The sequence below is a fragment of the Aeromonas sp. R7-1 genome (assembly GCF_040908115.1).
Classification (GTDB): Bacteria; Pseudomonadota; Gammaproteobacteria; order Enterobacterales; family Aeromonadaceae; genus Aeromonas; species Aeromonas caviae.
The window spans coordinates 55,657-111,342 of the sequence record NZ_JBFODD010000018.1 but is presented as its reverse complement, the minus strand read 5'-3'; the positions used below and the strand labels follow the sequence as shown (position 1 = coordinate 111,342).

Genomic DNA, 55,686 nt, shown 5'->3' with positions numbered 1-55,686 from the left:
GGACACGCCGGTCACCATGCCTTTGTCGGGACCACTGCTATGGATAGTGGCGATGGCAGGATCGCTGGAGTGCCAGCTCACGGCGTCGTCAGCGGTGACATCCAGCACCTGACCATTGGACAGAGTGACTTTCCCTGTGAGCCGTTCACTCCAGCCTGCTGGCAGGGTGGAGACGGTGGGGGTGATTTGTACTTCCGCCACAACTGCCTTGGTAATGGTCACTTTGGCAGTCGCGCTGAAGTGCTGTCCATTGGCCTCACCGGAAGCTGTGATGGTGACAGTCCCTGGGGACACGCCGGTCACCCTGCCTTTGTCGGCGCCACTGCTGCTGATGGTGGCGACGGCCGGGTCGCTGGAGCGCCAGCTCACGGCGTCGTCAGCGGTGACATCCAGCACCTGACCATCGGAAAGAAGGGCTTCCCCTGTGATCTGTTCACTCAAGCCAACCGGCAGAGAAGAAACGGCGGGGGTGATCTGTAGCTGGGTCACGACGGCATGGGTAATGGTCACCTCGGCAGTCGCGCTGAAGGACTGGCCATTGGCCTTGCCGGAGGCGGTAATGGTGACGGTTCCTGCGGAGACACCGGTCACCCTGCCTTTGTCGGCGCCACTGTTGCTGACGGTGGCAACGGCCGAGTCGCTGGAGCGCCAGCTCACCACGTCGTCAGCGGTGACATCCAGCACCTGACCATCGGAAAGAAGGGCTTCCCCTGTGAGCTGTTCACTCAAGCCAACGGGCAGAGAGGAAACGGCGGGGGTGATCTGTACCCGGGTCACGACGGCATCCGTGATGGTCACCTCGGCGGTGGCGCTGAAGTGCTGGCCATTGGCCTCACCGGAGGCGGTGATGGTGACGGTTCCTGCGGACACGCCGGTCACCCTGCCTTTGTCGGTGCCACTGCTGCTGATGGTGGCGACGGCCGGGTCGCTGGAGCGCCAGCTCACAAGGTCGTCAGCGGTGACATCCAGCACTTGGCCATCGGACAGAATGACTTCCCCTGTGAGCTGTTCACTCAAGCCAACCGGCAGAGAAGAAACGGCGGGGGTGATCTGTAGCTGGGCCACAACGGCATGGGTGATGGTCACCTCGGCCGTCGCGCTGAAGGATTGGCCATTGGCTTCACCGGAGGCAGTGATGGTGACGGTTCCTGCGGAGACGCCCGTCACCCTGCCTTTGTCGGTGCCACTGTTGCTGACGGTGGCAACGGCCGGGTCGCTGGAACGCCAGCTCACGGCATCGTCAGCGGTGACATCCAGCACCTGGCCATTGGACAGAATGACTTCCCCTTTGAGTTGTTCACTCAGGCCAACCGGCAGGGAGGAAACGGCGGGGGTGATCTGCAATCCGGATATGGAGATATCTGGTGGTATTACAGTGGATGAGTCATTGTTATTACCATTACAACCCAGTAATAAAAATGAGAAGAGTAGGGCGACATATGACCGTAACATCTTTGTCATAAGCAAGGTCCTCTATATTTATATTTTTGGAGCAAGCCAGAGGGCTTGGGCAATCATAAACAGGGGCGAGCTACAGCTATGCAAGGATGTGGGAAAGTACGAACAAAAAAGTATGTACGACGATCTTTAAGGCGGCTATGGTTGGTAACTCTATAATGTGACTGAATAATAACCTGAGATATTAATCACGACCAGCATTTTAAAAAATGTACTTTTGTTATTCCTTTTTGTTTGCTTTCAGCATGAATGAACTCTGAATGGAATTAGTTATATTTTCGCCTGAAATATCCTGTAACAAATTATATTGTTCGATGCATTCAACGTGCTTTTTGTTTAACTGGTTTTGATGAACTAACTCTGAATGAATTTTGCTAAATTCCCCTCAGACATATTTTGATACAATTTTTATGGGGGCCATTTTCAATCGGCTATTCATGTTTTGTGCCCTCCATATGGATGGGGGTCGTACGAAGAGCCGTATTCAATTGGCATGGTGTGCGGGGGGATGGGCGCGGCGCCTTTCCTGGCATGACATGCAGATCCCGATTCATCTTGTTTGCATTGCCTGTCGTGGAGGGGCGATTGTGCAGCGCCCCTGTCTGCCCCGTGGGCGACTGGGCTGACAGGGGCATTGTCAGCGCGTCGGCTCAGAGCCCCTGCCAGAGCGGCCAGCCGAGCCAGATCCCGAGCAGCAGCAACTGCCCCCAGACGATGGCCCAGAACCGCAGGCGGTAGCTCCCCTTCTGAGTCTTGTGGCGCAGCCACTGGCGGGCGACCAGGGCGCCGGGCCAGCCGCCGCACAGCTCAAGCAGGTGCAGGCGGGCCTCGGGCACGCGCCAGCCGCCACGAATGGCCTGGCGCTTGTCCCAGGCGTAGGCGACCAGGGTCAGCAGGCTCATCAGCAGGATCAGGGCCAGCGGCCACCAGTTGGCATCGTGCGCGCCGAGCCAGCCTGCCCAACCCAAAGGCAGCAGGGCAAGGGCCATCATGACAGGCACGCCTGATCCCGAGTCTCGCCCGGTTGTAGCGTGCGGATCACCCGGGCCGGATTGCCCACCGCCAGGGAGTCCGCCGGGATGTCCCGGGTGACCACGGCGCCAGCCCCTATGATGGAGCGGGGCCCTATGGTGACGCCTGGGCAGATGATGGCCCCGCCGCCAATCCAGCAGTCATCGCCGATCCGCACCGGCTTGTTGTAGGCGGTCCAGTTGCGTCGCTCCAGATGATCCATGGTGTGGGTGGCGGTGTAGATCTGCACGTTGGGGGCCAGCAACACATGGTTGCCGATGTGCACCTCGCCCACGTCGAGTATGGTGACGTTGAAGTTGAAGAAGGTCTTCTCGCCGATGTGGATGTTGCGGCCGAATTCGCAGGTGAAGGGGGTGCTGATCCAGCAGGAGTCGGGACAGTGGGCGAAGAGGTCGCGGCAGATCTGCTGGCGCAGGACGTGATCCCCCGCCGGTGAGGCGTTGAGTCGGCTCAGCAGCGCCTGGCCGCGAATGCGGTCGTTCGCTATCTCCTCGCTCTGGCTGTCCAGGGCGCCCCCAGCCAATAGCTTGTCCCAGTCGCTTGCCATGGTCATCTCCTCCTGCTGCAAGAGGGGGCAGTATACGCGACAAGGGGAAAGGGTGTCAGAGTGCCGGGCCCGTCAGGTGATCCCCGTCATCATGTCATCAGGACAAGGGGCAGGATGAGCAGGATGGAGACGAGGTAGGGGAGCAAGACCCGCCGCCCCAGGCTGCGTCCGCCAATCACCAGTGCCAGCACCCCTTTCACCAGGGAGTTGACCAGCCCGGCGAGCAGTATGCCCCTGGCCGCCACCTCCAGGGCCAGCTCCTTCTGGGCGAGCTGGGAGAGGGAGAGGGTGATGGCGTCCACGTCCGTGATGCCGGAGACCAGCGACAGCAGATAGACCCCGGAGTTGCCCACCTTGCTTTGCAGCAGGGTGGCCATGAAGCCGATGAGGGCGAGCAGCAGACCGAACTTGATGGCGGTGGCGAGATCCAGCGGGTTGCGGGTTTCGGGCTGTACCGGGCCGTCCGGCATCTCTTCCCGCTGGCGCCAGAACCAGAAGGCAAAGCCGTAGACGATGGCTGCCAGCAGCAGCAGGGGGGCGGCCAGACGCAGCGCCAGCTCTCCGTGGATGATCAGCACCAGTGCCAGCAGCCTGAGCCACATGGTGGCTCCCGCCAGCAGAATGCCGGTGGCCAGCAGCCGCTCCAGCCCTCCCTGCTCCTTGTTGAGGCGGGCAAATTGCAGGGTGAGGGCGGTGGAGGAGGCGAGCCCCGCCAGCATGCTGGTGAGCACCAGCCCGGAGCGGGTGCCGAGCAGGCGCACCGCGAAGTGACCACAGAACGAGATGCCGGCGATCACCACCACCATGAGCCAGATCTTGAAGGGATTGAAGGCATTGAGGGGACCCATCTCGGTATCGGGGAGCACCGGCAGCAGCACCAGGGAGATGAGCAGAAAGCGCAGGGTGGCGTGAAACTCCATTTCGCTCAAGAACAGCATTCCCTGCTGGATCTTGCCCTTGAGCCCCATCAGGAGGGCCGCCAGCACGGCGCAGGCCACTGCCTCGCTCGGGCTCTGCAGCACCGACATCAGCCCCAGCAGGTAGGTGAGCACCATGGCTACCGAGCTGGTGAGGCCGAACTCCCCCTGCCAGCGCTGGGCCAGCCAGACCGAGAGGCCGCACCCCGTCACCACGGTCAGCAGACCGAGCAGGGCCAGCCAGGCGCCCAGGGTGGGCAGCAGCAGGGCGCAGACCCCGCCGAGCAGACCGATGAGGCCATAGGTGCGCATCCCGGCGATGCGCTGGTTGTCTCCGAGCTGGCGCACCTGCCAGCCCCGCTCCAGCCCGATGATGAGCCCGATGGCCAGGGACACCAGGGCGCCGTAGACGGGCTCGGCCTCTATCCACATGGGTTTCTCCTCCCGCTGCCGTTTCAGTGAGGATGGCACAGGGCATCCCGGGGCAGGGGGAGCTGGCTCACAGAGCGGGTGTCCAGTCTGCCGGTGTCTTGCAAACAAAAAAAGGCGCCACCTGGAGGGGGCGCCTGGAAAGGTCAAACCTTGCGGTTTGCAGACCAACGGAACCAAAGATCACACACTTCACACTCAGCACTGCTGTGGGGGCAGGGCTCAACCCTGCCACTTGCCTCCTTCCACTATCACGTCGTTGGGATCGGTATCGGCGCTCAGTTTGTCACGCACATACCGGTCGTAGAGTTTGAGCAGGTACTTCTCTTCCCCCAGCTTGGCGAGACGGTCGTTGACCCAGTCACGCAGCTCGATATTGCCCTTCTTCACCGCCGGCGCGATGGGGTCTTCCGAGCCCAGTTTCTCGGGCAGCACCCGATAGCCCGGGTTCTCCTTGGCCCAGCTGAACAGTACCAGGTTGTCCTGGGCATAGGCGTCGCCACGGCCCTGGGCCAGCGCCTGCAGGGATTCGGTGTTCTTCTCGAACTTGAGCACCTTCCAGTCCGGGTGGTTGCGGGTCAGCCAGATGTCCGCCGTGGTGCCGGTAGTGACGATAAGCCGCTTGCCGGCCAGATCGTCGAGCTTCTTGGCGTCGCTGCCTTCCGGCACCAGCACCTGTACCGCCACTCGCAGGTTCGGGTTGGTGAAGTCCACCACCTGCCGCCGCTCCGGGGTCACAGTCATGTTGGCGAGGATGAGATCCACCTTGTCGCTCTGCAGGAAGGGGATGCGGCTGGCGGGCTCCACCGCCACGAACTCGACCTTGTTCTCGTCTCCCAGCAGGTCCTTGGCGAAACGGCGACCGAGGTCGGTGTCAAAGCCGACGTAGTTGCCCTTCTCGTCCACGTAGCCAAACGGGGGCTTGTCGGTGAAGACGCCGACGATGAGCTTGTCGCGGGCCTTGATCTTGGCGAGGGAACCGTCTTCTGCCTGGGCGGCGCCGCTGGCGAGGCCCAGGCCGATGAGGGCGCTAAACAGGACCGAGGTAATTATCTTCATGCTGACTCCTTTCGTTTGCTGACAGTTGTATAAGAAAACTTGGCGAGGAACTGGCGGGCACGCTGGCTGCGCGGGCTCTCGAAAAATTGATGGGGGGCGGCCTGCTCCAGGATGTGGCCGCCGTCCATGAAGACGATGCGATCCGCCACCGCCTGGGCGAAGGCCAGCTCGTGGGTGACGATGAGCAGGGTCATGCCGCTGCCGGCGAGATCCCGGATCACCTCCAGCACCTCCTGTACCATCTCGGGATCCAGCGCAGCGGTCACCTCGTCAAACAGCATCACCTGGGGGTTCATGCACAGGGCCCGCACGATGGCGATGCGCTGCTGCTGGCCGCCGGAGAGCTGGCGCGGATAGTCGTGGCGCCGCTCCCACAGGCCGATGCGGGTCAGCAGCTGCTCCGCCTGCAGCAGGGCCTCGGCCCGCTCCCGCTTCTGCACCTGCACAGGGCCGAGCAGCACGTTCTCCAGCACCGTCAGGTTGGGGAAGAGGTGATAGCTCTGGAACACCATGCCGATGCGCTGGCGCAGCCGCTGCCAGTCGGTGCTGGCATCCAGCAACTCTCCGTCGAAGCGAATGTCGCCCCCCTGAATGGGTTCGAGCCCGTTGAGAGTGCGTAGCAATGTGCTCTTGCCGCAGCCGCTCGGCCCCAGGATGACGATCACTTCCCCTGGGTTCACCGTGAGGCTGACCCCGTCCAGTACCCGGTGTTGGCCGAATTGTTTGCTGACAGCATTGAGCTCAAGCAGAGGTGTCATACCGCATTACCCCATTGTTGCTCCAGCCGGCGCGAGGCGAGCGAGAGCGGATAGCAGACCAGAAAGAAAAACAGGAACAGCAGACCGTAGATGAGCAGCGAGCCATAGGTGCGCTCGATGATCTGCTGGCCCACCTTGATCACCTCCACCACCCCGATCAGCACCGCCAGCGAGCTGGTCTTGATGATGCGGGTGTAGATGTTGATGGTCGGCGGCGTCAGCCGTTGCAGCGCCTGGGGCAGCAGCACGTGGCGATAGAGCTGCCAGCGGGAGAGCCCGAGCGCCAGGCCAGCCTCCTGCTGGCCGCGGGCGAGGGACTTGAGACCGCCGCGCACCACTTCGCCTACCTCGCTCGACCCCCACAGGGCCAGCACCAGCACGGCACACCAGAAGGCCGGGATATCCAGGCCAAAGAAGATCGGCAACCCGAAGAAGAAGAGGTAGAGCCAGACCAGCACGGGCACCACCCGAAACAGCTCGAGATAGACCCGCAGCACTCCCCGAGTCAGCCTTCCCCCCTGCTGGGCCAGCACGCCGTAACCGACCCCGCCCAGGGTGGCGAACAGGATGGCGAGCAGGGAGATGGCGAGGGTCTGACCCGCGCCCACCGCCAGCAGCGGCAGCGCCTGCGCCAACTGCTCAGTGACCGGACTGGCCATAGTGATCCCTCCCTTCTTGTGTATGGGTGACGAGTGACGGCGGCTGCAGCTGCAGGAAGATAAGTGCCCACATCGGGATCCTCGCCTGCATCAGCGATTCAGTGACCGAACTGACCATATTGATCCCTCCTTTCCTCTGCATGGGTGGCGAGTGAGGGTGGCAGCAGGACAATAGGTGTCTGCATCAGTTGCTCAATGACCGAACTGACCATGTTGCAGCCTCCTTTCAACGACGCGCAGGGCAAGGGAGAGCGGCAGAAAGATCAGCACGCACATCAAGGTCAGCACCGCCAGCATCTCGTAGGTCTTGTAGTAGAGGGCGATGTAGTTCCTGGTGGTGTAGAGCAGCTCGGGCACCGCCACTGCCGAGGCCACCGTGGTCTCTTTGAGCAGAAAGATGAAGTTGGCAAACAGCGCCGGCAGGCTGGCGAGCCAGGCCTGGGGCAGCTGGACGTGGCGCAGCAGCTGCCAGCGGGAGAGGCCGATGGCCCGGCCCGCTTCCAGCTGGCTGGGGGGGATTGCCTGAACGCCTGCACGCAGCGCCTCGGTCAGGTAACCGCCGCCGAGGAAGGTCATGGCGATCACCGCCGTGGCAAAGCCGGAGAGCGAGATGCCGAGCGCCGGCAGCCCGAAGTAGAGAAAGAACAGCTGGATCAAGAGCGGCGTGTTGCGGGCCAGCTCCACATAGGCGCGGAGCAGCCCGTTCAGCCAGGGCTTGTGCAGGCTTTGCAGCGTCACGTTGAGCAGCGCCACGACGAGCGAGGTGAGGATCACGATGGCGCCGAGCTGCAAGGTGACCCAGACCGATTGGCCGAACGCCGGCAGGGTGGTGAGAACAAAAGACCAGTCGAAGCTCATGCCGGGATCCTCCCGTCACGGCGCAGCCGCTGGGGCACGACCGTGATGGCGTCCGGGTACTTGATGCCGGCGCCGGTGTTGAGCACCACCACCCGCTCGCCCCCCCGTATCCAGCCCGCTTCCCGCAGCTGGCGGGCGGCGGCGAAGGCGGCCGCCCCTTCCGGGCAGACGAAGCTGCCTTCGCGCGCGGCGAGCTGGCGGATCTCGCGCTGGATGGCGCTATCGTCCACCGCGATGGCGCACCCCTCGGTGCGATAGAGGGCGTCCAGCACCAGAAAGTCCCCCAGCGCCTTGGGCACGTTGATGCCAAAGGCGAGGGTCTGGGAATCGGGCCAGAAGCGCGATTCGCGCTCCCCCTGCTGCCACGCCTGGACGATGGGGGCGCAGCCGCTCGCCTGCACCGCCACCAGTCGCGGCAGCGGCCCCTTGACCCAGCCCAGCTCCTGCAACTCCCGCAGCGCCTTGTAGATGCCGATGAGACCGACTCCGCCGCCGGTGGGGTAGAGGATGACGTCCGGCAGGGTCCAGCCGAGCTGCTCGGCGATCTCCAGCCCCATGGTCTTCTTGCCCTCGATGCGATAGGGCTCCTTGAGGGTGGAGGCATCGAACAGCCCCTGCTCGGCCACCGCCTCGGCCACCTGGCGACCGGCGTCGCTGATGAGGCCATCCACCAGATAGAGGCGGGCACCGGCCAGCGAGGTCTCCAGTCTTGTGATGGCGGGTGCCGCCTGGGGCATGACTATGGTGCTGCGCAAGCCGGCGCGGGCGCCGTAAAGCGCCCAGGCCGCACCGGCGTTGCCGTTGGTGGGCATGGCGAAGTGGGTGATGCCGAGCTCCCGGGCGCGGGAGACGCCGACCGCGGCGCCGCGGGCCTTGAAAGAACCGGTGGGGATGATGCTCTCATCCTTCATCCAGAGATCCGGAATGCCGATCTGTTTGCCGAAAGCGGGCAGGGGCAGCAGAGGGGTGAAGCCTTCCCCCAGGGTGATCACCTGGGCGGGGTCGCGCACCGGCAGCAGCTCGTGGTAGCGCCACAGGCTGGCGGGGCGGCCCAGCAGCGCGGCCGGGTGCCAGGCCTGCTTCAGGGCCTCGAGGTCGTAGCTGGCCAACAAGGGGGCACCGACCGGGCTCAACTGCTGGGGCTGATCGGCATCCACTATCTCGCCGGTCTTGCTGCAACGCAGATGTGATAGGTAGCTGTACGGCATGCTTTATCCTGAATGGCTCACGTTGGCTGGTGTCTTATTCCATCCTGTGACCCAAGGGCCGGATAACAAACAAAATAAAGCGGCAAACTTAAGCGAAAAAATTCATATGGCTCCCCCGTGCCGACGGGCCACCCTCTGCCACCGGTCGGGGGGTTGGGCCATCCGGCGCGCTTTGTTAACCTGCCCGCTCACTCAAACCGCAGGGAGCCGCCTCGATGCGAGCCATTGTCAGCCTGCTGGCCCTGTCACTGCTCTGTGCGTGCAGCGGCCAGCCAACCAGAGAGGATGCCATGTCAGGGAATACGCGCCTTCACTACCCCGTCACTCGCCAGGGTGAGCAGGTGGATCACTATTTCGGCCAGGCCGTGGCCGACCCCTATCGCTGGCTGGAGGATGATCGCAGCCCCGAGACCGAGGCCTGGGTCAAGGCCCAGAACCGGGTGACTCAGGGTTACCTGGCGCAGATCCCGTATCGCGCCGCCATCAAGGAGAAGCTGGCCGCCTCCTGGAACTACGCCAAGGAGGGGGCACCGTTTCGCGAGGGGCGCTACCACTACTTCTTCAAGAACGACGGCCTGCAGAACCAGAACGTGCTGTGGCGCCAGCAGGAGGGCAAGCCGGCCGAGGTGTTCCTCGATCCCAATACCCTCAGCCCCGACGGCACCACGGCGCTGGATCAGCTGAGCTTCTCCCGCGATGGCCGCATCCTGGCCTACTCCTTGTCGCTGGCCGGCAGCGACTGGCGCGAGATCCACCTGATGGACGTAGAGAGCAAGCAGCCGCTGGAGGCGCCCCTCAAGGACGTGAAGTTCAGCGGTATCAGCTGGCTCGGCAACGAGGGCTTCTTCTACTCGAGCTACGACAAGCCCGACGGCAGCGAGCTGTCGGCCAGGACCGATCAGCACAAGGTCTATTTCCACCGGCTCGGTACGGCGCAGGAGGATGACCGACTGGTGTTCGGCGCCATCCCGGCCCAGCACCACCGTTACGTGGGGGCGACCGTCACCGAAGATGACCGCTTCCTGCTTATCTCGGCGGCGAACTCCACCTCAGGCAACCGCCTCTATGTGAAGGATCTGAGCCAGGAGAACGCGCCGCTGCTGACGGTGCAGGGGGATGTGGATGCGGACGTGAGCCTGGTGGACAACAAGGGCAGCACCCTTTACCTGCTGACCAACCGGGACGCCCCCAACGGCCGGCTGGTGACGGTGGATGCCGCCAACCCGGGCCCGGCCCACTGGCGGGATCTCATCCCCGAGCGTCAGCAGGTGCTGACGGTGCACAGCGGCAGCGGCTATCTGTTTGCCGAGTACATGGTGGATGCCACCGCCCGGGTCGAGCAGTTCGACTACGAGGGCAAGCGGGTGCGCGAGGTGGCGCTGCCCGGCCTTGGCAGCGTCAGTGGCTTCAACGGCAAGCACGACGACCCCGCCCTCTACTTCGGCTTCGAGCACTATGCCCAGCCGCCGACCCTCTACCGGTTCGAGCCCAAGAGCGGCGCCATCAGCCTCTATCGGGCCTCGGCGGCGCCGTTCAAACCGGAGGATTACGTCTCCGAGCAGCGCTTCTACCAGAGCAAGGACGGCACCCGGGTGCCGCTCATCATCAGCTACCGCAAGGGGCTCAAGCTTGATGGCAGCAACCCGACCATCCTCTATGGCTACGGCGGTTTCGACGTGAGCCTGACCCCGAGCTTCAGCGTGTCGGTGGCCAACTGGCTGGATCTGGGGGGCGTCTATGCGGTGGCCAACCTGCGCGGGGGCGGCGAGTACGGCCAGGCCTGGCACCTGGCGGGCACCCAGCAGAACAAGCAGAACGTGTTCGACGATTTCATCGCGGCGGCCGAGTACCTCAAGGCCGAGGGCTACACCCGCACCGATCGGCTGGCGATCCGAGGTGGCTCCAACGGCGGTCTGCTGGTGGGGGCGGTCATGACCCAGCGGCCGGATCTGATGCGGGTCGCCCTGCCGGCGGTGGGGGTGCTCGACATGCTGCGTTACCACACCTTCACCGCCGGGGCGGGCTGGGCCTATGACTATGGCACCAGCGCCGACAGCGAGGCGATGTTCGACTACCTGAAGGGCTACTCGCCGCTGCACAACGTCCGGACCGGGGTCAGCTACCCCTCGACCCTGGTGACCACGGCGGATCACGACGATCGGGTGGTGCCAGCCCACTCCTTCAAGTTTGCCGCCACCCTGCAAGCCGACAATGCCGGCCCCCATCCCCAGCTCATCCGCATCGAGACCAATGCCGGGCACGGGGCGGGCACGCCGGTGGCCAAGCTTATCGAGCAGAGTGCGGACATCTATGCCTTCACTCTGTACGAGATGGGCTATCAGCAGTTGCCGCGTCAGCCTTGACCCGGGCGAGGCGGGCGTCAGCCATCCACTATCATCAGGGCCCTGCGGGGCCCTTTTTATTGCCGCGTGTTTGAACGTGGGCCTGCGACCATCCCTGTCTCGCCGCTGGTCCGTTTTGGCAGACGGGCCCCATCTGTCATCCCCCCGGTGGTATAGTCAGCCACAAGATCCGCATTCAAGGAGTCCATCGTGAAGAAGATCATCTACATCCTGCTGGGGTTGGCGCTGGCGGCCGTGGTGGCCATCGCCGCCCTGGTGTCCCTCATCGATCCCAACCAGTTCAAGCCCCAGCTGGTGGAACAGGTGCGCAAGAGCACCGGCCGCGAGCTGGTGATACAAGGGGATATCGGCTGGCGTTTCTGGCCAAGCCTGGGCCTCTCCCTCGAGAAGGTGGCGCTACGCAACCCCGCCGGCTTTGCCGAGCCCGACCTGGTGCGATTCGAGCAGGGTGAGGCCTCGGTAGGCTTGCTGCCGCTGCTCTCCCACAAGCTTGAGATCGGCAAGGTGACCCTGAGCGGCGCCCATCTCTTTATCCAGACCAAGGCTGACGGCAGCTCCAACCTGAGGGAGCTACTCCAGGCCTCCGCCGACCCCAAGGAGGAGGCGGCCTCCGAGCCTGCCGCAACGACGCCCCCAGCCGCCAGTGACAAGCAGCCCTGGCAGATCAGCCTGCAAGGCATCGCGCTGGTGGATGCCAGCGCCCTGGTGCGGGACGACCGTAGCGGTACCGTCTCCCGGCTCGACAGGCTGGCTCTCGATCTGGGGCAGTTGACCCCGGGGGAGTGGGTACCGGTGACCCTGGCCGCCAAGGGGGCCCAGGGTGAGCTGGCGTTTGATCTCAAGGGGTCGGCCCAGCTCAAGCTGGCGTCCTATGCCAGCCGCAGCGAGCTGAAAGATGTCGCACTGGCGGGGAGCCTGAGCGAACCGACCCAGCGGCTGGATGCCTTCTCCCTCAAGGCCGATCGGCTGGCACTGGGGCAGTGGAGCAGCCTCACCCTCAGTCTGCAAGGGGCACAGGGGGCAGCGAACAAGCCGACCCTGGCCGGTACGCTGGAGGGGACCCTCAAGGCGCGGCTCGATGAAAACCGGCAACTGCTGGAGCTGTCGGATGCCGTGCTGGCCGCCAAGCTCAGCGGCGATGCCCTGCCACGCCCACAGATGCAGCTCAAGCTCGCTGGCTTTGCCCGCGCGGAGCTCGACAAGCAGGCCGTCACCCTCAGCAACCTGGTGATGGGGGTGGATGATGCTCTGCTGAGAGGCAACGGCGCTGTTCGTCTGGGGGCCGTACCCAAAGTGGACTTTGACCTCAAGGGGGACAAGCTCGACCTGGACAGTTGGCTGGGTCAGCCAGCCAGGGCGGCGCCCGCTGCGGCCACGTCGGGGGCGGCTGTACCGGCCGGAGCAAAGGAGCAGGCTGCGGCGCCTGCCGCCCAGGCGCTCTCCACGGTAGAGCCTGATCTGACCGCCCTCAAGTCGGTGGACCTGTCTGGCCGCCTGCAACTGGGTAGCCTGCGCCTCAAGGGGCTGGATCTGAGCGCCGTCGATCTGCAACTGGCCCTGGCCGGTGGTCAGCTCACCCTCAAGCAGTTCAGTGCCGGGGTGGCCGGCGGCAAGGTGACCGCCAGCGGTCTGCTCGATGCCCGTCAGCAACCCGCCCGCTATCAGGTGCACAAGCGGGTGCAGGGGGTCGATGTGCGGCCCCTGCTGCAGACCCTGGCCCAGACCGACCTGCTGGAAGGCAAGGGGGATCTGGAGGTTGAGGCGCAGGGCTCAGGCCTCTCCGAGCAGGCGCTGCGCAGCCGGATGCAGGGCAAGGTGAACCTCAAGTTGAGCGATGGCGCCCTGCACGGCATCAACCTGGCGGAGATGATCCGCGAGGCGCGGGCCACCCTGACCGGCAAGGGGGCGGATCAGGTGAAGGAGGTGCGCAAGACCGACTTCAGTGCCCTCACCGCCAGCTTCCAGATTGCCAATGGCGTTGCCAGGAGCGACGACATCCAGCTCTTTGCCCCCGCCCTGCGAGTGAAGGGGCAGGGCCAGACCGCCCTGGTGCCGGAGACCCTCGACTTCCTGTTCCTCACCTCCGTGGTGGAGAGCAGCAAGGGGCAGGGGGGCAAGACGGTGGATGAGCTCAAGGACATCACCATACCGGTGCGCATCGGCGGCCACTGGCAGGCGCCGAGCTACAAGCTCGACGTGAAGGCACTGCTCAGCAACAACAAGGTGCTGGAGGAGAAGGCCCGCAAGGAGGCCGAGCGCGGTCTCAAGAAGCTGCTGGGTGACAAGGCCGACAACGAAGGGGTGAAGGGGGTGGCGGACCAGCTGCTCAAGGGCCTGTTCAAATAGCCAGCCTCCCGTTGTTGTCATCAAGAGCCCGCCCCGTGCGGGCTCTTTGCTGTGGTGCCGGGCGTCACGGGACGAGGTGTGGTCGTCAACATGAGGTACTATGCGAAGCAGTCATCGAAACCGGGAACCAGGAGGGTTCATGAACAAACGGGTGCTGATCACCGGCGGTGGCAGAGGTATCGGGGCCGCGACAGCCCGCTATCTGGCGGCGCAGGGTTACCATCTCTGTCTCAACTATCGTCAGGACAGGGCGTCCGCCGAGGCGGTGGTGGCCGAGATCCTGGCCACCCATCCGGTCGAGTGCATTGCGGTGCAGGCCGATGTCAGCGTGGAGGCCGAGGTGGTGCGCCTGTTCGAGGAGATGGACGCGCGGCTCGGCCCCGTTACCCACCTGGTGAACAACGCCGGCAGGTTGCAGCCCCAGATGCGGGTGCTGGAGATGAGCGCAGAGCGCATCAACCAGACCCTGACCACCAATGTCACCAGCTGCTTTCTCTGCTGCCGCGAGGCGGTGCGCCGCATGACGGCGGGGGGCGCCATCGTCAACGTCTCTTCCGCCGCTGCCCGGCTGGGCTCCCCCGGGGAGTACGTGGATTATGCCGCCGCCAAGGGGGCCGTCGACGTGCTGACCAGAGGCTTGTCGCTGGAGCTGGCGGCCCAGGGGATCCGGGTCAACGGGGTGCGTCCGGGTTTCATCTACACCGACATGCATGCCGACGGCGGCGAGCCCGGCCGGGTGGACAGGATCAAGGGGGCCATTCCGCTGCAACGGGGCGGCGAACCCCGTGAGGTAGCGGCCGCCATCGCCTGGCTGCTGTCGGACGAGGCCTCCTATGCCACCGGCACCTTTATCGATGTGGCGGGCGGGCGCTAGGTCATCTTCAACAAGCCTTTCGTCAACGAGAAGGGGCGCCATGGCGCCCCTTCTGCTTATTCTCCCAGCAGCTGTTGCCAGACCGCCAGCACATGGCCCCGCTCTCGCCGCAACTGATCGTCCCCCACCTTGCGGGAGATCTCCGAGAGATTGAGGCGATGGCCGAGGTTGCGGATCTCCAGATAGGCCTGCTTGAGCCCCTCCGCCTGCTCCAGTGTGAGTACCCCCGCCATCACGCACTCATCGAAGATGCGCACATTGTCTGACCAGCGGGTGAGGGCGTCCGGCTCACCGCAGGCATGGGCCAGCACCAGGTACTGGGCGATGAACTCGATGTCCACCATGCCGCCGGGGGACTGCTTGAGATCGAACTCTCCCTCTCCCGCTTTGAGCAGGTGATCCCGCATCTTCTGGCGCATCTCCCGCACTTCGCGGGCCAGGGTGGGCAGATCCCGCTCCTTGGCCAGCACGTCGCGGCGGATGCGGGCAAATTCGGCGACCACGGCATCATCGCCATAGATGGGACGGGCTCGCACCAGGGCCTGATGCTCCCAGGTCCAGGCTTCCTGTTGCTGGTACTGCTCATAGGCCGACAGCGATGAGACCAGCAGGCCTGCGTCGCCGGAGGGGCGCAGCCGCATGTCGATCTCGTAGAGGATGCCGGACGGAGTGCGGGTGCTGAACAGATGCAGGATCCGTTGGGCCAGGCGCAGGTAGAACTGGCGGCTGTCGATGGGCTTGCGACCGTCGGTGTAGCTGTTGGGGTCGCCGCCGTGCAGGAACACCAGATCGAGATCCGAGCCGTAGCCGAGTTCGATGCCCCCCAGCTTGCCGTAGGCCACCACCGCAAAGCCGCGCTCACCGCTCACCGCCACCTCGGGCGGCACCCCGTAGCGTTCGCTCATCTGGGCCCAGGCCTGATTGACCACCTCCTCGGTGATCGCCTCCGCCAGCCAGGTGAGGTGGTCGCTCACCTTCATCAGCGGCAGGGCACCGGCGATGTCGGCGGCGACGATGCGCAGGAGCTGCACCTGCTTGAACTGGCGCAGCGCCTCCATCTGCTGCTCCACGTCCTCCTCGGGGATGCGCAGCAGGAACTGGCGCAGCTGGGGCTTGTACTGATCGAGCGGGGTGGGATGGTAGAGGTGCTGGGGATCCAGCAGCTCGTCCAGCAGGATGGGGTAGCGGGCCAGCTGCTCGCTCACCAGGTTGCTCTCGTCACACAGGCGCACCAGCTGGCGCAGGGCGGCAGGGTTTTCCGCCAGCAGTTGCAGATAGGCGCTGCGGGTGAAGATGCGGGTCAGCAGGGTGCAGACCCGCTCGAACAGGCGGGCAGGCTCGCGGCTCGCCACCACCAGGCGCAGCAGCTCCGGCATCAGCCAGTCCAGGGCGATGCGCCCCTGAGGCCCCACCTGACGGCGCTTGTACTCCTCCTTGAAACGCAGCAGGGCGGCGCAGAGGGGGGCGGGCTCCACCACTCCCTGCGTGGTCAGCAGTTTTTCCAGCTCGGCGGCATCAAGCTCGGTGCGCCAGAGATCGAGCCAGAGCTGTTCCAGGTGGGCGGGGGCCTCCTTCTCTTCCCCCACCACGGCGACGAACTCCTGATGGACGGCGGCCATCTCCTCATTGAGGTGGGCCATGAAGGCGTCCCAGTCCGTAAAGCCGAGGGTGGCGATGAGCCGCTGGCGATCCCGATCCTCGGTGGGCAGAGTCTGGGTCTGCTGATCGCCGATCTCCTGCAAGATGTTTTCCACCCGGCGCAGGAAGCGATAGGCGGTGAGCAGGCGTTCGCACTGGCTCCCCTCCAGGGCACCCCCCTGGGCGATGGCGGCCAGCGCCTCGGGCAGGTGGCGTACCCGCAGGGCGGGCTCGCGCCCGCCACGGATGAGTTGCAGCGCCTGGGCGATGAACTCCACCTCGCGAATGCCCCCGGCCCCCAGCTTGATGTTGCCCTCCAGTCCCTTGCGGCGCACCTCGGCGGCGATCATCGCCTTCATCTGGCGCAGGCCGTCGATGACGCCGAAGTCGATATAGCGGCGGAACACGAAGGGGCGCAGCAGTTCGGTCAGGGCCATGGCGTGTTCGCACTGGGGGCCCAGCACCCGCGCCTTGACCATGGCGTAGCGTTCCCAGTTGCGGCCGTGATGCTGGTAGTAGTCCTCCATGGCGGCGAAGGAGATGGCGAGCGGCCCCGCATCGCCAAAGGGGCGCAGCCGCATGTCGACCCGGAACACCTGACCATCCTGGGTGGGCTGGTGGAGGGCGTTGATGAGACGCTGCCCCAGCTTGATGAAGAACTGCTGATTGGCGAGCTCCCGCCGCCCGCCAACGGTGTAGCCGTTCTCGGGGAAGGTGAAGATAAGGTCGATGTCCGAGGAGAAGTTGAGCTCGCCGCCGCCGAGCTTGCCCATCCCGAGGATGAGCAGCGGCTGGGGGTTACCATCGCCGTCCATGGGGGTGCCCAGCTCGCTGCACTGTTTGGCGTAGAGCCAGTCGCGGGCTCCACAGATGAGGGCATCCGCCAGCTTGGTGAGATGGATGAAGCTCTCTTCGACCTCGGACTCCCCGAGCAGCTCGCGCCAGGCGATCACCAGCATGCGGCTGCGGCGGAACTGGCGCAGGATGCGCTTGAGCGCCTCCTCGTCCGCGACCTCGGCGAGCAGGGCTGCGAGTTCAGGTTCATAGGCGGGCCAGCGCTCGGCCCGGGTCAGTGCGTCCGATGCCAGGGTCTCGGCCAGCAGCCCCGGTTGCTTGATGAGGGAGTCAGCGACAAAGTCGGAGAGGCCGAGCAGGGTCAGCAGGGTCTGGCGGGTGGGCTCGGGCAGTGCGTCATACTGGGGCGCCAGGGCGAGCAGCCGCTGCCAGTGGCGCAGGGCCTGCTCCTGCAACAAGGGAGAGAAGGCGGAGAAAGAGGGAGAGTGCTGGGCCACGGTTGCCATCCTTGTGGTTGACGAGTCTGCAGGGAGAGTGAAATGCCGGCTGCCAATCTAGCACTCCCGGGCGCTGGCGTCACAGCGCCGCTGCCCGGAAGGTGATCCGGCGACGGATCTGGCGATCGGCCGGGCTCAGGGACGCCGGTAGATCTCGGGGTCGTAGATTTCCATCAGGCTGCCGGGGCTTCTCGGCGGCACAAAACCGAAGCCGGCGTAGAGGCCGTGGGCATCGGAGGTGGCGAGAGAGAGACGGCGCAGCCCTTGCAGCTCCGGGTGGGCGAGGATGGCTGCCACCAGGGCCTTGCTGTGGCCGCGCCCGCGATGTTCGGGCAGCACGAAGACGTCGGCGAGATAACCGAAGGTGGCCTTGTCGGTGATGACCCGGGCGAAGGCGACCTGCTGGCCGTCGAGATAGGTTCCGAAGCACAGGGAGTGGTTGATGGCCCGCTGCAGGGTAGCGAGGGGAATGCCGAGGCACCAGTAGGCCTCTTCACTGAGGAAACGGTGAATGAGCGGGACGTCGAGGCGCCCCTTGTCGTCGCTTATCTCAAGCGCACGTTCTGTGGTCTGCATCCTGGCTCCTTGCCGTGATGAAAAAAGAAAGGCCCCTAAGGGGGCCTTCCAGTGTACTCAAATCACGACCTCAGGCCAGCCTGAAGGTTTGACGATGGGCGCCAGCATCAGGCCAGCTTGAAGGCCTGGATATGGCTGTCCAGCGTCTGGCTGTGGTGTTCCACCAGTTCGGAGGCATCTTTCAGCTCCCGCAGCACCACGACGGAGCCTTCCACCACCTGTTTGACCTGCTCCAGGTTGGCATTCATCTCCTCGGCCACCGAGCTCTGCTGCTCGGAGGCGGCGGCGATCTGGCGGTTCATGTCGGCCACTCCCTGCACCCGCTGCACTATGGTGTCGAGCTGGGTACCAGCCTGGGTCACCTGCTCCACCCCCTTGTCCGCCTGCTGCACGCTCTCGGCCATCAGGCCGACGGCCTGGCGGGCGTTGCCCTGAAGCTGCTCGATCATCTTCTGGATCTCGACGGTGGCCGCCTGGGCACGGTTCGCGAGTTCGCGCACCTCGGAGGCGACCACGGCAAAACCGCGACCCGCCTCACCGGCGCGGGCGGCCTCGATGGCAGCGTTCAGGGCCAGCAGGTTGGTCTGCTCGGAGATGCTGCGGATGGTGTCCACCACGGAGCCGATGCGATCGACCCCGTGCTCCACTTCGTTGACCACGGTGGAGGAGCGCTGGATGTTGCCGGAGAGAGTGTCGATGGTGTTGACGGTAGCCGCCACGCAGCGGCTGCCCTCCTCGGCCAGCTGGCTGGTTTCGGCGGTGGCGTGGGACGCCTGCTCCGCGTGGTTGGCCACCTCTCGAATGGCACCCACCATCTGGCTCATGGCGCTGGCAAGCTGCTCAATCTGGGTGAACTCCTCGTTGATGGCCTCGTTCGCCTCATCCATGCAGAGAGTCACCTGGGAGGCGATCTCGTTGAGCTCCTTGCAGGCGGCACGCTGGGTCCCGAACACCTCCTTGAGGTTCTCCTGGGAGTGGGCCACCGCCTTGGCGATGTCGCCGAACTCGTCCCGGGACTTGAGCAGCACGCTGTGGCTGAGATCCTTGTTGGCGAAACGCTCCAGCAGCCCCACCAGGTAGTGGACCTGCTTGACCATGAGGCGGGAGCCGGTGAGCAGCAGCACCACGAAGACGACCCCCATGAGCGCCGTCTCCACCAGCCCGGTCCAGAGCAGGCGATCGGCGATGGTGTTGGCCATGGCGGCATCAATGCCCTCGCTGAGCAGGGTCGCTTCCAGGTTGCTGGCATCGAACCAGAGTTTGGCCAGCAGCAGCAGGGTGCTGAACACCATGAGCAGCACCACCTTGGGCACCAGTCGGATGTTGCTCATGCGCCTCTCCAGCGGGTTCAACTGCATAATTTTTCTCCTTTCAACGTCCATTATTCCTTTGCCGTCATAGCTATCGGCATTATCTTCCTTTTTATTAATTTGCACCGTGCTTAAAGTTGGAAAATGTATGCGACATCACTTAACTCATTTGCGTACCATGGATCTGCTGATGGGGTTTCTCTCCGTGATTTCGGTCTGCCTGGTGGCTGCTCGCTGGCTGGGGCACGGTGAACTGAGCCCCCAGACTTTGCAGCTCTTTTATGATGTCGACAGCCTGATCTGCTACTTCTTCCTCGCTCACTTCGCCTATGGCTGGGCGCGCGCCTCCGACAGGATGGCCTTCTTCAAGAGCAACTGGTTCTATCTGCCCGGCAGCCTGCCCATGGTGGAACAACTGCGCTGGGCGCGGCTCATCCAGCTGTGGCGGGTCTACCAGTTGCTCCGGGACAGACCGGATCTGCTGGCCATGTTCCGTCGTGAACGCAACGAAACCACCCTCTCCGGCATTCTCTTCCTCTTCTTCCTGTTGCTGGGGGTCGGCTCCGGCGTCATGTACTGGCTGGAAACGGGGCAACCCGGCAGCCAGATCCAGACTCCTTACGATGCCTTCTGGTGGACGCTGGTGACCCTCTCTACCGTGGGGTACGGGGATCTGGTGCCCAAGACGGAGGAGGGGCGCTTCGTCGCCAGCCTGCTGATCCTCTTTGGCGTGGGGTTGTTTGGCGCCCTCAGCGGCTTCATGGCCAGCCTGTTCGTCCATCCCGGCAAGACCAACGACGACACCGCGGTGTGGCGACGCCAACAGAGCGAACAGCAGGCGCAACTGCTCAAAGAGCTCAAAGCCCTGCGCGCCGAGGTGCAGGCGCTGAAACAGAAGTAGGTGCGACGTCTGGAATGGTCGCGTCGTAAACCGGCGGCGCTGCGAGACAGCTCTCACTCGGGGAGATGGCGCTTTTCTTTGCTTGTCCTTTGACCCGCAGGCGGCTTAACATTCGGCCTGCAACCTAATCCAACGAAGAGAATCGATCGACCATGCGCGCCCTTCTCGGGATCCTGATCTGCTTGTGTGCCCAACAGGCACTGGCCGATACCCGCTATGTTTCAGACAACATCTTTACCTATATCCACAACGGTCCGGGTACCCAGTACCGGATCCTCGGCAGCGTCAAGGCCGGTGAGCCGCTGGAGGTCAAGGCGGTGAACCAGGAGGCCGGATTCACCCAGGTGGTGGACGGTCGTGGCCGCGAGGGCTGGATCAAGAACAGCGAGCTGCAGGGGGAGATCAGCCTGCGTGAACGCCTTCCCCAGGTTCAGAAAGAGCTGGACGAAGCCAAGGCCCGTCTGCTGAACCTCAATGGTGACAACGAGAAACGCTTCGCCGAGAAGGATGGCAAGATCGCCGAGCAGAGCAAGGAGATCGCCAGCCTCAAAGCCCGTCTGGACAGCCAGAGCGCCGAGATGAGCAGCCTCAAGGAACAGAACGACGCCCTGACCCAGAGCTATGACAACCGTGAGCACGACATGCAGATGGACTGGTTCATCCGCGGTGGTGCCATGGTGGGGGGCGGCATCCTGCTCGGGATCCTCCTGCCCATGCTCCCGCGCCGTCGCAAGAGCAGCGAGCGCTGGATGAACTGATCGCACCGGCGGTCAACAGGATGAAAGGTCGCCAGAGGCGGCCTTTTTTCATGGTGTGTCTGGCGAGAAGAGGGCCATGTCGGGGGTCGCCATCGGCCCTTCCCGCTCGTAAGATGAGGCGAACGATCCTGTGCCGCGCGCATTCTCAACAAGAGCCTTCATCATATGTCATCAACTGAACAGGCCTTCTGGTTCGTGCTGGGGGGCGATCACCTCGTCCTGCTGGATGAACAGGGGCGCATTCCACAAGGGGCCCGCGCCGTTTTGCCCACCCATCTGCACACCGCCCCCTTCGAGCGCTTCGACGAGTGGGACGGCCTGCCTTGCCATCTGCTGGATCTGGGGGCTGAGGCGGAGACCGGGGCCATGGCCCCGCTGCGCCAGCTCATGGTGGCGGGGGACGAAGAGGGCTTTCGCCTCGCAGGACGAGCCTGGCAGCTCGCCACTTTTCGCCGCACCCACCGCTTCTGCGGCGAATGCGGTGCCCCCATGACTCCGAGGGAAGGGGAGTGGGCCCAGGGGTGTCATCATGGCCATGTCGTCTATCCGCGCATCTCCCCCTGCATCATCGTCGCGGTACGCAAGGGGCCGGCTATCTTGCTGGCAGCCCACCGCCGTCACTATCAGGCGGATGATCCCATGTATACCGTGCTGGCCGGCTTCGTGGAGGCAGGGGAGAATCTGGAGCAGTGCGTGGCGCGGGAGGTGTTCGAGGAGAGCGGCATCCGGGTGACCAATGTGCGTTACGTGGCGAGCCAGCCCTGGCCCTTCCCCCACAGCCTGATGATGGGCTTCACCGCCGACTACGAGAGCGGCGAGATCCGGGTGCAGGATGACGAACTGGTGGCGGCAGGCTTCTTTGAGGCTGACCGGCTGCCGCGCTTGCCCCCTCATGGCACCATAGCGCGCCGGCTCATCGAACAGTGCCTCGCCGAGGCGCGTTGAGGGAAAACAGGGGCGCTTGTATGCGCCCCCTCACATCTTTGCACTCCTGCGGCGATGTGCGGCGTCAGGGGCGCCCTCAGCCTTGCACAAAGTGGTATCATGTCCGCCATTTTATGCGTGACATGACTCAGGAACTGGGATGAAAGAGCTGAAAAACGATCGATACCTGCGTGCCCTGCTGCGCCAGGAAGTGGACATGACCCCGGTATGGATGATGCGTCAGGCTGGCCGTTATCTGCCGGAATACAAGGCGACCCGCGCCGTTGCGGGGGATTTCATGTCCCTGTGTCGCAACGCCGAGCTGGCCTGTGAAGTCACCTTGCAGCCCCTGCGCCGCTATCCACTCGATGCTGCCATCCTCTTCTCCGACATCCTGACCGTGCCCGATGCCATGGGGCTGGGCCTCTACTTCGAACACGGGGAAGGCCCGCGCTTCGAGCGCCCGATCACCTCCATGGCCGACGTGCAGGCCCTGCCCATCCCGGATCCGGAAGACGAGCTCGGCTACGTGATGAATGCGGTGTGCACCATCCGCCGCGAGCTCAAGGGCGACGTGCCGCTCATCGGCTTCTCCGGCAGCCCCTGGACCCTGGCCACCTACATGGTGGAGGGGGGCAGCTCCAAGGCGTTCACCAAGATCAAGCAGATGATGTATGCAGAGCCGCAGACCCTGCACCTGCTGCTCGACAAGCTGGCGGACAGCGTGATTAGCTATCTCAACGCCCAGATCAGGGCGGGTGCCCAGGCGGTCATGGTGTTCGATACCTGGGGCGGCGTGCTCACCCCGCGGGATTACCGCGACTTTTCCCTGCAGTACATGCACAAGATCGTCGATGGCCTGATCCGTGAACATGAGGGCCGCCGCGTGCCGGTCACCCTGTTCACCAAGAACGGCGGCCAGTGGCTGGAGCAGATCGCCGCCACCGGCTGTGATGCCCTGGGGCTGGACTGGACCACCGACATCGCGGACGCCAAACGCCGGGTGGGCGACAAGGTGGCGCTGCAGGGCAACATGGATCCCTCCATGCTCTACGCCACCCCGGAGCGGATCCGCGAAGAGGTCGCCACCATTCTGGCCGGTTTCGGTCATGGCAACGGTCATGTCTTCAACCTGGGGCACGGCATCCATCAGGATGTGGACCCGGAACATGCCGGCGTGTTCGTCAACGCGGTGCATGAGCTCTCCGCCCGATACCACGGTCGCTGAGGGCGGCATACAGCGTGATGAACGGGGCCTGCGGGCCCCGTTTTGCTGTCCGTGACACAGGGGGCTGCATCCTGGTCGCGGCTCGGGTTACACTGCACCCCCATGTTGGCCGTCGTGGCCGGGATGGGGTCGTTGAGGGGCAGGAGGCTGGATGGAGAAGCGGGCGTGGGATTGGGGCATCGACCTTGGCGGTACCAAGTGCGAGTGCGTGGTGCTCGATGGCGACGAGGTGTTGCTGCGCCACCGCATTCCCACTGAACGGCACGGCGGCTACCAGCACATGCTGGGCCAGATCGCCAAACTGGTGGACGAGTGTGCCGCCAAACTCGGTCAGCGTCCTGTACTCATCGGCATGGGGACGCCGGGGGCCCGGGACCCCCAGACCGGGCTGCTGAAAAACAGCAACACCACCGAGTTCAACGGCAAGCCGCTCAAGGAAGATCTGGAGCGCAGGCTGGGCGTCCCCGTGCTCATCGCCAACGACGCCAACTGTTTCGCCCTGGCGGAAACCCACCTGGGGGCGGTGCGCCAGCATCATCCCGATGCAAAAGTGGTGTTCGGCATCATCATGGGCACCGGGGTCGGGGCCGGCATCGTCATCAACGGCCAGATCCTCAACGGTCACCACGGCATCGCCGGGGAGTGGGGGCACAACGTCCTGTTGCCGGAGGGGCCAGAGTGCTACTGCGGCAAGCGCGGCTGCGTCGAAACCCTCATCAGCGGCCCGGCCCTGGAGGCCTGGTACGAGGCCAGGACCAAACGCCGTCTCTCGCTCGCCCAGATTGCTGCGGCCAGTGCCCATGATCATGTCGCCAGGCTCACCATGGACAGGTTGCACCTGCTGTTCGGCCAGGCGCTGGCCAACGTGATCAATATTCTCGATCCGGACGTCATCGTCATCGGTGGCGGCGTGGGCAATGTGCAGAGCCTCTATCGCGCCGGGCGCGAAACGGTATTGCCCTTCCTGTTCAACCCCCGTTTCGCCACCCCCATGATAGCGCCGGCCCTGGGGGACAGCGCCGGGGTATTCGGTGCCGCACTGCTGGCCCGCGGCGTCTTTCGCGAGGCACTGCTCTCGTGAGTCGCCCCTTCCTCCCATCCCTTTGTCGCAGCTAAGGACACAACGTTTCCATGATCAAGATTGCCATCAACGGCTATGGCCGCATCGGCCGCAACGTGCTGCGGGCCCTCTACGAGAGCGGCCGCGACAAGACCATCAAGATAGTGGCTATCAACGAGCTGGCGGCCCCCGAGGCCATGGTGCACCTGACCCGCTTCGACACCAGCCACGGCCGGTTCCGCTATCCGGTGCAACTGGCGGGCAACAGCATGCAGGTGGGGGAGGATCTCATTGCCCTGTTTGCCGAGCGGGATCCGTCGAACTTGCCGTGGCGGGCGCTGGGGGTGGACGTGGTGCTGGACTGCACCGGGGTGTTCGGCTCCCGGGCCGATGCCGAGCTGCATCTGGGGACGGGAGCGGGCAAGGTGCTCTTCTCCCATCCGGCGGATGCGGACGTGGACGCCACCATCGTCTACGGGGTCAACCACCAGGTGCTGACCGGGCGGGAGCGGATCGTCTCCAACGCCTCCTGCACCACCAACTGCGTGGTCCCCGTCATCGAAACATTGCATCGAGAATTCGAGATAAATTGTGGTACTATTACGACAATTCATTCGGCCATGCACGATCAGCAAGTCATCGATGCCTATCACGGCGACTTGCGCAGAACCCGGGCAGCCAGCCAGTCCATCATCCCGGTGGACACCAAGCTGGCAAAGGGGTTGGAACGTATCCTTCCCCACTTCGCCGGCAAGTTCGAGGCGATCGCGGTACGGGTACCGACCATCAATGTAACCGCCATGGATCTGAGCATTACTGTTCGTAAAAAAGTGACAGTTAGTGACGTAAATCAAGCCCTGCAACGGGCATCCAGAGGTACATTACACGGTATTCTGGACTACACGGAAGAGCCACTGGTCTCCGTAGACTTTAATCATGATGCACACTCCTGCATCATTGATGGTACCCAGACTCGGGTCAGCGATGCCAACCTCGTCAAGATGTTGATGTGGTGCGATAACGAATGGGGCTTCGCCAACCGCATGCTGGATACCACCCGGGCCATGATGGCCGCAGGCTGAAAGTCTGCACCGGGCGCAAGGTTACTGTTTTTTTAACATTACCTGAAAATATATAGAGGACTGAATATGTCTGTTATCAAGATGACCGACCTGGATCTGGCGGGCAAACGCGTTCTGATCCGTGCTGACCTGAACGTGCCGGTAAAAGACGGCAAGGTCACTTCCGATGCACGTATCGTTGCGACTCTGCCGACCATCAAGCTGGCTCTGGAAAAAGGCGCCAAGCTGATGATCACCTCCCACCTGGGTCGTCCGACCGAGGGTGAATACAACGAAGAATTCTCCCTGGCTCCGGTTGTCAACTATCTGAAAGACGCACTGTCCTGCCCGGTTCGTCTGGCCAAAGACTACCTGGATGGCGTAGACGTCGCCGCCGGTGAGCTGGTTGTGCTGGAAAACTGCCGCTTCAACAAAGGCGAGAAGAAGAACACCATCGATCTGGCCAAAAAATACGCCGCCCTGTGTGACGTCTTTGTAATGGATGCGTTCGGTACTGCTCACCGCGCCGAAGGTTCTACCTACGGTGTGGCCCAGTTCGCGCCGGTTGCCTGTGCAGGCCCCCTGCTGGCCGGTGAACTGGAAGCCCTGGGCAAAGCCATGCTCAAGCCCGAGCGCCCCATGGTTGCCATCGTGGGCGGCTCCAAGGTCTCCACCAAGCTGACCGTACTGGAATCCCTCTCCAAGATCGCTGACCAGCTGGTGGTCGGTGGTGGCATCGCCAACACCTTCATCGCTGCTGCCGGTCACAACGTCGGCAAGTCCCTGTGCGAGCACGATCTGATCGACACCGCCAAGAAACTGGCTGCCGAAACCAACATTCCGGTGACCACCGACGTGGTTGTGGGTAGCGAATTCTCCGAATCCACCCCGGCCACCATCAAGTCCGTGTCCGACGTGACTGACGGCGACATGATCTTCGACATCGGTCCGGATTCCGCCAAGGCCCTGGCCGACATCATCATGAACGCCAAGACCATCCTGTGGAACGGCCCGGTCGGCGTGTTCGAGTTCGACCAGTTCGCTGAAGGCACCAAGGTGATCGCCGAAGCCATCGCCGCTTCCCCGGCCTTCTCCATCGCTGGCGGTGGTGACACCCTGGCTGCCATCGACAAGTTCGGCATCGCCGACAAGGTCTCCTACATCTCCACCGGCGGCGGCGCCTTCCTGGAGTTCGTAGAAGGCAAGGTACTGCCGGCTGTCGCGATTCTCGAAGAGCGCGCCAAAGCCTAATTGACCCGGGACGGGGGGCAAAAGCCTCCCGTTTCGTTTATCATGTGGCCGCTGTGCCGGTTCATGATGAACCCCCCACTTTTTATTAACGGCATACGAGACAGGACGATTAAACATGTCTAAGAAAATTTTCGACTTCGTAAAACCCGGCGTGATCACTGGTGATGACGTTCAGAAAGTGTTCGCCATCGCCAAGGAAAACGGCTTCGCTCTGCCGGCCGTCAACTGCGTCGGTACCGACTCCGTGAACGCCGTGCTGGAAGCTGCTGCCAAGGTCAAAGCCCCGGTTATCGTACAGTTCTCCAACGGTGGTGCCGTGTTCACCGCCGGCAAGGGTCTGAAGCTGGAAGGCCAGCAAGCTGCCATCCTGGGTGCCATCTCCGGTGCCAAGCACGTGCACGCCGTTGCCGAAGCCTACGGTGTGCCGGTGATCCTGCACACCGACCACGCCGCCAAGAAGCTGCTGCCGTGGATCGACGGTCTGCTGGACGCGGGCGAGAAGCACTTTGCCGAAACCGGCAAGCCGCTGTTCTCCTCCCACATGCTGGATCTGTCCGAAGAGTCTCTGGAAGAGAACATCGACATCTGCTGCGAGTACCTGACCCGCATGGCCAAGATGAACATGACTCTGGAGCTGGAACTGGGCTGCACCGGCGGTGAAGAAGACGGCGTGGACAACAGCCACCTGGACCAATCCTCCCTGTACACCCAGCCGGAAGACGTGGCCTACGCCTACGAGCGTCTGTCCAAGATCAGCCCGCGCTTCACCATCGCTGCCTCCTTCGGCAACGTGCACGGTGTGTACAAGCCGGGTAACGTCAAGCTGACTCCGAAGATCCTGGACAACTCCCAGAAGTACGTCTCCGAGAAGTTCGGTCTGCCTGCCAAGTCCCTGGACTTCGTGTTCCACGGTGGCTCCGGCTCTACCCTGGAAGAGATCCGCGAATCCATCTCCTACGGCGTGGTGAAGATGAACATCGACACCGACACCCAGTGGGCGACCTGGGAAGGCGTGCTGAACTTCTACAAGTCCAACGAAGCCTACCTGCAAGGCCAGCTGGGCAACCCGGAAGGTGCCGACAAGCCGAACAAGAAGTTCTACGATCCGCGCGTATGGCTGCGTGCCGGTCAGACTTCCATGATCGCGCGTCTGGAGAAGGCCTTCTCCGACCTGAACGCCATCGACGTACTGTAATTCGCAGCACCTTGATTGCATGAAAAGGCGCCCTTCGGGGCGCCTTTTGCATTTCTGTGATCCTGACGGGCTGGATTGGGGATGGGGGGCTGGGTATTATCGATGACATCCGTTTAATTTAGTAAACGAATGCAACCAGGCAGGATGCTGAGCATGCAGACAGGAAGACAGGGACATCAGGAACACACGGCCTCCTATTACGCGGCCACTCGCAACGACCATCGGCAGTGGCCCGAGCTCAGTGGTGAGCTGGATGCGGACGTCTGCGTCATCGGTGGCGGTTTCACCGGCCTCAACACCGCCATCAACCTGGCCGATGCCGGTTACAAGGTGGTGCTGCTGGAGGCCAACCGCATCGGCTGGGGAGCGTCGGGGCGCAACGGCGGCCAGCTGATCCGCGGCATCGGCCACGATACCAGCCAGTTCGCCCGCTGGATTGGCGAGGCGGGCGTGCGGGAGCTGGATCTCATGGGGATCGAAGCGGTGCAGCTGGTGCGCGAGCGGGTCGAGCGTTTCAATATCGAGTGCGATCTGACCTGGGGCTATTGCGATCTCGCCACCAAGGCGCGCCACCTGAAGGGGTTCGAGGAGGATGCCGAGCACCTGGCGAGCCTGGGTTACCGGCACGCACTGAAAATGGTGGCGCGGGAGGAGATGCACACCGTGGTCGGATCGGATCGCTATATCGGCGGGATGATCGACATGGGCTCCGGTCACCTGCATCCTCTCAACCTGGCCCTCGGCGAAGCGCGTGCGGCAGCCAGTCTCGGGGTCTCCCTGTTCGAACACTCAAGGGTGACCCACATCGACTACGGCGAGCGGGTCGAGGTGACCACGGCCCACGGCCGGGTCAGCGCGGACTACCTGGTGATCGGCTGCAACGCTTACCTGGGCGACCTCCAGCCCGATCTCGGGGGCAAGGTGCTGCCGGCGGGCTCCTACATTCTCGCTACCCAGGTGCTGGAGAAGCGCCTGCGCCAGCGCCTGCTGCCACAGAACATGGCGGTGTGCGATCAGAACGTGGCGCTCGACTACTATCGGCTGTCGGCGGACGGTCGCCTGCTGTTCGGCGGGGCCTGCAACTACTCGGGCCGTGACCCCCGTGATATCAAGGCCTTTATGCTGCCCAAGCTGCTGCGGGTCTTCCCCGAGCTCGCGGGTACCGCCATCGAGTTCCAGTGGGGGGGCATGATAGGCATAGGCGCCAACCGGCTGCCCCAGATAGGCCGCCTCGAGCAGCATCCCAACGTCTTCTATGCCCAGGCCTATTCGGGCCATGGCCTCAATGCCACCCACATGGCGGGCAAGCTGGTGGCGGAGGCGATCAAGGGGGAGAGCCGGGGCTTCGATCTCTTCAGCCGCGTCCCCCACATGACTTTCCCGGGTGGCCCGGCGTTGCGCTCTCCGCTGCTGGCGCTCGGGATGCTCTGGTATCGGCTGAAGGATCTGCTCTAGGGAGAGGGGGGGCTCGGGATTATCCCTGCTGCGTCGCGTCTGGCTCGGCCAGGCGCCAGCCCTGCTCCGTCTTCATCATCCAGACCTGGGTCTCCTGCGCCAGGGCCTGGCCTGCCTCAAAGTCGCCATATTTGCGCTCGAGCTCCATCAGTCCCATCTCCTGCTGGAAGGGGCCGACCCTGTCATAGACGAGATCCTCGTCGTGCAACACCTGCAACTGATCCAGTCCCTGCTTGAAGTGGAGCTGGTAGCTCACCTTGACCAGATAGACCCCCTCCATCCGCTCCTCCTTGCCGAGCACGGCGAAGTCGCGGATGTCGAACAGGTCAGCATCTGTGCCCGTCTGCAACCTGGCGGTGACCTGGCTCTGGATGGTCTCTTCACCGGGACCTGCGTTGCAGCCATAAAGCCAGAGGGCCAGCAGGGGGATGAACCACTTTTTCATCAAAACTCCGGATGATGCGAGACAGGAGGGGCAAAGTTTGCCACGGTACGGGCCAGATACAAGAGATAGCCAGAAAAATCAGCAGTCTATGGCAGGTCCGAGGGAAGGGGACGGCGAACGATGCAGGTCATGACCAGGGTATCGCCGCTGAACCCGGCGATCTGTTTGCGATCTACTTGCTGGAAGCCGTGCTTGGTCCAAAAATGCAGGGCTGGCAGGTTGGTTTCTATGACCCCGAGCCGCATGTTGGTGCAACCCCAGTTTGCCGCCATCTCCATGAGCCGTAGGACGACTTGGCTGCCGATGCCACGGCCTTGCCTGCACTCCTTCAACAGCAGCAGACCGAGATAGGCGGTATCCGGTGTGGGATAGCCACGGATGAGATCGACGCAGCCAAGCAATTCTTCCCCCTCCAGCACGGCCAGCACAAACTTGTCCTCTTGCCCCATCCCCGGTGGACAGACCTTGAGTATCTCTTCGGCATCCGCAGGGGCAGGCCCCTTGCTTTCGGTCAGCCAGCTGTAGGCTGGGGCTGCCATGACAACTTCCTCCAGCCAGCCCCTGTGCTCTGGGTGAAACGCTGACAGTCGCCGAAGCTCCATCTAGCGCAGCTTGTCCAGCTGGCCGAGAAATTCGACAGGCCCCATGAAGCCGGTCACCCGCTGGCCGTTCACCTCGTTGCCATCGCGATCGAAGAAGAGGAGGGTCGGCAATCCCAGCACGTTGAGGCCGTTGAGCAGATCCACGTCGGCGTCGTCGTTGGCGGTGACGTCCGCCTGCAGCAGCACCATCTCGCTGAAGCGCGCCTGCACATCGGGGTCGCTGAAGGTCTTGTGCTCGAACTCCTTGCAGGCCACGCACCAGTCGGCGTAGAGGTCCAGCAACACCGGCTTGCCGCGGGCGGCGGCAAGCTGCACCTTGAGATCGTCCAGGGTCTTGATGCGAATGAAGCGGGGGGCCTGGGTCTGGGCGGCGGCATTGGCCCCCTCGGGTGGCAGCAGCAGATCCTTGCCCACCACCACCAGGCCCATCATCGCCAGCAGCAGGACGAAGCCGCCGAGGCTCTTGCCCACCGAATGGGCGCGATGCTGGTTGTGGTGATAGAGATAACCGCACAGCACCAGCCCCCAGCCGAGCCAGAGCAGGGTGGCGACGAGGTCGCTCAGGAGCCTTGAGAGCAGCAGGATGGGTACCGCCAGCAGCGCAAAACCGAAGAGTTGCTTGATCACATCCATCCAGGCGCCGGCCCTGGGCAGCAGCTTGCCGCCAGAGGTGCCGAGCAAGAGCAGCGGCAGCCCCATGCCCAGGGAGAGGGCATAGAGGGCCGCACCGCCGAGCCAGAGATCGCCACTCTGGGCCACGTAGATAAGGGCCCCGGAGAGCGGCGCCGTGGTGCAGGGGGAGCAGACCAGTCCCGAGATCATGCCCATGATGGCGACGCCGGCCACGGATCCGCCCTGCTGGCGGTTGGAGAAGCCCGAGAGACGGGTTTGCAGGCTGCTCGGCAGTTGCAGGGTGTAGAGCCCGAACATGGAGAGGGCGAGCAGCACGAACATCACCGAGAGGCCGATGAGCACATAGGGGTGCTGCAGAGCCGCCTGGAATTGCAGGCCCGCCGAGGCGACGACGAGCCCGAGCAGGGTATAGGTGACCGCCATCCCCTGCACATAGACGAAGGAGAGCAGGAAGGCGCGACGGGTGGAGAGGCGATGCCCTGCCCCGGCGATGATCCCGGTCAGGATGGGATACATGGGGAAGACGCAGGGGGTGAAGGCGAGGCCGAGACCCAGGGCGAAGAAGGCGGCGACGCTGATCCAGAACCCCTGGCTGCCGAGGGCGGCCGCCAGCCTGTCCTGCTGGCTGCCCGGCACGTCGGTGGCCTGAAGGGGGGCCGCCGCTTCCGCCCGGGCGGGGGCGGCGAGGGGCTCGACGGCGATCCGCTTGTCGGTGGGTGGGTAGCAGAGTCCCTCGGTGCAGCCCTGGTAACTCAGAGTGAGGCTGGCCGCGTCCCCGACCCGGGTCAGCGCCACGGGGATCTGCACCTCCTGGTAATAGACCCGGCTCTTGCCGAAGAAGTCATCCTCGTGCTCGGTGCCGGGGGGCAGGACGGGCTCGTCGAAGGCGAGGTTCTCTCCCTTCACACGGATGCTGTGGCGATAGAGGTAGTAGCCGTCGGCGATGCGTATCCGGAGCAGCAGCCGATCACCCTGTTGTTCGCTCTCGAGGGCGAAGGCCTGATCCACCTTGAGGAATCTTGGCTGGGTCTCGATGCCGAGGCTGCCGAGCAGATCCTGGCTGCTGGCCCGGGCGGGGGCCGTCGTCAGGACGCAGAGCAGGCCCAGCAGCATCAGCAGGAAGGAGAGGGGGCGAGAGGCGGTCATGAGGTCTCCTGTGTCAACCAGTCGAGATAGGCAGGGTGGCCCTGGCTTGCCGGGAGCGCCAGGATCTCCGGTACCTCGTAGGGATGGTGGGCGAGAATGCACTGGCGCAGGGGTTCGAACAGAGCGGCCCGACTCTTGATGACGAGCTGGATCTCCCGGGTTCGTTCCGTCTTGCCCTGCCAGCGATAGACGGAGGTGACCCCGGGCAGCTGGTTGATGCAGGCGGCGAGGCGCTGGTCGAGCAGCTGCTCGCAGAGGCGGTCTGCACTGGTCTCGTCGGGGCAGGTGCAGAGCACCAGAATGGCGTCGGTCATAGGGATGGACGGTCTCGGCAACGGGGCGCACGGGCCCCCTGGATCAGCCGTTACTATACCGGGCCGGGGGGCAAATAGCACCCGGCCCCCCGCACCCGGAATAAGTCATGCGCCCGAGATGGACGCTGTGAAAAGGACAGGGCAGAATGAGCGGGCTTGTTCCAATTCTACGTAAGGAAATGTATGACCCAACAGAATGAGCAGCAGAGAAACCGCATGTTGAGCCTGTTGCGTGAAGGGGAGCGCCGCATGCTGGTGCAACTGGCCGGTCTGCTGCGTACCAGTGTCGACGAGATCAATGCGGAGCTGGAAAAAGAGGAGCTGTTGTCGGCGTTGGAGCAACCCATCACGGTGGAGTACCTCAACGGCGTGGTGCAGCATCATCTGTTCGAGCGCCTGCACAAGGGGGACATGGTGGCGGCCCAGCGCATGCTGAACCAGTACCAGAGCGACCTCGAAGCCATGATGCGCCAGGAAACCAGGCAGGACGATACCCCGCCGGAAGAGGTCAAGGCCCAGGCCTGACCCCGCGAGGCCCTCTTCAGCACCATCATGCCATCGCATGATGGTGCCTCGCCCTTACCCCTCGAATCGCTTATCCCAGCGCCTTCTGCACCTGTCCCATGGGAATGGGGAACACCTTGTCGTAGCTCCAGTTGTAGACGAAGGCATAGACCAGGTAGAAGAGCACGAAGCCCATATCCAGCACCAGCGCCTCCAGCAGGCCGATGTCGAGCCACCAGGACATCACCGGCAGGGCCACGATCAGCAGGCCCCCCTCGAACCCCAGGGTGTGCAGCACCCGCTGCCACAGCGCCTTGTGGGTGTGGCCCTGATAGCGCAGCAGCAGCTTGTCCACCCCGATGTTGTAGACATAGTTCCAGACGGTGGCGACCACCGAGAAGAACAGGGCCAGGGGGCCCATGTGGTTGAGCCCGACGCCGGTCACCCAGCTGGCCAGCGGGGCGGCGATCAGCAGGCCAATCAATTCGAAGCCGATGGCGTGGCGCAGGCGGTCACGGGTCGTACGCATGGTCTGTCTCTCTCTTTGGTCAGGGAATGGCGGCAATGTATCGCCAAAACCGGATAGATTCACGTTGGTATCTATCGCTAAAATAGATAGATGTGACGACACAACAGCACGGCGGAGCAGGCTCATGACCCCTTCACTGGAACACTTCAAGGCATTGCTGGCGACGGCCGAGACCGGGTCGTTCTCGGCGGCGGCGCGCAGGCTGGGCAAGGCCCAGTCGGTGGTGAGTGCCGCCATCGCCAACCTGGAGATCGATCTCGGCCTTGCGCTGTTCGATCGCAGCGGCCGCTATCCCGTGCTGACCGAGGCGGGTGCCCGCATCTGTCAGGAGGCGGGGGTGCTGCTGGCCCAGAGCGAGCGACTGCAGGCCATCGCCGGCGAGCTGGCCAACGGTGTCGAGTCGCGCCTCACCCTGGCCATCGACGATGACTCCCACCTGCCCTGGCTTGGTTCCCTGCTGGAGGAGTTCGCCAGCCGTTACCCGGCGGTGGAGCTGGAGCTGCTGTTTCCGCTGATGGAAGACGTGACCGAGCTGCTCAAGAGCGGCCGTGCCCAGCTCGGCATCAGCTACCAGAAGGCGCACCCCGAGCGGGAGCTGGTCTCCCGCTCCCTGGGGACGGTCACCATGCCCCTGGTGGTCTCTCCGGATCACCCCCTGGCCCACAAGACGCCGTTGAAGGAGAGCGACCTGCAAGGGGCTCGCCAGTTGATGGTGACCGGACGGCGGGAGGGGACGGAGCGCCATCGCTTCCGCCTCTCGGCGCAAGTGTGGTGGGTGGAGGGGGATCTCGGGATCCTGGAGCTGGTGAAACTGGGGCTGGGATGGGCGGCGGTGCCCGAGTTTCTGCTGCACCGGCCCCTGGCGCGGGGGGAGCTGGTGGTGCTCAAGCCGGACTTCATCGCTGAGGCAGAACTGGCGCTGGAGTTGCAGTGGTATCGCGCCCGCCCGCTCGGGCAGGCGGGGCGCTGGTTGCAGGAGGCACTGCTGGCGCGGGTGCCTCGCTAGGGGGGATTCAGTCGATCAACGCATAGGGCAGGGGTTGCAGACTGAGGCTGGAGCCCTCTTCCAGCTTGAGGCGGAAGCGGGCGTCGGCCTCGGTGTCCTTGGGTAGCACGGCGGTGAGCCACACCTGACCCTGCTGCTGCCAGGCATTGAGCACCAGACCGCTGCGACGCCAGTTGTCACCGAGCTGGATCTCCAGGGTGTCACCGCTGGCCACCTGCGTTGCGGCAGTGCCGCTCAGCACGAAGAGGGCGCGGTTGTTGGCGCCGCGATACTTGGCGCGCGCCACCGTCTCCTGCCCCATGTAGCAGCCCTTGTTGAAGCTGATGCCATCAAGGGCTTGCAGGTTCAGCATCTGGGGGATGTATTCCCCCTGATGGACCGCTTCCAGATGGGGGAGACCGGCTTTGATTTCCAGCCCCCACCAGAGTCCTTCGTCGCCCACCGGCAGGTTCAGGGCCTGCGGGGATGTGCTCGCCAGCAGCCAGCGGTCCGCCTCCACCCTGACTGCCATGCCGCCCTCCACCAGGCCGGTGCCGGTCAGCGCGAAGTGCTGTGCCATCCAGTCGTCCGTCCCCTGACCGGCCAGTCCGGCCAGGCTGCCCTGAAACTCGCCGATCTCGACCTTGGCAAAGATCGCAAACTTCTTGAGCTCCGGCAGCTGGCGGGCCAGCACCGAGGGCTTGGTCAGCATCAGCAGGCTGTCTTCCAGGCAGAGCAGGCGAAAATCGCTCCACAGCTTGCCCTTGGGATCGCAGTGGCCGCCGAGGGTGCTCTGGCCCGGTTGCAGGGCGTTGACGTCGCAGGTGACCTGACCTTGCAGATACTTGGCGCGATCCGGGCCGCCGAGGCGGGTGATGGCCAGGTTGGTCAGGGAAAACAGGGTCGGCTCGGCAGGAAGAAGAGGGGTCGGCAGGCTCACGATGGGATTCCAGAGACAGAAAGTATGTGACCTGCATGGTAAAGACGTAAGGAATGTTTGTCAGCCGGAAAATCCTGCTGCTACCATTCCCCGGTCTTTGTAAGGAGAGTTCCATGTTGAACCCAAGTGAGAAGTCCCGCCTGAAGTGGGCCTGCCGTCGCGGCATGCTCGAGCTGGATGTGATCTTTATGCCCTTCTTTGAGCACGAGTTCGATGGCCTCGGCGAGGCCGAACAGCGCACCTTCATCCGCCTGCTGGAGTGCGAGGATCCCGAGCTGTTCCGCTGGTGCATGGGTCACGGCGTGCCCGAGGATCCCGCTTTTGCCGCCATGATCCCCCTGATCCTCGAGCGCAACCAGGCCCGTCACGACAGCCTGCGCTGAGCCCGACTCGCGACCGCCACCCCTCATGGCCAGCCTCGCGTCTCCCCAGCGGGTAGTGATGCCCGTGATCCCCTCCCGCCAGCAGCGTCTGCTGCTGTGCATCCTGTTTCTGTTGCTGCTCTTGCCCGTCGCCAGCCTGATCCAGGGCTGGCAATGGGGGCTGTTCCTCCCTGTCTGGGGGCTGAGTCTGTGGCGCGCGTTGCGCCGCCATCCGGCGGCGAGCGGCGTGCTCGTCTGGGATGGGGAGTGGCTCGAGTGGCAAGGGGCGCGCCATCGGCTGGATCCCCGCAGCCGCATCCTGCCCGGGGTGCTCTGGTTGCGGCTGAAGACGGTGGAGGGCTCCGAGGGGCAGCTCTGGCTCTTCTCCGATGCCCTGGCCCCTGCACACTACCGCGCCCTGGCCCGCGCCATCCACCTCGCTGTCCGCTAGGGGCGTCTCTCTCTACCTGCTACATCTGCCGCTCATAGCAGATGACCCCGCCTGGGCGGGGTCATCTGGGGGAGGGCATACGCCCGAATCGAACGCAACGGCCTTATTCCCGATCCGGGGTCAGCACGGTCGGCTTGGAGTCCGGCTGCATGTCCGGATAATCCAGGTTGTAGTGCAGACCCCGGGACTCCTTGCGCTCCAGGGCACAGTTGACGATGAGCTCGGCCACCTGCAGCAGGTTGCGCAGCTCCAGCAGGTTGTTGGAGACGCGGAAGTTGGCGTAGTACTCCTGCACCTCTTGCTTGAGCAGGTCGATGCGGCGCTTGGCCCGGGCCAGGCGCTTGTTGGTGCGCACTATCCCCACGTAATCCCACATCATCAGCCGCAGCTCGTGCCAGTTGTGCTGGATCACCACCTGCTCGTCCGAGTCATCCACCTGGCTCTCGTCCCAGGCCGGCAGGCTGGGGGGCGCCACGCTGGTGGGCAGCTTGGCCAGGATGTCGGCTCCCGCCTGATGGGCATAGACCACGCATTCGAGCAGGGAGTTGGAGGCCATGCGATTGGCGCCGTGCAACCCGGTATAGGTCACCTCGCCGATGGCATAGAGGCCGGGGATGTCGGTCTGGCCGTTGTTGTCGATCATCACGCCGCCACAGGTGTAGTGGGCCGCCGGGACGATGGGCATCGCCTCCCTGGTGATGTCGATACCGACCGCGAGGCAGCGCTCATAAATGGTCGGGAAGTGCTTGATGATGAAATCCGCCGGCTTGTGGCTGATGTCCAGATACATGCAATCCGCCCCGAGGCGCTTCATCTCGTGGTCGATGGCGCGGGCGACGATGTCCCGAGGGGCCAGCTCGGCCCGCTCGTCAAACTCCGGCATGAAGCGGCTGCCGTCGGGACGGCGCAGGTAGGCCCCTTCGCCGCGCAGGGCCTCGGTCAGCAGGAAGTTGGGGTCGTCCGGGTGGAACAGGCTGGTGGGGTGGAACTGGTTGAACTCCAGGTTCGCCACCCGGCAACCAGCGCGCCATGCCATGGCGATGCCGTCGCCGGAGCTCACATCGGGGTTGGAGGTGTACTGGTATACCTTGGAGGCCCCGCCGGTGGCCAGCGCCACGAAGCGGGCGCGGATCACCTCGACCTGCTCGGCGTTGCGATTCCAGACATAGGCTCCCAGTACCTTGTTGCCCGGCAGACCCAGCTTGCGGGTGGTGATGAGATCGACCGCGTTGAAGCGCTCCATCAGCTGGATGTTGGGGTGGGCGCGCACCTGGTCGATCAGGGTGAGCTGCACCGCCTTGCCGGTGGCGTCGGCCGCGTGGAAGATGCGGCGATGGCTGTGGCCCCCTTCCCGGGTCAGGTGATAGTGGGATTCCCCCTCGGCATCCTCTTCCTGATCGAAGGGGACCCCTTGCTGAATGAGCCACTGGATGGAGTCGCGGGCGTTGCGGGCGGTGAACTCCACCACCGCCGGGTCGCACAACCCGGCGCCGGCGTTGAGCGTGTCGCTCACGTGGGATTCGATGCTGTCGGTCTCGTCGAACACGGCAGCGATGCCTCCTTGCGCATAGAGAGTGGCCCCCTCACTGATGGGCCCCTTGCTCAGAACCAGGACTTTGGCCTGGTCTGCCAATCGCAACGCGAGGGACAGACCGGCGGCACCGCTGCCAATGATGAGTACGTCGCAAAGGTATTCAACACTTGCTTTCATAAGTATCATTGGCCTGGATTAAGAACTGGCCCCATGGTAGCCCAAGGGGGGTTGTGATGCAGCCCGCATCACATTTTTTTCAATGCAAGCGAACTTTCCCTGATTCCTCCTGTCTGAACTTGTGCGCTTAGAAGGGGCCGGAAAAGAAAAACGATAACCTGATGGGGGTTTTACGGCTCTGATGAGCGACCAGAATCTACTGGACGAACAGCTGGTTGAACGGGTCCAGCGTGGCGATAAAAATGCATTCAACCTGTTGGTACGCAAGTACCAGCACAAGGTGGTCAACCTGGTGGCCAGGTATGTCAACAATCCGGGCGATGTACCGGATGTGGCGCAGGAGGCATTCATCAAGGCCTACCGTGCGTTGCCGACATTCCGTGGCGAGAGCGCGTTTTACACCTGGTTGTACCGGATCGCCGTCAACACGGCCAAAAACTACCTGACGTCACAGGGGCGCAGACCGCCCAGCAGTGATGTCGAAGCGGACGAGGCTGAATATTATGGTGGTGGTGAAGCCCTGCAAGAGGTGGCCACCCCGGAAAACCTGGCGCTGACCGACGAGATCAAGCGAACCGTGTTTACCGCCATAGAAGCCTTGCCAGAAGATTTGAGAACGGCGATCACCCTTCGTGAAATGGAAGGGCTGAGCTACGAGGAGATTGCGGAGATCATGGATTGCCCTGTGGGTACGGTGAGATCCCGCATCTTCCGGGCGAGGGAAGCAATCGATAAAAAGCTGCAACCTCTGATCGAGCATTAACTGGGGAAAGACAGGCAAACTTATGGCAAATAAAGAGCAACTTTCAGCCCTGATGGATGGCGACCTCAGCGAAATCGAGGTACTGAACGAGCTGGGAACGGATCCCGCTCTGCAGGATACCTGGTCGCGTTACCATCTGATCGGTGATGCCATGCGGGGTGACCTGCCGGTCAATCTGCAACTGGATCTCAGCGACAGCATCATGCTGGCGCTGGAGGATGAACCCGCCATACTGGCGCCCAAGCCGGCACAGCCTGCTGCGCCCCAGGTGCAGCCCGCCGGCAAGGTGATCCCCTTCGTTCGCCGCTTTGGCCAGCAAGTGGGGCAGTATGCCATTGCCGCCTCCGTGGCTGCCGCCGTCATCTTCGGCGTGCAGCAGTACCAGGGCAAGGATGGTGTGCCGACCAGCCCGGTGCTCAATACCATACCCGTGGGTGGCAGTGCTGCGCCGGTGAGCGTGCACTATCCCCAGGATGGCAGCCGGACCGGTGTGCGTCAGCAAGGTCTGAGCGAGCAGCAGATGCAGGAGCAGCGCGAGCGCATCAATGCCTTCCTGCGCGACCATCAACTGCAACAGCGTCTGCTGCAAGACAAGCAGATTCAGGAATAACGCATTTTTAGGGATCAGATCGTGCGCCAGTCCAGCCGTATCCTGCTGGCCTCTCTCCTGTTGATTTGTGCCAAGGCCTCGGCCGACGATCTGTCGGCCGAGGCCTTGTTGCAGCAGATGCAGAGTGCCGTTTCGCAACAAAACTTCGAATTGTCCATGGTCAAGGCCCGCCAGGGGCGCCTCGAGCCTATCCGTTTCAGCCACGGGATCATCGATGGCAAGGAGGTGGCTCACTTGAGCTATCTCGACGGCAAGGCCGTGGAGTTCCTGCAACGCCAGAACGAATACACCTTCTTCGAAAACACCCATGAACCCTACACCCTCAAGGGGGCGCGTTTCCCCGGGGTCTGGTCGAGCCTGGTGAGGATGCCGCTGCCCCGGGTGATGGAGAGTTATGACCCCGTGCTGGCGGGCCGCAGCCGGGTGGCCGGCCTGGTGGCACAAGTGGTACGGCTGGTGCCCAAGGAGGCGGACAAGTACGGCTTCGTGCTCTGGATTGACGAACAGAGCCATCTGCTGCTGCGGGTGGACATGGTGGATCGAGAAGGCAATCTGGTGGAGCAGGTGCTGGGGGTGGATCTGGACAGGCAATCTGCGCCGGCCCCCTGGCTGGTCACCCTGGCACGCAGCAAGCTGCCGGATGCGCTGGCGCTGGAAGATGCCTATCCCGCTCCCCAGCAGACCCTCAACTGGCACCTGACCTGGTTGCCCGATGGCTTCAAGGTGCTCTCTCAGGATCGGCATCAGCTGGTCAGCACCAGTCTGCCGGTGGATTACATGATGCTCTCCGACGGGCTGGTGGATCTCTCCGTCTACGTCTCACGGGTCGATCCCAAGCAGGCGGTGCGCCAGCAGTTGATTCGCCAGGGGGCCACCTCGCTGGTGAGCTTCGTCAACGAGGTCGGGGTGGAGATCACCGTGGTGGGTGAGGTGCCCGCCGAAACCGCCAAGCGCATCGCCGAGGCAGTGCAGCCCCTGGCCCGCAACGAGGCGGTGCAGTGAGTCTTTGCCGTGAGACTTGCCCTGAGGATGCCGCCGTGCTGAGATCCGGTGCATCCACCGCCCCCTGTGAGGAGTCATCAGGTGAGTAACATGAGTGAAGAGCTGGCCACAGTAGTGGCTATCGACGGCAATCACGCCTGGGTGGAGTGCGAGCGGCGATCCGCCTGCAGCGGTTGCCACCAACAATCCAGCTGCGGGACCGGCACCGTCGCCAAGGCCTTTCCCATGAAGGCGCAGCGGCTGCGGGTCGCCCTCACCGGCGATGTGGCGGTGGGCCAGCAGATCCGCCTGGGCATCCCTCAGGCCAGCATCCTGCGCGGTGCGGCTCTGGTGTACGTGCTGCCGCTCTTCTGTCTGCTGCTGGGCGCCCTGCTCGGCCAGCTCTGGCTGGTGCCGCTCTTGTCGGCGGGAGAGGGGGTGACCATCCTCTGCTGTCTGCTGGGCGGCGCCATCGGATTTTTACTGGTTCGTTACTTTTCTGACCGGCTCGAGCAGGGGGAATACGGTCCCCGCATGCTCGGGGTGGTGCTCAATACCCGTCATCTCTCTTGAGGGGCCGGGTCTGGCGGAGGGCATCCAGGTGCCCAACGCCCGCCAGACAAGGCGCTATTTGTGGGGCCCGCCGACTAAAGATTGGCCGTCGACCGGGTTATCCAGTAAAATCCTGCCCTCATATCCGACCCTAACTTAATTTTGAGTGATTCTTGCTCGATGAAACACATTCGTAACTTTTCGATTATTGCGCACATCGACCACGGTAAGTCGACCCTGTCGGACCGTCTGATCCAGACTTGCGGCGGCCTGTCCGATCGCGAGATGCAGGCCCAGGTGCTGGACTCCATGGATCTGGAGCGCGAGCGCGGCATTACCATCAAGGCACAGAGTGTGACCCTGAACTACCAGGCACAAGACGGTAACACCTATCAGCTGAACTTTATCGACACCCCGGGCCACGTGGATTTCTCCTACGAGGTTTCTCGCTCCCTGGCTGCCTGTGAAGGGGCACTGCTGGTGGTGGATGCCGGTCAGGGGGTTGAGGCACAGACTCTGGCCAACTGCTACACCGCCATGGAAATGGAGCTGGAAGTGGTGCCGGTGCTGAACAAGATCGACCTGCCGGCCGCAGAGCCCGAGCGGGTTGCCGAGGAGATCGAGGACATCGTCGGCATCGACGCGGTGGACGCGGTGCGCTGCTCCGCCAAGACCGGCCTCGGTGTCGATCTGGTGCTGGAAGAGATCGTCGCCAAGATCCCGTCCCCGGAAGGGGATCCGGAGGCGCCGCTGCAGGCGCTGATCATCGACTCCTGGTTCGACTCCTACCTCGGGGTCGTGTCGCTCGTGCGGATCAAGAACGGTTCCCTGAAAAAGAACGACAAGATCAAGGTGATGAGCACCGGTCAGGTATGGGGTGTGGATCGCATCGGTATCTTCACGCCGAAGCAGGTGGACACCGACGGCCTGGGTTGTGGCGAGGTAGGTTGGGTCGTCTGCGGCATCAAGGACATCCACGGTGCGCCGGTGGGGGATACCCTGACCCTGGCCAAGCACGGTGCCGAGAAGGCGCTGGCCGGCTTCAAGAAGGTGAAGCCCCAGGTCTATGCGGGCCTGTTCCCCATCTCCAGCGATGACTACGAGTCCTTCCGCGATGCGCTGGAGAAGCTCTCCCTCAACGACGCCTCCCTGTTCTACGAACCGGAGAGCTCCACGGCGCTGGGCTTCGGCTTCCGCTGCGGCTTCCTCGGGATGCTGCACATGGAGATCATCCAGGAGCGTCTGGAGCGTGAATACGACCTGGATCTCATCACCACAGCGCCAACCGTGGTCTACGAGATCGAGCTGAACGATGGCTCCACCATCCACATCGACAGCCCGGCCCAGATGCCCGCCATCAACAACATCAAGGAGATGCGCGAGCCCATCGCCGAGTGCCACATCCTGCTGCCGCAGGAGTACATGGGCAACGTCATCACCCTCTGCATCGAGAAGCGCGGCGTACAGACCAACATGGTCTACCACGGCAAGCAGGTGGCGCTGACCTACGAGATCCCGATGGCGGAAGTGGTGCTCGACTTCTTCGACCGTCTGAAGTCCACCAGTCGCGGCTACGCCTCCCTGGACTACGGCTTCAAGCGTTTCGAAACCTCCGACATGGTCCGTCTGGACATCATGATCAACGGCGAGCGGGTCGACGCCCTGGCCATCATCACCCACAAGGAGAACGCCCAGTATCGCGGTCGCCAGGTGGTGGAGAAGATGCGCGAGCTGATCCCGCGCCAGATGTTCGACATCGCCATTCAGGCCGCCATCGGCAACCAGATCATCGCCCGTAGCACCGTCAAGGCATTGCGTAAAGACGTCACCGCCAAGTGCTACGGTGGTGACGTGAGCCGGAAGAAGAAGCTGCTGAACAAGCAGAAAGAAGGCAAGAAGCGGATGAAGTCTCTGGGCCGTGTGGACGTGCCGCAAGAGGCCTTCCTCGCCATTCTCCACGTCGGAAAGGATTAATCGATGGCAAGCACCTTTTCCCTGATCCTCGTCGTCGTCACCCTGCTGACCGGCATCATCTGGACGCTCGACAAGCTGGTCTGGGCCAAGCAGCGGGCGGCCAAGATTGCCGCCGCCCGTGCCAATGCCGGTCCGGATGTGGACGAGAAGACACTGGCCAAGGTGGCCCCCATGCCGGTCTGGATCGAACAGACCGGCGGGGTTTTCCCGGTGATCGCGCTGGTGCTGATCCTGCGCTCCTTCATCTTCGAGCCGTTCCAGATCCCGTCCGGCTCCATGATGCCGACCCTGCTGGTGGGCGACTTCATCCTGGTGGAGAAGTTTGCCTACGGCCTCAAGGACCCGGTGACCAACACCAAGTTCCTCGAGACCGGTGAGCCGAAGCGCGGTGATGTGGTGGTCTTCAAGTATCCGCTGGATACCCGGGTGGACTACATCAAGCGGGTGGTCGGCATGCCCGGCGATCGGGTCATCTATCGCAACAAGGAGCTGATGATCCGGCCCAAGTGCGATGAGCAGGAAGGGAAAACGTGCCCCGGCTTCCAGAAGCTGGACGTCAAGTTCGAGCAGCGCGGCGAGTTCAGCCAGATGGGGATCCCGCTGGATCGCTACACCGAACAGCTGGGCGATGTCTCCCACGAGACCTTGCGCAACCCGCTGATGCCGGACCTGGTGGACCGCTACTATCGCCAGCCCGGCACCTACCCCGACGAGTGGGTGGTGCCGGAAGGCCACTATTTCGTGATGGGTGACAACCGCGACAACAGCACCGACAGCCGTTTCTGGGGCTTCGTGCCCGAGCAGAACCTGGTGGGCAAGGCGGTCGCCATCTGGATCAGTTTCGAATTCGAGCGCGAGGAAGGGTCCAGCTTGCCGAGCTGGGTGCCGACCGGTGTGCGCTTCAACCGCATTGGCGGAATCAAGTAAATGAATATCAAGATGAACAGACTGCAGTCCCGTCTCGGGCATGTCTTTCAGGATCCTGAGCTGCTGACCCGGGCTCTGACCCATCGCAGCGCAGGGTCCCGTCACAACGAGCGCCTGGAATTTCTGGGGGACTCCATCCTGAGTCTGGTGATTGCCGATGACCTCTTCCACCGCTTCCCGCAGGCAGCGGAAGGGGATCTCAGCCGGATGCGCGCCACCCTGGTGCGCGAGAAGACGCTGGCCGAGCTGGGCCGGGAATTCGACCTCGGGGATCACCTGATCCTGGGGCCGGGGGAGCTGAAAAGCGGCGGTTTTCGCCGCGAGTCCATCCTGGCCGACACCGTCGAGGCGGTGATCGGCGCCGTCTATCTGGACACGGATCTGGAGCGGGTGCGCAGCCTCCTGCTCGGCTGGTATGCCAGCCGCCTTGGCGAGATCAAGCCCGGGATCGAACAGAAGGATCCCAAGACCCGTCTGCAAGAGATCCTGCAGGGCAGCCGCAAATCCCTGCCGACCTACACGGTGACCAACGTCAAGGGCGAGGCCCACAACCAGGAGTTCACCGTCCAGTGCGAAGTGGATGGGCTGGATGGCCCCCTGGTCGGGATCGGCTCCAGCCGCCGCAAGGCCGAACAGGCCGCGGCGCAGCAAGCACTGGAACGGCTGTCATGAGCATCATGACGGATCCGGCACTGTGCGCTCTTTTCACTCCATCAGCATTGGGAACGCGGTCATGACAGATACCACCTATTGCGGCTTTGTCGCCATCGTGGGCCGCCCCAACGTGGGCAAGTCCACCCTGCTCAACAAGTTGCTCGGCCAGAAGGTCAGCATCACCTCGAAGAAGCCCCAGACTACCCGTCACCGGATCCTGGGGATCGACACCGAGGAGAACCATCAGACCATCTATGTGGATACCCCGGGTCTGCACATCGAGGAGAAGCGGGCCATCAACCGCCTGATGAACCGCGCCGCCACCAGTTCCCTGGGGGACGTGGCCATGGTGGTGTTCGTGGTGGACGGCACTCACTGGACCAAGGATGACGAGATGGTGCTGGGCAAGCTGCGCCACCTCAAGTGCCCCGTGGTGCTGGCGGTCAACAAGATCGACAACGTCAAGGAGAAAGAGGATCTGCTGCCGCACCTCAAGTGGCTGGGTCAGCAGATGAACTTTGCCCACATCCTGCCCATCAGCGCCGAGAAGGGCACCAACGTGGAGAAGATCCGCGAGTGGGCCAAGGATCTGCTGCCGGAGAACGTCCACTTCTTCCCGGAAGATTACGTGACCGACCGCTCTTCCCGCTTCATGGCCTCCGAGATCATCCGCGAGAAGCTGATGCGCTTCACCGGCGAGGAGCTGCCCTATTCGGTGACGGTGGAGATCGAGCGCTTCAAGGTCGAGGAAAACGGTCTCTACCACATCCACGGGCTCATCCTGGTGGAGCGCGAAGGCCAGAAAAAGATGGTCATCGGCAACAAGGGCGAGAAGATCAAGACCATCGGCACAGAGGCGCGCATCGACATGGAACGGCTGTTCCAGAACAAGGTGCATCTCGAGTTGTGGGTCAAGGTCAAGTCCGGCTGGGCCGACGACGAGCGGGCCCTGCGCAGCCTCGGGTATGGCGACGACTGATTGCTGACCCCGGCTTTCGTCATCCACAGTCGGCCCTATCGGGAGACCAGCCAGCTGGTCGAGGTCTTCACCCAGGATAGCGGTCGATTCACCCTGGTGGCTCGCGGTTCCCGCGGGCCACGCTCCTCTCTGAAGGGGCTGCTTCAGCCCTTCACCCTGCTCACCATTGCCTGGCGCGGCAAGGGGGATCTCAAGAACCTCACCCAGGTGGAGTGCCCGGATCACTCGTTGCGCCTCGGCGGGGATCGTCTCTTCTACGGCCTCTATCTCAACGAGCTGGTCTACTACCTGCTGGAAGCGCACACCCCCTTCCCCGAGGTGTTCGACGCCTATGCCCGTGCCATCATGGCCCTGGCGGACGGCGAGACCCCGGAGCTGCCCCTGCGCCGCTTCGAGTTCCTGCTGCTGCAGGCCCTGGGCTACGCGGTGGACTTCGAATATGCCGCGGACGACGACTCCCCCATCGACCCCACCCTGCTTTACGGCTTCGAGCGGGAGCTCGGCTTTGTCGCTTGCGAGCGGGCGCCGGATCCCCGTACCCTGTTCCTCGGCGCCCACCTGCTGGCCTTCGCCGAAGGGCGTTTCGACACGCCTCCCTTGCTGCAGGCGGCCAAGCGTTTCAGCCGGCTGGCGCTGCAGCCCTATCTCGGCAAGCGTCAACTGAAGAGCAGGGAGCTCTTTTTGAAGCGAAAAGGCAGTGTTTCAAGCTGATTTTTATTATCTGGTGATGTTTTGTGTTTATGACATCGCCTTTCATGAACAATAATGCTGTCGCCGTGGCCAGAACCGGCCTGCGGCGGCACATGGACAGAGGGGCGGGCACCACCCGCTCCGGCATTCACAGATGACCTGTATCAAGGAGTAAGCAATGAGCGAGATCTACCTGGGTGTGAACATCGACCATATCGCCACCCTGCGCAACGCCCGCGGCACCCAGTATCCGGATCCGGTACAGGCCGCCTTCGTGGCCGAGCAGGCCGGTGCCGATGGCATCACGGTCCACCTGCGGGAAGATCGCCGCCACATCACCGACCGGGACGTGGAGATCCTGCGCCAGACCATCCAGACCAGGATGAACCTGGAGATGGCGGTGACCGAGGAGATGATCGGCATCGCCTGCCGCATCAAGCCCCACTTCGTCTGCCTGGTGCCGGAGAAGCGCACCGAGGTGACCACCGAGGGTGGTCTGGACGTGGCGGGCCAGCTGGACAAGGTGACCGATGCGGTGACCCGCCTGGCCGCCGTGGGCGCCCAGGTGTCCCTCTTTATCGATGCGGATCCGTTGCAGATCGATGCGGCCGCCGCGAGCGGTGCTCCCTTCATCGAGATCCACACCGGCCGCTACGCCGATGCCACCACGGATGCCGAGCGCAACGCCGAGTTCAAGCGCATCGCCGCCGGTGCTTCCTACGCCGCTGGCAAGGGCTTGAAGGTCAATGCGGGCCACGGTCTGCACTACCACAACGTCAAGGCTATCGCCGCCATCCCCGAGCTCTATGAGCTCAACATCGGTCACGCCATCATCGGCCGCGCCGCCTTCGACGGTCTGGCCAAGGCGGTCAGCGACATGCGTGCGCTGATGCAGGAAGCCCGTCAGGGGATCTGATGCCGCTTCGCAGGTATGAAAACGACAAGGGACGCTTCGGCGTCCCTTGTCGTTTTCAGGAATGGAAGGCGGGGTGAACCCCGTGCTCATCTGGCATGGGGCCGGGCATCCGTGTGCAGAGGGCGAAAGGGAAGGGGCGCCTCAGCCTGGTTCCGGGAAGTAGCGCTCCAGCAGGGCGGTGAGGATGGCCTGGCACTCGGCATCCGGCTCGCCGGTGACCAGGGCGGGGCGAAAGTGAAGCTGGAAGGCGCGCAGGGCGGCGCGGCTCTGCTCATCCCAGGCGCCGTGCTGGGGGAGGCCGTAGCCGTAACGGGCAAGCTGCTGCTGCCATTGCAGCGCATCCCAGGGGATGAGCTGCGTCTGGCGCAGCTCGGCCACCCGGGCCTCGTCGGGCCAGGCGCCGACACCGTAGCGCAGGGCGAGCTCGCGCCAGGGGAACCGGGGGCCGGGATCCTGCTTGCGCTCGGGGGCGACGTCGCTGTGGGCCAGCACCTGGGTGGGGGGGATCTGGTAGCGTTCGACCAGATCCCGGGCGAGGGCGCCGAGGGCGGCGATCTGGGCAGAGGGATAGGGTTGCCAGTGTCTCAGATGGGCTGGCAGGGCCGCGTCTTTCTCGTCATACCCGAGATTCACTATCTCGATGCCGAGCGAACTGGCGTTGAGCCCGGCGTAGTGATGCCAGCGACTGCGTCCGGCGTGCCAGGCCCGCTGGCTGTCGGGCACCAGCTGGTAGACCGGGAACGGTTGTTCGTCGGTGTCGCGGGGGATCAGGTAGTGGGCGCTCACCTTGTGCTCCGGCTCGGTCAGCAGGCGCAGGGAGCGGGCATCCTCTTCATCCGTGTAGTGCAGGATGAGAAAGGCGATGCGCTCGTTCTGGCTGGCGCTCTGATGATCCTGATTGAGCCGATAGGGTGCAGGCTGGCAGGCGCCGAGCAGCAGGATGAGGGGCAGTGACCAGAACCAGCGCGCCGTGAACCGACACGCACCGCCGCTCGCCGACGGGCGTGGAGTCAGCAGGCGGCGCCAGCCCATGGTCTAGCCTCGCACCTGGCCGGAGGCGGTCATCAGGGCCCGGGCCTGTATTTGGCGGTGAGGCCAATCAGGAAGTTGCGCAGGATCTGATCCCCGCAATCCTGATAGTGCTTGTGATCCCTGGCGCGGAACAGGGCGCTCAGCTCGGACTTGGAGAGGTTGAAGTTCGCGAGCTTGAGGGTGCCCAGCATCTCCTCTTCCTTGTAGTTGAGGCCGATGCGCAGCTTGCGCAGGATCAGGTTGTTGTTGATCCGGTTCGGGATCACCTGGGGCGGGGCATCTTCCCGCACACCGCGGCGCAGGGCGATGAAGCCGTCGAGGAACTGGCTCAGTGCCGAGTCCGGGCAGGCGGCGAAGCCCGCTTCCTGTGCCTCGCCCTCTTCGGCCTCTTTCATCAGCCAGCCGTGCAACTGGGCATGGGTGATGGCCAGATTGCCCTTGGCAAAGATCTCGACCATCTGGTCGTTACTGATGCTGAGGGCATAGCGCAGGCGGCGCAGAATATCGTTGTTGGTCATGTTGACTCCTGTGGAAACGGCGCAGATGTTACCACCTGCCGCCTGTCCAGTCAGAAAAAGCGCCTCAGTCGGTCAGGGCCAGGTAGCGGGGTGCCTCCTGCCTCACCTGCTCCAGGGCATCCTGCAGCTCCAGCAATTCGGGTTCCAGATCGCTCACGGCGACCCCGTCGCGCAGCTGCTGCTCGAGCTGGGAGAGCAGGCGTTGCAGACCCGGCACCCCGGAGTAGGCGCAGCCACCGTTGAGGCGGTGGAGCTGGGCCAGCACGTCTGCATCGTCGGCACTCCCTTCCAGCGCCGCCGCCAGGATGGGCTCCACCTCGTCGAAGCTGGCCAGCAGCATGGTCAGCATCTCCCGGGCGAGGGCCGGCTTGCCGGCGGCCTGACGCACGGCGAGGGGCCAGTCTATCTGCTGATCCCCGTGATTCTGGTGCCGCCGGTGGGCGAAGTCGGTGATGAGCTGCGCCAGCATCCCCTCGTCGATGGGTTTGGCCAGGTAGTCGTCCATGCCCTGGCGAATGAGGCGCTCCCGCTCACCGGGAATGGCATGGGCGGTGACCGCGACGATGGGGGTCTCGGTGTTGAGGGAGTGGTGGCGGATCGCCTGGGTGGCGCTGATGCCGTCCATGACGGGCATCTGGATATCCATGAAGATGATGTCGAACGGCTGGCTCTGGGCCAGGTTGACCGCCTCCTTGCCGTTCTTGCACACCACCACCTCGGTCACCATCTCCTTGAGCATGGCGGCGATGAGCTTGAGGTTGGCGGCGTTGTCATCCACCGCCAGCACCTTGACCGCCTGCACGCAGCGCGGCGTCGGCGCGGGCAGGGGGGCACGGCGTACCGCCTCGGGGGAGAGCAGGGCGTGCAGCAATTTGCGATGGTTGATGGGCTTGGAGAGGCAGTGGACGGCGCCGTGGGCCAGCATGGCATCGTAGAGGGCCGGCTCGTGGCTGCTGAGCAGCACTATGGTGTTCTGCTGGCCGTCCAGCCCGTCGAGACGGGCAATCACCTGCTGTGGGCTGTGCAGGGTGCTGCTGCCGATGAGCACCATGTCCTGGCTGCTCATCGGGGGCCACTCCTCGTCCACCGTCAGGGAGTGCACATCCAGGTGCCACTCTCCCAACAGGGCGAGCAGGGAGGCGTGAGTGAAGGGATCCGGCTCCAGCAGCCAGACCCGCTTGCCCTGGATGCGATCCAGCGGAAGCCGCTCGCTCTGGGGAAGGGGAGAGACATCCAGATCCAGGTGGAACGAGAAGACCGACCCCTTGCCGAGTTCGGATTCGAAGCGGATCTGGCCCCCCATCTGCTGCACCAGCTTCTGGGTGATGACGAGCCCGAGCCCGGTGCCCCCATAGCGGCGGGAGATGGAGGAGTCTGCCTGGTTGAAGGCCTGGAACAACTGGCGCTGCTGCTCTTCCGAGATGCCGATGCCGGTATCGCGAATCAGCACCCGCAGGCGCACCTTGTTGCCGCTGGATTCTCCGGTCTGCTCGACACGCACGTCCACGTTGCCACGCTCGGTGAACTTGATGGCGTTGCCGGTGAGGTTGGTGAGCACCTGCTGCAGGCGCATGGGGTCGCCGGTGAGGTAGTCCGGCACGGCGGCATCCACCTGGAGGGAGAGTTCGAGCTGCTTGTCGTGGGCGCTCGGCCCCAGCAGGTGCATGGTCTCGTTGAGGGTGTCCCGCAGGCTGAAGGGGATGTGCTCGAGCTGCAGCTTGCCCGCCTCCAGCTTGGAGAAGTCGAGGATGTCGTTGATGATCCCAAGGAGGTTGCGCGCCGACTTCTCGATGGTCTGCATGTAGTCGGTCTGGCTCGGGGTCAGGCTGGTCTTGAGCAGCTGGCGGGTGAAGCCGATGACCCCGTTGAGCGGGGTGCGCAGCTCGTGGGACATGTTGGCGAGGAACTCGGACTTGACCCTGGCGGCCTCCTGGGCGCGCTTCTTCGCCATGTCGAGCTCGACGTTCTGGATTTCGATCTGCTCGAGGGTCTCCCGCAGATCCGACGTCGCCTGATCGATGTTCTGCTGCATCTCCTCGTGATATTCGGAGAGCGCCTTGGCCATGGCGTTGATGCCGTTTTTCAGCATGTCGAGCTCGCCGGTGAGCTGGCCGCTGACCCGGGTATCGAGTCGCCCCTCCCTGATCCGGTGCACCGCCTGCACCATGTCGGTGATGGGCTGGGTCACGCTCTTGACCAGACGGAAGCCGAACAGGGCGCTGATGGCCAGCCCGATGAGCACGATGATGACCGCGAAGAAGGCGTCGCGGTACTGCAGGACGATGGCCCTGTCCGTGGCGAGTTGCATGGAGATGTAGCCGATGACCGGCGGCTCCAGATCGCTTGGCAGCGGGAAGCCGTCCAGGCTGGTCTCCGCCTGGATGGGGGTGCGCAGTATGATGTCATCGCCGTTGAAGGAGACGCTAGTCAGGGCCGGGATGACGCTGCCGTCCGGCAGACGAAGCTGGCTGAAGTCCCTGTGGTAGTTGGACGTCACGAACAGCTGGTTCTCCTGGGTGAAGACGGCGATGGACTTGATGAAGGGCGAGTTCTTGCGATGGGTGAGCCCGATCAGCCGCTTGAGGGATTCGCGGCTGTGCTGTGTCATGCCGTATTCGCTGGCGATGGCCAGGGGCTCGATGATGTTGATGCCCTGATCGATGAGGTTGTTTTCCAGCTGCTGATAGCGGTGGAAGGTGAAATAGCCGGCGATGAGGCCGCCGATGATGAGGGTCGGCAAGATGGTGAAGGCCAGCACCCGGGCCCTGAGACCGTACTTGGTCATGCCGCCGACCCGCCTTTCGCAAGAGAAGCCATGACCCGGGGCGCATGCAGGCACTGGGGTCGGGCAGGCAATACAGTCATTGTCGCTGTACGGGGTCTCAGGCCGTATCCGGTCATATCAATGGGCCACTTTTGGTCAGAATGGACGATGGGGCGGATGCCGCGGCTGGGGCCCTCAGGCCGTATTTGGTCATACGATTATTCTTGTGGGACAATGGTCTGCCGCAGATTCCACAATCATGACATAGCCACCTATAGGCACCAAGTTTTATGGCCCAGTTTTTCAAGCCCCAAAAGAAATCCACCCAGCCCCAACGTATTGAATTTACGGTAGACAGTCTGGATCACCACTGTGTCGGCGTCGGCCGTCATCAGGGCAAGGCCATCTTCGTCGAAGGGGCGCTGCCCGGCGAGGCCATCAAGGCCCGCATCATCGACGACAAGAAGCACTATGCCCACGCCGCCCTGCAACAGGTGGTGACCCCGGCGGCCAACCGGGTCGCCCCCTTCTGCGACCACTATCGCGAGTGTGGCGGTTGCAGTGCCCAGCACCTGGGAGAGGGAGATCAGCTGGCGGCCAAGGAGGCGGGACTGGTCAGCCTGTTCGAGCGCCTTGGCAATATCCAGGCGCCTACGCTGGCACCTGCGCTGACGGGGGAGTCCCGCGCCTACCGCCGGGTCTGCCGTCTGGCCATCAAGTTTGACAAGAACGGTCGCTGCACCCGGGTGGGCTTTCGTCGTCGCCAGTCGAACGATCTGGTAGAGATTGCCAGCTGCCCTGTGCTGGCCGAGCCCCTCTCTGCTCTTATCGCCCCTCTGCGCGAATGCCTCAACCGGTTGAAGAGCCAGCGCGAACTGGGCCATGCGGAACTCATTCAGGGGGAGCAGGGCATTTTGATGCTGCTGCGCCACACCGGTCGCCCCACCGAGGCAGATCGGGCGCACTTGACCGAGTTTGCCACCGCCCAGGGGATAGACCTCTATCTGCAGGCGGCGAACGAGCAGATCGAACCTCTGCGTCAACAGTCTCAGCCAAGTTACACGCTGGATGGCCTGTCTCTTGCATTCGCTCCCGGCGACTTCATCCAGGTCAACGGGCCCGTCAACCAGCGCATGGTGGAGCAGGCATTGAGCTGGCTCGACGCAGGCAAGGATGACAAGGTGTTGGACCTCTTCTGCGGCATCGGCAACTTCACCCTGCCGCTGGCCCGTCAGGCCCGCGAAGTGGTGGGGGTGGAAGGGGAGCTCGCCATGGTGACACGTGCACAGGAGAATGCCCGCCGCAACGGCATCGACAATGCCCGCTTCTACAAGGCGGACTTGAGCGGCGACATCGTGGGCATGTCCTGGGCCCGGGAAGGGTTCGATCTGGTACTGCTGGATCCGGCCAGACCCGGGGCGCTGGAGGTGATGAGCCACGTGGTGGCACTTTCCCCCAAACGGGTGGTCTATGTTTCCTGTAACCCGGTCACCCTGGCCCGTGACAGTCAGGTGCTGGTGCAGGGGGGCTACAAGCTGACCCGTCTGGGGATGCTGGACATGTTCCCCCACACCGGTCATCTGGAGTCCATGGCGCTGTTCGAACGGGGCTGAGTCGAGGCGACCGCATTATTCTGGATGAATCAAGATGCGGTCGTGATGATTTTTCGATGTGCATGATGCTGCCAGAGTGAGGTAAAACAGGTGTTTCTCGCTGCCTTCAACGGGCAGGGCAGCATGCGGTTATCTTGGTTTTCCAGCGGCGGCAGCGCTGTTTGAGCGGGAGTGATTAGGGTAATCTAGGTCGTCGATAGTGGATCGGATGCGGGGAAGAGCCCTGTCACCTTGCGCGGTGACATGCCTTGAAAACTCTTGCATGCATCCCCATTTGAGGCAGTCATCAGTTGATGAGGGGATGAGGAGAGCATCGGCTTTCGACCCCACACTTTTAAGGATTGATACCATGGTTGCGGTGCGCGATATTCATTTGAAAGACAATTTCACTCTGGATGAGTGGGTCAGTTCCCTTACCCTGAGTGAAAGTGACAAGAATCAGCTGCGAACCGTCTACCAGTACTGCCTGACCCTGGGTGACGAAGCGCTCACCAACCGCCTGCTGGTGCGCGGGGTCGAGATGGTGGGCATCCTGCTGATGCTCAGCATGGATCTCGCCACCCTCAAGGCCGCCATTCTCTATCCCTTCGTCGAAGCCGGTCTCATCAGCCAGGAAAAGGTGAACGAGGACTTCGGCCCCAAGATCGCCAAGCTGGTGGAAGGGGTGCTGGAGATGGAGGCCATCCGCTCCCTGCAAACCCTTCACCGCAGCGAAACCTCGCCGGAGCAGGTGGACAACGTGCGCCGCATGCTGCTCGCCATGGTCGAGGACGTGCGCGCCGTGGTCATCAAGCTGGCGGAGCGCATCGCCTGCCTGCGTGAGGCGAAGAAGGCGGATGAGGAGACCCGGGTGCTGATGGCCCAGGAGATCACCAACATCTATGCTCCCCTTGCGAACCGCCTCGGTATCGGTCAGCTCAAGTGGGAGCTCGAGGATCTCGCCTTCCGCTACCTGCACCCGGATACCTACAAGCAGATCGCCAAGCAGCTCGACGAGAAACGGCTCGACCGCGAGCGCTACATCCGTGAATTCGTGCAGTCTCTGCGCGATGCCCTGGCCGAGGCCGGCGTCGAGGCCGAGGTCTATGGCCGACCGAAACACATCTACAGCATCTGGCGCAAGATGCAGAAGAAGCACCTCGAATTCAACGAGCTGTTCGATGTGCGCGCGGTGCGGGTGATCACCAAGCGGCTGCAGGATTGCTACGCGGCGCTCGGTATCGTTCACACCCATTTCCACCATATTCCCCGCGAATTTGACGACTATGTCGCCAACCCCAAGCCCAATGGCTACCAGTCCATCCACACCGTGGTGGTGGGGGAGGAGGGCAAGACGGTGGAGATCCAGATCCGTACCGAGCAGATGCATCAGGATGCGGAGCTCGGTGTGGCTGCGCACTGGCGCTACAAGGAAGGGGCCCAGGCCGCTGCGAAGACCAGCACCTTCGAAGACAAGATCGAATGGCTGCGCAAACTCCTCGCCTGGCAGGAGGATCTCTCGGAGAGCGGCTCCTTGCTGGACGATCTGCGCAGTCAGGTGTTCGAGGACAGGGTTTATGTCTTCACTCCCAAGGGCGATGTCATCGACCTGCCGGCAGGGGCGACGCCGCTCGACTTCGCCTATCACGTGCACAGCATGATCGGTCACCGCTGCATCGGCACCAAGATCGACGGTCGTATCGTGCCCTTCACCTATACGCTGCAAACCGGTGATCAGGTGGAGGTGATCACCCAGAAGGAGCCGAACCCGAGCCGCGACTGGATGAACCCGAATGCCGGCTTCCTGCGCTCCAGCCGGGCGCGGGCCAAGGTGGCCACCTGGTTCAGAAAGCTGGACCGGGACAAGAACATTGCCGCCGGCAAGGAGCTGCTGGAGAAAGAGCTGGACAGACACAACCTCACCCTCTCCAAGGTGGACAAGGTGGTGCTGGAGCGTTTCCATGCGGAGGAGCTGGAAGATTTGCTGGCCGGTATCGGCAGCGGCGACATCCGCATCAACCAGCTGCTCAACTACCTCGACACCCGCTACAACAAGCCGACGGCGGAAGAAGAAGATCGCCGTCTGCTGGAGAAGCTGGAGCAGAAGGCCAATGTGCCCTTCCGCCCCAAACCCAAGGATCACATCGTGGTGGAAGGGGTGGGCAACCTGATGACTCACATCGCCCGCTGCTGCCAGCCCATCCCGGGGGACGCCATCCAGGGCTTCATCACCATGGGACGGGGGGTTTCCATCCACCGGGAGGATTGCGAGCAGCTCAAGGAGCTGTCGCGTCGCAACCCGGAGCGCTTGATCGATGCGGTCTGGGGGGAGAACTACTCCGGCGGTTACGGTCTCACCATCCGCATTCTCTCCAACGACAGATCCGGCCTGCTGCGCGACATCACCACCGTGCTCGCCAACGAGAAGATCAACGTGATGGGAGTGCGTTCGCGCTCCAACGTGCGCGAGCAGACCGCCGAAATAGACATGGAGCTGGAGATTTACAACATCAACGCCTTCAACCGGGCGTTGGCCAAGCTCAGTCAGCTCAACGACGTGATCAGCGCCAAGCGGCTGTAATGCTCAACCGACCGGCCCCAGTGGCCGGTCTGCATTTTCTCCCTCCTTGTAGAGCATTGAAGACGGATATCACGCACCCCATCTCCGGCCGCCATGGCGCCACATCATGTGGAGCAGTGGCGTGAGCGGATATTCATGAACCCATTTACTGAATCGAAAGTGAGTTGCCCATGTCTCAACGCTACGACCTTCCCCAACTGCTCGACATCATGGCCAGATTGCGTGACCCGAACGGGGGCTGTCCCTGGGATCTCAAGCAGAGCTTCCAGACCATAGTGCCGCACACCCTGGAGGAGGCCTACGAGGTGGCGGATGCCATCGAGAGCGAAGATTGGCAAGGGCTGAAGGGGGAGCTCGGTGATCTGCTGTTCCAG

51 protein-coding genes (1 of these 51 only partly in view) are annotated in these 55,686 nt (G+C 63.4%); 29 read left to right on the top strand and 22 right to left on the bottom strand.

Features of this window, described 5'->3' with window-relative positions; genetic code table 11:
• From AB5Y51_RS02725 to AB5Y51_RS02685, 9 genes are all read right to left on the bottom strand, one after another.
• Positions 1-1,344, bottom strand: a 1,344-nt coding sequence (locus AB5Y51_RS02725) for an Ig domain-containing protein (RefSeq protein WP_368178027.1), incomplete at its 3' end; no start/stop codon positions are given.
• Positions 1,345-2,108: 764 nt separating this feature from the next.
• Entirely contained in the window at positions 2,109-2,450 is a 342-nt protein-coding gene (locus AB5Y51_RS02720; protein ID WP_368178026.1) for a DUF1294 domain-containing protein, read from the bottom strand.
• A complete protein-coding gene (locus tag AB5Y51_RS02715; RefSeq protein ID WP_368178025.1) occupies positions 2,447-3,037 on the bottom strand; it encodes a sugar O-acetyltransferase in 591 nt (196 codons plus the stop codon). Before AB5Y51_RS02715 ends, AB5Y51_RS02720 begins: the two co-directional genes overlap by 4 nt.
• Before the next feature lie 89 nt (positions 3,038-3,126).
• Positions 3,127-4,386 (bottom strand): MgtC/SapB family protein, encoded by a 1,260-nt coding sequence (locus AB5Y51_RS02710; protein WP_042879655.1) that lies wholly within the window; start codon positions 4,384-4,386, stop codon positions 3,127-3,129.
• Between the two features lie 219 nt (positions 4,387-4,605).
• A complete protein-coding gene (locus AB5Y51_RS02705; RefSeq protein WP_368178024.1) occupies positions 4,606-5,442 on the bottom strand; it encodes a transporter substrate-binding domain-containing protein in 837 nt (278 codons plus the stop codon).
• Positions 5,439-6,200 carry an amino acid ABC transporter ATP-binding protein gene (locus tag AB5Y51_RS02700; RefSeq protein ID WP_069651911.1) on the bottom strand — a complete coding sequence of 254 codons (762 nt, stop codon included), beginning with the start codon at positions 6,198-6,200 and terminating at the stop codon, positions 5,439-5,441. Before AB5Y51_RS02700 ends, AB5Y51_RS02705 begins: the two co-directional genes overlap by 4 nt.
• Positions 6,197-6,859: an amino acid ABC transporter permease gene (locus AB5Y51_RS02695; RefSeq protein ID WP_368178023.1), complete on the bottom strand. Its 663-nt coding sequence runs from the start codon at positions 6,857-6,859 to the stop codon at positions 6,197-6,199. Before AB5Y51_RS02695 ends, AB5Y51_RS02700 begins: the two co-directional genes overlap by 4 nt.
• Positions 6,860-7,051: 192 nt before the next feature.
• Positions 7,052-7,717, bottom strand: coding sequence for an amino acid ABC transporter permease (locus AB5Y51_RS02690; protein WP_323932297.1), 666 nt, complete (start codon positions 7,715-7,717; stop codon positions 7,052-7,054).
• The gene (locus tag AB5Y51_RS02685; RefSeq protein ID WP_201926446.1) at positions 7,714-8,925 is read right to left on the bottom strand and encodes a threonine synthase; all 1,212 of its coding nucleotides are present in this window, start codon (positions 8,923-8,925) and stop codon (positions 7,714-7,716) included. Before AB5Y51_RS02685 ends, AB5Y51_RS02690 begins: the two co-directional genes overlap by 4 nt.
• Before the next feature lie 215 nt (positions 8,926-9,140).
• Between AB5Y51_RS02685 and AB5Y51_RS02680 the strand changes: the two genes are divergently transcribed.
• From AB5Y51_RS02680 to AB5Y51_RS02670, 3 genes are all read left to right on the top strand, one after another.
• The gene (locus tag AB5Y51_RS02680) at positions 9,141-11,288 is read left to right on the top strand and encodes a prolyl oligopeptidase family protein (RefSeq protein ID WP_368178022.1); all 2,148 of its coding nucleotides are present in this window, start codon (positions 9,141-9,143) and stop codon (positions 11,286-11,288) included.
• 189 nt (positions 11,289-11,477) lie between these two features.
• Positions 11,478-13,634 (top strand): AsmA family protein, encoded by a 2,157-nt coding sequence (locus AB5Y51_RS02675; RefSeq protein WP_368178021.1) that lies wholly within the window; start codon positions 11,478-11,480, stop codon positions 13,632-13,634.
• A gap of 139 nt (positions 13,635-13,773) precedes the next feature.
• Positions 13,774-14,508 (top strand): SDR family oxidoreductase, encoded by a 735-nt coding sequence (locus AB5Y51_RS02670; protein WP_041213919.1) that lies wholly within the window; start codon positions 13,774-13,776, stop codon positions 14,506-14,508.
• Positions 14,509-14,564: 56 nt separating this feature from the next.
• On the opposite strand, the gene glnE is transcribed toward AB5Y51_RS02670, so the two are convergent.
• From glnE to AB5Y51_RS02655, 3 genes are all read right to left on the bottom strand, one after another.
• Positions 14,565-17,438, bottom strand: coding sequence for a bifunctional [glutamate--ammonia ligase]-adenylyl-L-tyrosine phosphorylase/[glutamate--ammonia-ligase] adenylyltransferase (glnE, locus tag AB5Y51_RS02665; RefSeq protein ID WP_368178020.1), 2,874 nt, complete (start codon positions 17,436-17,438; stop codon positions 14,565-14,567).
• Positions 17,439-17,573: 135 nt separating this feature from the next.
• The gene (locus AB5Y51_RS02660; RefSeq protein WP_368178019.1) at positions 17,574-18,014 is read right to left on the bottom strand and encodes a GNAT family N-acetyltransferase; all 441 of its coding nucleotides are present in this window, start codon (positions 18,012-18,014) and stop codon (positions 17,574-17,576) included.
• Between the two features lie 107 nt (positions 18,015-18,121).
• Complete coding sequence (locus AB5Y51_RS02655; RefSeq protein ID WP_010675666.1) at positions 18,122-19,372, bottom strand: methyl-accepting chemotaxis protein; 1,251 nt, start codon at positions 19,370-19,372, stop codon at positions 18,122-18,124.
• A gap of 100 nt (positions 19,373-19,472) precedes the next feature.
• Here AB5Y51_RS02655 and AB5Y51_RS02650 point away from each other — a divergent pair, with 100 nt between their 5' ends.
• The 9 genes from AB5Y51_RS02650 (at position 19,473) to AB5Y51_RS02610 (ending at position 29,157) form a co-directional block, all read left to right on the top strand.
• Positions 19,473-20,225 (top strand): potassium channel family protein, encoded by a 753-nt coding sequence (locus AB5Y51_RS02650; protein ID WP_029314808.1) that lies wholly within the window; start codon positions 19,473-19,475, stop codon positions 20,223-20,225.
• Between the two features lie 152 nt (positions 20,226-20,377).
• Positions 20,378-20,983 carry a TIGR04211 family SH3 domain-containing protein gene (locus tag AB5Y51_RS02645; protein ID WP_010675664.1) on the top strand — a complete coding sequence of 202 codons (606 nt, stop codon included), beginning with the start codon at positions 20,378-20,380 and terminating at the stop codon, positions 20,981-20,983.
• A 165-nt stretch (positions 20,984-21,148) separates the two neighbouring features.
• Positions 21,149-21,928, top strand: a complete 780-nt coding sequence (gene nudC / locus AB5Y51_RS02640) for an NAD(+) diphosphatase (protein WP_039040550.1) — start codon at positions 21,149-21,151, stop codon at positions 21,926-21,928.
• A 139-nt stretch (positions 21,929-22,067) separates the two neighbouring features.
• Positions 22,068-23,135 carry a uroporphyrinogen decarboxylase gene (gene hemE / locus AB5Y51_RS02635; RefSeq protein WP_368178018.1) on the top strand — a complete coding sequence of 356 codons (1,068 nt, stop codon included), beginning with the start codon at positions 22,068-22,070 and terminating at the stop codon, positions 23,133-23,135.
• 151 nt (positions 23,136-23,286) lie between these two features.
• Positions 23,287-24,216: an ROK family protein gene (locus tag AB5Y51_RS02630; RefSeq protein WP_226044703.1), complete on the top strand. Its 930-nt coding sequence runs from the start codon at positions 23,287-23,289 to the stop codon at positions 24,214-24,216.
• A gap of 50 nt (positions 24,217-24,266) precedes the next feature.
• Positions 24,267-25,277, top strand: a complete 1,011-nt coding sequence (gene epd / locus AB5Y51_RS02625) for an erythrose-4-phosphate dehydrogenase (RefSeq protein WP_368178017.1) — start codon at positions 24,267-24,269, stop codon at positions 25,275-25,277.
• Positions 25,278-25,343: 66 nt separating this feature from the next.
• Complete coding sequence (locus tag AB5Y51_RS02620; protein ID WP_010675659.1) at positions 25,344-26,507, top strand: phosphoglycerate kinase; 1,164 nt, start codon at positions 25,344-25,346, stop codon at positions 26,505-26,507.
• A gap of 115 nt (positions 26,508-26,622) precedes the next feature.
• Positions 26,623-27,702, top strand: coding sequence for a class II fructose-bisphosphate aldolase (gene fbaA, locus AB5Y51_RS02615; RefSeq protein WP_010675658.1), 1,080 nt, complete (start codon positions 26,623-26,625; stop codon positions 27,700-27,702).
• A 153-nt stretch (positions 27,703-27,855) separates the two neighbouring features.
• Positions 27,856-29,157: an FAD-binding oxidoreductase gene (locus AB5Y51_RS02610; RefSeq protein WP_041213912.1), complete on the top strand. Its 1,302-nt coding sequence runs from the start codon at positions 27,856-27,858 to the stop codon at positions 29,155-29,157.
• Positions 29,158-29,176: 19 nt separating this feature from the next.
• Here AB5Y51_RS02610 and AB5Y51_RS02605 read toward each other — a convergent pair whose 3' ends face one another.
• The 4 genes from AB5Y51_RS02605 to cutA form a co-directional block, all read right to left on the bottom strand.
• Positions 29,177-29,602, bottom strand: coding sequence for a hypothetical protein (locus AB5Y51_RS02605; RefSeq protein ID WP_368178016.1), 426 nt, complete (start codon positions 29,600-29,602; stop codon positions 29,177-29,179).
• Between the two features lie 86 nt (positions 29,603-29,688).
• Positions 29,689-30,141: a GNAT family N-acetyltransferase gene (locus tag AB5Y51_RS02600; protein ID WP_050498250.1), complete on the bottom strand. Its 453-nt coding sequence runs from the start codon at positions 30,139-30,141 to the stop codon at positions 29,689-29,691.
• Between the two features lie 63 nt (positions 30,142-30,204).
• Positions 30,205-31,983, bottom strand: a complete 1,779-nt coding sequence (locus tag AB5Y51_RS02595) for a protein-disulfide reductase DsbD (RefSeq protein ID WP_368178015.1) — start codon at positions 31,981-31,983, stop codon at positions 30,205-30,207.
• On the bottom strand, positions 31,980-32,297 hold the full coding sequence (gene cutA, locus AB5Y51_RS02590; protein ID WP_010675653.1) for a divalent-cation tolerance protein CutA: 318 nt from the start codon (positions 32,295-32,297) through the stop codon (positions 31,980-31,982). Before cutA ends, AB5Y51_RS02595 begins: the two co-directional genes overlap by 4 nt.
• A 183-nt stretch (positions 32,298-32,480) precedes the next feature.
• On the opposite strand from cutA, the gene AB5Y51_RS02585 reads away from it, so the two are divergent.
• The gene (locus AB5Y51_RS02585; protein ID WP_010675652.1) at positions 32,481-32,822 is read left to right on the top strand and encodes a hypothetical protein; all 342 of its coding nucleotides are present in this window, start codon (positions 32,481-32,483) and stop codon (positions 32,820-32,822) included.
• A gap of 70 nt (positions 32,823-32,892) precedes the next feature.
• Here the strand turns inward: AB5Y51_RS02585 and AB5Y51_RS02580 are convergent, their stop codons facing one another.
• The gene (locus AB5Y51_RS02580; protein WP_039040541.1) at positions 32,893-33,330 is read right to left on the bottom strand and encodes a PACE efflux transporter; all 438 of its coding nucleotides are present in this window, start codon (positions 33,328-33,330) and stop codon (positions 32,893-32,895) included.
• 124 nt (positions 33,331-33,454) lie between these two features.
• On the opposite strand from AB5Y51_RS02580, the gene AB5Y51_RS02575 reads away from it, so the two are divergent.
• Positions 33,455-34,336 (top strand): LysR family transcriptional regulator, encoded by an 882-nt coding sequence (locus AB5Y51_RS02575; RefSeq protein ID WP_010675650.1) that lies wholly within the window; start codon positions 33,455-33,457, stop codon positions 34,334-34,336.
• 7 nt (positions 34,337-34,343) lie between these two features.
• Here AB5Y51_RS02575 and ygfZ read toward each other — a convergent pair whose 3' ends face one another.
• Positions 34,344-35,255, bottom strand: coding sequence for a tRNA-modifying protein YgfZ (ygfZ, locus tag AB5Y51_RS02570; RefSeq protein ID WP_368178014.1), 912 nt, complete (start codon positions 35,253-35,255; stop codon positions 34,344-34,346).
• 113 nt (positions 35,256-35,368) lie between these two features.
• On the opposite strand from ygfZ, the gene AB5Y51_RS02565 reads away from it, so the two are divergent.
• Together AB5Y51_RS02565 and AB5Y51_RS02560 are read left to right on the top strand one after the other, a co-directional pair.
• A complete protein-coding gene (locus AB5Y51_RS02565; protein WP_010675648.1) occupies positions 35,369-35,638 on the top strand; it encodes a succinate dehydrogenase assembly factor 2 in 270 nt (89 codons plus the stop codon).
• 58 nt (positions 35,639-35,696) lie between these two features.
• The gene (locus tag AB5Y51_RS02560; RefSeq protein WP_330143880.1) at positions 35,697-36,068 is read left to right on the top strand and encodes a protein YgfX; all 372 of its coding nucleotides are present in this window, start codon (positions 35,697-35,699) and stop codon (positions 36,066-36,068) included.
• Positions 36,069-36,171: 103 nt separating this feature from the next.
• Here AB5Y51_RS02560 and nadB read toward each other — a convergent pair whose 3' ends face one another.
• A complete protein-coding gene (gene nadB, locus AB5Y51_RS02555; RefSeq protein WP_010675646.1) occupies positions 36,172-37,779 on the bottom strand; it encodes an L-aspartate oxidase in 1,608 nt (535 codons plus the stop codon).
• Between the two features lie 181 nt (positions 37,780-37,960).
• On the opposite strand from nadB, the gene rpoE reads away from it, so the two are divergent.
• The 10 genes from rpoE to pdxJ all read left to right on the top strand — a co-directional run bounded on the left by rpoE (position 37,961) and on the right by pdxJ (position 46,825).
• On the top strand, positions 37,961-38,542 hold the full coding sequence (gene rpoE / locus AB5Y51_RS02550) for an RNA polymerase sigma factor RpoE (protein ID WP_010675645.1): 582 nt from the start codon (positions 37,961-37,963) through the stop codon (positions 38,540-38,542).
• A 22-nt stretch (positions 38,543-38,564) separates the two neighbouring features.
• On the top strand, positions 38,565-39,152 hold the full coding sequence (locus AB5Y51_RS02545; RefSeq protein WP_041211670.1) for a sigma-E factor negative regulatory protein: 588 nt from the start codon (positions 38,565-38,567) through the stop codon (positions 39,150-39,152).
• Positions 39,153-39,173: 21 nt separating this feature from the next.
• The gene (locus tag AB5Y51_RS02540) at positions 39,174-40,154 is read left to right on the top strand and encodes a MucB/RseB C-terminal domain-containing protein (RefSeq protein ID WP_010675643.1); all 981 of its coding nucleotides are present in this window, start codon (positions 39,174-39,176) and stop codon (positions 40,152-40,154) included.
• A gap of 90 nt (positions 40,155-40,244) precedes the next feature.
• Entirely contained in the window at positions 40,245-40,706 is a 462-nt protein-coding gene (locus tag AB5Y51_RS02535; protein WP_039040538.1) for a SoxR reducing system RseC family protein, read from the top strand.
• A 159-nt stretch (positions 40,707-40,865) separates the two neighbouring features.
• The gene (gene lepA, locus AB5Y51_RS02530) at positions 40,866-42,659 is read left to right on the top strand and encodes a translation elongation factor 4 (RefSeq protein ID WP_042016225.1); all 1,794 of its coding nucleotides are present in this window, start codon (positions 40,866-40,868) and stop codon (positions 42,657-42,659) included.
• Positions 42,660-42,662: 3 nt separating this feature from the next.
• A complete protein-coding gene (gene lepB / locus AB5Y51_RS02525) occupies positions 42,663-43,586 on the top strand; it encodes a signal peptidase I (RefSeq protein WP_010675640.1) in 924 nt (307 codons plus the stop codon).
• Complete coding sequence (rnc, locus tag AB5Y51_RS02520) at positions 43,587-44,258, top strand: ribonuclease III (protein WP_042864945.1); 672 nt, start codon at positions 43,587-43,589, stop codon at positions 44,256-44,258.
• Positions 44,259-44,319: 61 nt separating this feature from the next.
• The gene (era, locus tag AB5Y51_RS02515) at positions 44,320-45,219 is read left to right on the top strand and encodes a GTPase Era (protein WP_368178013.1); all 900 of its coding nucleotides are present in this window, start codon (positions 44,320-44,322) and stop codon (positions 45,217-45,219) included.
• Positions 45,220-45,930: a DNA repair protein RecO gene (gene recO, locus AB5Y51_RS02510; RefSeq protein ID WP_039040537.1), complete on the top strand. Its 711-nt coding sequence runs from the start codon at positions 45,220-45,222 to the stop codon at positions 45,928-45,930. It begins immediately after the preceding gene.
• 157 nt (positions 45,931-46,087) lie between these two features.
• Positions 46,088-46,825, top strand: a complete 738-nt coding sequence (pdxJ, locus tag AB5Y51_RS02505) for a pyridoxine 5'-phosphate synthase (protein WP_010675636.1) — start codon at positions 46,088-46,090, stop codon at positions 46,823-46,825.
• Positions 46,826-46,966: 141 nt separating this feature from the next.
• Here the strand turns inward: pdxJ and AB5Y51_RS02500 are convergent, their stop codons facing one another.
• From AB5Y51_RS02500 to barA, 3 genes are all read right to left on the bottom strand, one after another.
• Positions 46,967-47,857: an N-acetylmuramoyl-L-alanine amidase gene (locus AB5Y51_RS02500; protein WP_368178012.1), complete on the bottom strand. Its 891-nt coding sequence runs from the start codon at positions 47,855-47,857 to the stop codon at positions 46,967-46,969.
• Positions 47,858-47,889: 32 nt separating this feature from the next.
• Complete coding sequence (locus AB5Y51_RS02495) at positions 47,890-48,375, bottom strand: DUF1456 family protein (protein WP_010675634.1); 486 nt, start codon at positions 48,373-48,375, stop codon at positions 47,890-47,892.
• Positions 48,376-48,439: 64 nt separating this feature from the next.
• Positions 48,440-51,160 (bottom strand): two-component sensor histidine kinase BarA, encoded by a 2,721-nt coding sequence (barA, locus tag AB5Y51_RS02490; protein WP_368178011.1) that lies wholly within the window; start codon positions 51,158-51,160, stop codon positions 48,440-48,442.
• Positions 51,161-51,429: 269 nt separating this feature from the next.
• On the opposite strand from barA, the gene rlmD reads away from it, so the two are divergent.
• The 3 genes from rlmD to mazG all read left to right on the top strand — a co-directional run.
• Positions 51,430-52,752, top strand: coding sequence for a 23S rRNA (uracil(1939)-C(5))-methyltransferase RlmD (gene rlmD, locus AB5Y51_RS02485; RefSeq protein WP_368178010.1), 1,323 nt, complete (start codon positions 51,430-51,432; stop codon positions 52,750-52,752).
• Between the two features lie 349 nt (positions 52,753-53,101).
• Complete coding sequence (gene relA, locus AB5Y51_RS02480) at positions 53,102-55,312, top strand: GTP diphosphokinase (RefSeq protein ID WP_010675631.1); 2,211 nt, start codon at positions 53,102-53,104, stop codon at positions 55,310-55,312.
• Between the two features lie 170 nt (positions 55,313-55,482).
• A protein-coding gene (gene mazG / locus AB5Y51_RS02475; protein ID WP_214005135.1) for a nucleoside triphosphate pyrophosphohydrolase crosses the window boundary here: on the top strand, positions 55,483-55,686 show its 5' portion. It continues 594 nt past the right edge of the window; only the first 204 of its 798 coding nucleotides appear in the window; the start codon lies at positions 55,483-55,485; its stop codon lies off the right edge, out of view.

Bases quoted from the DNA above. Each gene is read 5' to 3' on its own strand.
- AB5Y51_RS02720 (WP_368178026.1), bottom strand. From the start codon at position 2,450: ATGATGGCCCTTGCCCTGCTGCCTTTGGGTTGGGCAGGCTGGCTCGGC.
- AB5Y51_RS02715 (WP_368178025.1), bottom strand. From the start codon at position 3,037: ATGGCAAGCGACTGGGACAAGCTATTGGCTGGGGGCGCCCTGGACAGC.
- AB5Y51_RS02710 (WP_042879655.1), bottom strand. From the start codon at position 4,386: ATGTGGATAGAGGCCGAGCCCGTCTACGGCGCCCTGGTGTCCCTGGCC.
- AB5Y51_RS02705 (WP_368178024.1), bottom strand. From the start codon at position 5,442: ATGAAGATAATTACCTCGGTCCTGTTTAGCGCCCTCATCGGCCTGGGC.
- AB5Y51_RS02700 (WP_069651911.1), bottom strand. From the start codon at position 6,200: ATGACACCTCTGCTTGAGCTCAATGCTGTCAGCAAACAATTCGGCCAA.
- AB5Y51_RS02695 (WP_368178023.1), bottom strand. From the start codon at position 6,859: ATGGCCAGTCCGGTCACTGAGCAGTTGGCGCAGGCGCTGCCGCTGCTG.
- AB5Y51_RS02690 (WP_323932297.1), bottom strand. From the start codon at position 7,717: ATGAGCTTCGACTGGTCTTTTGTTCTCACCACCCTGCCGGCGTTCGGC.
- AB5Y51_RS02685 (WP_201926446.1), bottom strand. From the start codon at position 8,925: ATGCCGTACAGCTACCTATCACATCTGCGTTGCAGCAAGACCGGCGAG.
- AB5Y51_RS02680 (WP_368178022.1), top strand. From the start codon at position 9,141: ATGCGAGCCATTGTCAGCCTGCTGGCCCTGTCACTGCTCTGTGCGTGC.
- AB5Y51_RS02670 (WP_041213919.1), top strand. From the start codon at position 13,774: ATGAACAAACGGGTGCTGATCACCGGCGGTGGCAGAGGTATCGGGGCC.
- AB5Y51_RS02660 (WP_368178019.1), bottom strand. From the start codon at position 18,014: ATGCAGACCACAGAACGTGCGCTTGAGATAAGCGACGACAAGGGGCGC.
- AB5Y51_RS02655 (WP_010675666.1), bottom strand. From the start codon at position 19,372: ATGCAGTTGAACCCGCTGGAGAGGCGCATGAGCAACATCCGACTGGTG.
- AB5Y51_RS02650 (WP_029314808.1), top strand. From the start codon at position 19,473: ATGCGACATCACTTAACTCATTTGCGTACCATGGATCTGCTGATGGGG.
- AB5Y51_RS02645 (WP_010675664.1), top strand. From the start codon at position 20,378: ATGCGCGCCCTTCTCGGGATCCTGATCTGCTTGTGTGCCCAACAGGCA.
- nudC (WP_039040550.1), top strand. From the start codon at position 21,149: ATGTCATCAACTGAACAGGCCTTCTGGTTCGTGCTGGGGGGCGATCAC.
- hemE (WP_368178018.1), top strand. From the start codon at position 22,068: ATGAAAGAGCTGAAAAACGATCGATACCTGCGTGCCCTGCTGCGCCAG.
- AB5Y51_RS02630 (WP_226044703.1), top strand. From the start codon at position 23,287: ATGGAGAAGCGGGCGTGGGATTGGGGCATCGACCTTGGCGGTACCAAG.
- epd (WP_368178017.1), top strand. From the start codon at position 24,267: ATGATCAAGATTGCCATCAACGGCTATGGCCGCATCGGCCGCAACGTG.
- AB5Y51_RS02620 (WP_010675659.1), top strand. From the start codon at position 25,344: ATGTCTGTTATCAAGATGACCGACCTGGATCTGGCGGGCAAACGCGTT.
- fbaA (WP_010675658.1), top strand. From the start codon at position 26,623: ATGTCTAAGAAAATTTTCGACTTCGTAAAACCCGGCGTGATCACTGGT.
- AB5Y51_RS02610 (WP_041213912.1), top strand. From the start codon at position 27,856: ATGCAGACAGGAAGACAGGGACATCAGGAACACACGGCCTCCTATTAC.
- AB5Y51_RS02605 (WP_368178016.1), bottom strand. From the start codon at position 29,602: ATGAAAAAGTGGTTCATCCCCCTGCTGGCCCTCTGGCTTTATGGCTGC.
- AB5Y51_RS02600 (WP_050498250.1), bottom strand. From the start codon at position 30,141: ATGGCAGCCCCAGCCTACAGCTGGCTGACCGAAAGCAAGGGGCCTGCC.
- AB5Y51_RS02595 (WP_368178015.1), bottom strand. From the start codon at position 31,983: ATGACCGCCTCTCGCCCCCTCTCCTTCCTGCTGATGCTGCTGGGCCTG.
- cutA (WP_010675653.1), bottom strand. From the start codon at position 32,297: ATGACCGACGCCATTCTGGTGCTCTGCACCTGCCCCGACGAGACCAGT.
- AB5Y51_RS02585 (WP_010675652.1), top strand. From the start codon at position 32,481: ATGACCCAACAGAATGAGCAGCAGAGAAACCGCATGTTGAGCCTGTTG.
- AB5Y51_RS02580 (WP_039040541.1), bottom strand. From the start codon at position 33,330: ATGCGTACGACCCGTGACCGCCTGCGCCACGCCATCGGCTTCGAATTG.
- AB5Y51_RS02575 (WP_010675650.1), top strand. From the start codon at position 33,455: ATGACCCCTTCACTGGAACACTTCAAGGCATTGCTGGCGACGGCCGAG.
- AB5Y51_RS02565 (WP_010675648.1), top strand. From the start codon at position 35,369: ATGTTGAACCCAAGTGAGAAGTCCCGCCTGAAGTGGGCCTGCCGTCGC.
- AB5Y51_RS02560 (WP_330143880.1), top strand. From the start codon at position 35,697: ATGCCCGTGATCCCCTCCCGCCAGCAGCGTCTGCTGCTGTGCATCCTG.
- nadB (WP_010675646.1), bottom strand. From the start codon at position 37,779: ATGAAAGCAAGTGTTGAATACCTTTGCGACGTACTCATCATTGGCAGC.
- rpoE (WP_010675645.1), top strand. From the start codon at position 37,961: ATGAGCGACCAGAATCTACTGGACGAACAGCTGGTTGAACGGGTCCAG.
- AB5Y51_RS02545 (WP_041211670.1), top strand. From the start codon at position 38,565: ATGGCAAATAAAGAGCAACTTTCAGCCCTGATGGATGGCGACCTCAGC.
- AB5Y51_RS02535 (WP_039040538.1), top strand. From the start codon at position 40,245: ATGAGTGAAGAGCTGGCCACAGTAGTGGCTATCGACGGCAATCACGCC.
- lepA (WP_042016225.1), top strand. From the start codon at position 40,866: ATGAAACACATTCGTAACTTTTCGATTATTGCGCACATCGACCACGGT.
- lepB (WP_010675640.1), top strand. From the start codon at position 42,663: ATGGCAAGCACCTTTTCCCTGATCCTCGTCGTCGTCACCCTGCTGACC.
- rnc (WP_042864945.1), top strand. From the start codon at position 43,587: ATGAATATCAAGATGAACAGACTGCAGTCCCGTCTCGGGCATGTCTTT.
- era (WP_368178013.1), top strand. From the start codon at position 44,320: ATGACAGATACCACCTATTGCGGCTTTGTCGCCATCGTGGGCCGCCCC.
- pdxJ (WP_010675636.1), top strand. From the start codon at position 46,088: ATGAGCGAGATCTACCTGGGTGTGAACATCGACCATATCGCCACCCTG.
- AB5Y51_RS02500 (WP_368178012.1), bottom strand. From the start codon at position 47,857: ATGGGCTGGCGCCGCCTGCTGACTCCACGCCCGTCGGCGAGCGGCGGT.
- AB5Y51_RS02495 (WP_010675634.1), bottom strand. From the start codon at position 48,375: ATGACCAACAACGATATTCTGCGCCGCCTGCGCTATGCCCTCAGCATC.
- barA (WP_368178011.1), bottom strand. From the start codon at position 51,160: ATGACCAAGTACGGTCTCAGGGCCCGGGTGCTGGCCTTCACCATCTTG.
- rlmD (WP_368178010.1), top strand. From the start codon at position 51,430: ATGGCCCAGTTTTTCAAGCCCCAAAAGAAATCCACCCAGCCCCAACGT.
- relA (WP_010675631.1), top strand. From the start codon at position 53,102: ATGGTTGCGGTGCGCGATATTCATTTGAAAGACAATTTCACTCTGGAT.